Origin of the sequence: Alkalibacterium gilvum, from assembly GCF_900109085.1 — a bacterium.
Lineage (GTDB): Bacteria > Bacillota > Bacilli > Lactobacillales > Carnobacteriaceae_A > Alkalibacterium > Alkalibacterium gilvum.
This window is the reverse complement of record NZ_FNYW01000001.1, coordinates 1-57,671: the sequence shown is the minus strand read 5'-3', so window position 1 is coordinate 57,671 and position 57,671 is coordinate 1. Positions and strand designations below refer to the sequence as shown.

The following is a 57,671-nucleotide window of genomic DNA, read 5'->3' as shown; positions in this document are numbered from 1 at the left end:
ATGTAAACGAAATGGATGCAATGAATGCAGCGGTGTCCCCTATTGGGAAACCCATCTCCCCGCCTTTTTGAACGTAAGATAAAAGCGAGCGAATAAAGGCTATCGTAACTCCGGCAGCTGGTCCATAAACATACATACCGAATAAAACAGCGAGATCACTGAAATCTACCTTTAAAAACGGTGCGCCTGGCAGCAATGGAAACGATAGCATAGAAACCACCCAAGCGATAGACGCTAACATAGCGATTCCCACTAATTTCTGTGTTTTGTTATTTGACATAATAAATCCTCCTAAAAGGATTCATCCTACTGAGGGTGAACTTCCCTGAATTATACTGTCCTTTTATTTCCTGAAAAATGAGATAAAAAAACTCTGCTTATCCCAAAATTTCAGGAGATAAACAGAGCCATAGACAGTTTATTGTTCAGTCAAAAAGCTCCATCTTCTTTATCCAGACTATACTGTCGGTACTGGAATTACACCAGTTCAGCAATTTTACTCGCTCGTGGACTTTACCACCGGTAGGGATTTTCGCCCTGCCCCTGAAGATGAATCATACTTATTCTAATTTGACTTAATTATACCGCACAAAGATAATTTGTCAAGAGTTTGTTTCGTTTTTCACTATCCTGATTTATTTACCACTCACTTGCGTCGTACTCTCCATCTTCAACAATGGGGATATGAATAATGAAAGCTGATCCTTCTTCAAAACTTGATTCCACTTCAATAAAACCATCGTGAGCTTCTATGATGTTCTTAACTAATGATAACCCTATGCCCGTGCCTTTTGCTTTAGATATCTGATTATTTCGCGCTTTATCTGCTTTAAAGAAACGATCAAAGATGTAAGGCAAATCCTCATCTGGTATTCCAGTCCCAGTGTCTTTAACAATCATTACTATCTCATTCAATTCTTGTTCTTTAAGCAATTGTAATGTTACGACTTTTTCATCTTTATCAGTCATGCTTGTATGTCTAATTGCATTATTGACAAGATTTACAAAAACTTGATCCATCTTATCCTTATCAAGAATCTGATAAATCGTTTCTTTCGGTGCCTCCATTTGAAGTGAAACCTCGACATCGCCCGCCATTGTATCAAATCGGAAAAGTAAATTACGAAGATACGTATTTAGATTTACTTCCGTTTTTTGTAATTCGATATATCCAGCTTCCATTCGTGACAAATCAAGCATCTCATTAACCATACGATTCATCCGTTGAGATTCATCTCGTATTATTTTGGCCATTTCTTTTTTCTCTTCTATGGTTTCAGCAACATCATCAAGGATAGCCTCACTATAACCCTGTATCATAACCAGCGGAGTACGTAACTCGTGAGAAATATTATTGATAAAATCAACTCTCATTTTATCTAATCGATGTTCCTTGGTTAAGTCTTTTGTTGATACAACAAACCCCCGTAACTCCCTACTTTCTCTCTCTAGTAGCGGTAGAATCGTAACAACATAGTACGTTTCTTTCAATTCAATAGTAAATTCAACCGGAGATTTTGTGCTAAAAACATCTTTTAATTTTTCTTCAATATCAACAAAATCACTTTGCTTGGATTGTGAAGCTTCCTCAATTTGATAATGTGTTAGAAAAATCTCTCCAGTAGGATTAGATAATAAAAGGGTTTTGTCAGAATCATAATACAAAATACCTGTTTCAACATTATCTAAAATATGAGAAAGTAATTCTTTTTCCTGCTTAACCACCATTCGATTTGTTTCCAATGAATGTCCCATTTTATTCATCGCCATCGCCAGCTCTGACAAATCATCTCGACCCGAGATAGGTAGTTGATGACTGAAATCATCACGTGCATAATCAAAAGCAATATTCGTCATTGCATTAATCGGTTCAGAAACATTCCGTTTAAGGTACAAATAATAATAGAACGCAGCTAGAAGATGAGCAAGAATCAAACCGGTTAGCAAATAACTGATTCGTTTTTCTAATGTAACTAAAAAGGATAAGTCAGCCCATGAATATAATAATGCATTTTCTCCATCTATGGTCGTTGATTTGATATGAAAAACATAGGGTAAGTTAGATTCATATTCTTTGTTTTTATCGGTTCGAATAATGATATTCTCATCGGAATTAATGTTGTCTATTATCCCAGGCTCTTCCAATATTATTTTCTGTTCTTCTTCTTCAAATGGCAAAACCCATTCATCATCGTTTGATGTGTACGTATCATCTAATAACAAGGCAAAATTAACTTGAGGGTGGAAACCATTGATAGACTCAATATTTTCCAATAAAAAACGTGGATCCTTAGTTGATAAGCTCTCCACATTTTCTATGACCTGTTCATATTCATTCATATAGTTTTCTTTAATCTCACGAGAATAAAAGACCCCATAATAAATTGTTGTTATAAGGAAAGATAATAATGTTATACCAAACGTAATAAGCCAGATTCTTATAGCTACTACATTTAATTGCATACGATTACTCCTCTTCATCTGGGTATGAATTTAATTTATACCCAAGCCCCCAAACGGTTTCTATCATTTTGGATGCAACAACGGATTCTTTTTTTAATTTTTCTCTCAATCGTTTTATATGAGTATCTACGGTTCTTAAATCACCAAAGAATTCATATTTCCACACTTCCCTCAATAACTGTTCCCTACCAAATATTTGATCTGGAGAAGACATTAAGTAATGGAGCAAATCATATTCTTTTGGCGTAAGGTTAACAGATTTCCCATCCGCTGTGACTCTTCTGGAATCATTATCAATTTCCAAGTAGGGCAATGTTAAAGTATCAGATATATTTCCGTTAGATTTATTGGAAGTATCACTCTTAGTACGTTTCAATATGGCCGCAACACGTAAGACTATTTCTCGAGGACTAAATGGTTTAACAATATAGTCATCGACCCCTACTTCAAATCCCTGTATACGATTTAATTCTTCACCTTTAGCTGTAAGCATCATAATTGGCGTTTCTTTTTCTTTTCTTATTTCCTCAGCCACTTCAAGACCATCTAATTCTGGCATCATCACATCTAAAAGTATCAAATCATAATTATTTTCTAAAGCCATATCCAAAGCTTTCTTTCCATTTTCTGCTTCTTCAATAATATAATCAGCTTTCTCTAAATACATTTTAAGTAGTCTTCTAATTCTATCTTCATCATCAACTACAAGTAATTTTTTTTGATTGTCTTCATTAGTCTCGTCAGTCACGTTTAGACACTCCTCTGATTCATACTTTAGCCATTACTAGCAAACCATCATTCTAAATACGTTTAATTGATACTATTATAACTAACGGATTCAATTTCCGCCAACAAATCCACTTTTAAGCGTTATCTTTGACAAGTTGTCTCAATTTATTGACTTCAAAAGATTTAAGCTCGCGCCATTCTCCAGACTGTAATCCTTCAGTTGTTAAGAATCCATACTGTGTTCTATTTAATTTTTCAACAGGGAATCCTACTGTCTTAAGCATTTTTTTTACTTGATGATTTTTCCCTTCATGAATAGTCAACTCAACCATACTTTTGTTTTTTCTTTTATCAACATCCATTATTCTTGCCTTCGCTGGCAATGTTTTATAATCATCAATGTCTAATCCATCTTCTAATCTCTTTATAGCTTGTTTATCTATAGAACCTGTAACTTTAGCTATATAGGTTTTTTCAATACCATATTTAGGATGCGTTAACTGATTGGTCAATTCACCATCATTTGTTAGTAAAAGCACACCTGTTGTGTCATAATCTAAACGTCCGACCGGATAAACACGCTGATCAATATGATTAAAAAAATCAACCACTGTTTTTCTACCTTTAGGATCACCAACACTAGAAATGACGCCTCTCGGTTTATTTAGAACAAAATATAATGTTTGTTCTTTTGTTATTGGAATATCATTTACTTTGATCGAGTCTTTATTGCTTACATTAACACCCATCTCAGTAACGACCTTGCCGTTGACTTGTACTCTACCTTCTTTTATTAATTTCTCTGATCCTCTGCGGGAAGCAATTCCTGCGTGCGCCATTACTTTTTGTAGACGTTCCATAATATTCTCCTTTAAAATTCAGACTCTTCATCGAATAACTTTTGATTTTTTACTTTTTCTTCAATCTCTAATTCTGGTAGTTCGGTTAAATCATTCAAGCCAAAGTAATCCAGGAAGTAATCTGTCGTACCATAGAGTACTGGACGCCCTGGCGCTTCGACACGCCCGATTTCTTTAATAAGGTTTCTAAGTTTTAGTTTCTGCAAACTCGAAGATAATTGGACACCTCTAATGTCTTCAATTTCCATACGTGTGATTGGCTGCTTATAAGCAATAACCGCTAGAGTTTCAACTGATGCCTTGCTTAATTTTTTTGTCAGCGGTGACTGTGCATATTTCTCGATGACAGCTGAGAAACTCTTTTTTGTGACCAAACGAAAGGTCCCTGCAGTTTCTATTAATTTAATACCACATGCTTCATCATTTAAATAACGTTCTGAAAGTTTTGAAAGACAGTTTCTAACATGCTCTGGCGTCGAATCAGTTAACTGTGCTAGGGTATTCATGCCCATTCCCTCTTCGCCTACAGTAAATAATAATGCTTCGTATGTAGCAAGTTCTTCCATTGTAATTGAACCTTTCCTTTCTTTATCATGACCGGGATAATAAAATCTCACCAAAGCTATCAGCTTGTTTAATGTGAATTTTATTATCCTTCATCATTTCCAAGAGCGCTAGAAAGGTGACTACATATTCTCTTCTAGTTGGTTTTTTAAATAACAAGCTAAAAGGGATTTCTTGATTACTATTTTGTATTCTATCTTCCAGCCATTCAATTCTCTCATTAATTGTAATTTCTTCTAAATCAACTGTACTAGGAGCAGGATTTAGCCACTCTTTTCTTTTTAAAATAACACTAAAAGCTCCAATTAAATCTTTTAATTTCAGTTCCTCTGGTTCCATAGGTATAAATTGTTGGAATTTGGATAAATCTTCATGCGGTTTTGAATAATGCTGCTCTCTACTTTTTCTATTTTCATTTAGTTTTAAAGATGCATATTTTATTTTACGGTATTCAAGTAATTTTTTTTGAAGATCAAGTATCGTTTCTTCTTCCACATGATAGTCTTCCCCTTCTTCTTCCCATGACTCATTTCTAGGCAGAAGGAGTTGACTTTTTATCGACATTAACGTTGCTGCCATAACAAGATATTCTCCGGCAACATCTAAACGTAACAGTTGCATTGCTTGTATATAATTTAGATATTGATCTGTAATTTCCTTTATAGGGATATCATATATATCAATTTCTAGTTTATTGATTAAATGTAACAGTAAATCAAGAGGTCCTTCAAAAACATCCAGATTCACCTTCCATTTTTCATCCATAAAATCCCCTACTTTAATAATTTATTCATGATCACTATTTTTTTGCCATTTAGTAACCAGGGAAGCTGTTTCAAGCGTTCCAACAATTCTTTTAGTGGCATACATATTTTTTAGCGCAGTTAACATAGAATAGGCCATTCCTTCTTCACGGTATGAAGGATTGATAGCTATATGTCTTAAAAGAATAATCTCCTCATCCTCTTCTATTCCAATTACTCCAGCTAAATCTTTTGTTTCTTCACTTTTCCATAGAAAAAGCTGTCTATTATCTTCTTGATTATACCATTCCATTTCCTTTGTCAAACGTCCTGTATCTTTTAAATCAGCTACATAGGAAAGTAATCCCATCGTGATTTTCTGATAGTCAGCTTTATATCTGATGAGCATGAAAGCCCTCCTATTTTATTCCCAGTTTTTGATACTATTTTCTAATTTGAGATAATCTTCTACTGTTTCTCTTCGAATGGCTAAAAAGTCATTCCCATTTTCGATGAATACAACAGCAGGTTTCGTTAGTCGGTTATAGTTACTGGCCATTGCATAACCATATGCACCTGTACTAAACATAGCTAAGATGTCTCCTGGCTTTGGCTGAGGGAGTACAACATCCCACATTAGCATATCACCGCTCTCACACGCTTTGCCGGCAATAGATACCACTTCTTCGTTTAGATCTACTACTTTGTTTGCCAAAACACCACTATACTTTGCTTGATATAATGCGGGTCTTATATTATCAGCCATTCCCCCATCAACCGAAACATATTTTCTAATTTGTGGAATATCTTTTTGTGTCCCTACCGTGTAAAGAGTTGTACCGGCTTCTCCAACGATACTTCGACCTGGTTCAATCCAAATCTCTGGAAGGTTTAAATTGTTAGCCGCTGAATGTGTCCGTACAGAACGTATGATCGCTTTGGCATATTTATCCAAAGGAAGCGGAGAATCATCATCAGTATATTTTATACCAAACCCTCCTCCAACATTTAAAACTTTCAAATTGAAATCATACATTTTTTTCCATTCTGAAGCTTTTTGCAAGAGTTTTTCAATAACAATTTCATAACCTTCAACCTCAAATATTTGAGAGCCGATATGAGAATGTAATCCAATCATATTTATATTTTCAATCTCTTTTATTTGCTTAATCGCCTGATCTACTTGACCTGAAGCTAAGTCAAATCCAAATTTAGAGTCTGCTTGCCCAGTAGTAATATATTCATGTGTATGAGCTTCAACACCTGGTGTTACACGAAGTAAGATATCTATTGTAACATTTAATTCATTCACTAGTTTCTCAATCATAACAATCTCGTAAAAGTTATCAACCACTATGCATCCGATTTGCTCAGAAATAGCCGTTTTAAGCTCTTCATAAGATTTATTATTCCCGTGAAAATGAATACGACTTTTTTCAAATCCAGCTTTCAAAGCTAAATAGAGTTCTCCTCCAGATACAACATCTAAAGAGACATCTTCTTCAGCTAATACTTCAAATAACGCTAGTGAAGAAAATGCTTTACTAGCATAAGCCACTTGAGTCAAGTTTTCATACTTTGAAAAAGCATTCTTAAATGTTTTGATCTTTTCTTTAATCAAAGTAAGATCATATACATTTACAGGTGTGCCATACTTCTTAGCAATCTCAACTGCGCTGACTCCCCCGATGACTAAATGGTTTAAATCGTCAACTTTCATATTGTTCATTAATCGATTACTATAGGTATTTTTATTCATTATTTCCCACATTTCTTATTTTATTTATAGTTTACAAGATAGAAAATCATTCATGACAATCATACCTATTTACACCCAAAAAATCAAACGGCTAAATAAAAACAAAAAAGCAGAAAGCGCACACGTTTCTACACATGTACGCCTCCTGCTAATAAGAGTTGAACTCACATATTATAGTTTTTCAATTACTGACTTAACTAAACTCTTAAATGTTTCTCTAACCCGTGTTGTAACTTCTACAACTTCATCATGATTTAAATTATCTTGCATTCCTGCAGCATAGTTTGTTATGCAAGAAATCCCAGCAACTTTAAGTCCTGCATGATTTGCAATAATTACTTCTGGAACTGTAGACATGCCTACAGCATCTCCGCCTAGCGTACGAGCCATTCTAACTTCAGCAGGCGTTTCATAAGTAGGGCCAGAGAATCCCATATAAACACCTTTTTTAACATCAATATTCTGTTCTGAAGCTACTTTTTCAATAACATCTTGGTAGCCCTTGTTATACGCGCTACTCATATCAGTAAATCTTGGTCCTAAATCATTGTCATTTGGACCATGAAGTGGATTAACACCGATCATGTTGATGTGATCTGTTATAATCATTAAATCACCTGGTGTGTAGTCTTCGTTGACTCCTCCAGCAGCATTTGTGACGACTAGTGATTCAACGCCCAGTGCTTTCATTACTCTAACAGGGAATGTAACTTCTTGCATAGAATACCCTTCGTAGTAATGGAAACGTCCTTGCATTGCCAAAACTTTTTTTCCACCTAGATCTCCGTAAACGAGTTGTCCTGCATGACCTTCTACAGTTGAAACAGGAAATTCTGGAATTTCTTCGTAAGGAACAATTACAGCGTTTTCTGCTTCATTCGCAAGTTCACCTAAACCAGATCCTAGAATAAGTCCTACTTCAGGTTTGTCCATCCCTTTTTCCTTAAGAAATGTTGAAGCTTTCTCAATTGCATTAGTATAATTTTTAGTCATTCATTTTTCTCCTTTAAGTCAGTTTATTTTAATTGGTCCAAGAAACTTTCACCGAAGCCAGTGCCTTTAACACTGAAATTATCGGCGATTGTGGCACTAATATCAGCAAACAAGCCTTGTGGAATTTCTTTTCCACCTTCAAACTTCTTAGAGTAAACCAATACTGGAATATACTCTCGAGTATGATCTGTACCTGCAGCCGTTGGATCATTTCCATGGTCCGCTGTAATAATAAGAAGATCATTTTCTGAAAGTGCGTCATAAATCTCAGGTAGACGTGCATCAAAGGCTTCCAATGCGTCTCTGTAACCTTCTACGTTTCGACGGTGACCATATAAAGCATCAAAATCTACTAGGTTAGTAAAACTCATCCCAGTAAAGTCTTTATCCATAACTTTAAGGAGTTGATCAACGCCATCCATATTAGATTTTGTACGGACTGAATCTGTGATACCCTTTCCATTAAAGATATCATCAATTTTCCCTACGGCTATAACGTCTTTTCCATCATCCTTAAGAGAGTCCAATACAGTGTCGCCAAAAGGACTAAGCGCATAGTCATGACGATTACTTGTTCGATTGAAGTCACCAGGTTCTCCTAAATAAGGGCGAGCAATGATACGGCCAATCATATAAGGATCATCTTTAGTAATCTCTCTAACATATTCACAAATCTCGTAAAGCTCTTCGAGAGGTATAATGTCTTCGTGTGCAGCAATTTGAAGTACAGGATCAGCAGATGTATAAACTATTAAGTCGCCTGTTTCCATCTGATGTTCTCCAAGTTCTTCAATGATTTTTGTACCAGAAGCTGGTTTGTTACCAACCACTTTTCTTCCTGTATGTTCTTCAATCTGTTTAATTAGTTCTTCAGGAAAGCCATTTGGGAAAACTCTGAAAGGTGTTTTGATATGCAAGCCCATTAATTCCCAGTGGCCTGTCATCGTATCTTTACCAACTGATTTTTCTTCTAACTTGGTGAAATAACCCTTTGTTGACTCAACTGGATCAATTCCTTGTAATGGAGCAATATTTCCCAAACCTAATGACTGCATGTGAGGGACAGTTAGGCCTGCTGCTTCTGCAATATGGCCTAGCGTATGTGCACCTTCATCATCAAAATCTTTGGCATCTGGCGCTTCACCAATACCAACTGAATCTAAAACGATCAAATGAACACGGTCAAAACTCATAAAAAACTTCCTCCTTTAATTTTCACTTACTTTAAGAATAAATCAGTCCACCCCAAAATGCAAGAATGGTGTGAGGGTTTATGAAAGCATTTTAATGTAAGTCTTTCATAAACTATCAGGCTCTAGGATGATACGCAGTATACACATCTTTTAGTCTATGCTTAGTGATGTGCGTGTAAATTTGTGTTGTAGAAACATTAGCATGACCAAGTAACTCTTGTACGATTCTCAAATCCGCTCCATTTTCAAGTAAATGTGTCGCAAAAGAATGCCTCAAGGTATGGGGCGTAATGTTTTTTTTCAAGCCAGCTTTTTGTGCTATTTTTTTTATATTCTTCCATACTCCTTGTCTACTCAATGGCATTCCACGTGAATTCAAAAATACAACAGCCGTATTTTGATTAGATTTTTTTAGTAATTGTTCCCGACTTTGAGTCATATAATAATCAAGCCACTTACATCCTTCTTCGCCTATTGGAATTAGACGTTCTTTGTTCCCTTTACCAACAATTTGGATTAGTTTCATGGACAAGTGAATATCATTTGTTGTCAACTCTATTAACTCTGTTATCCTCAGGCCCGTTGCATACATTACTTCAAGTATTGCACGATCTCTTATTCCGAGAGGCTTAGAGGTGTCCGGCGTCTGTAATAACTGATCTATCTGTTGCATTGAAACGATTTTAGGCAAACTGTCAGCTTTTTTGGGTGTTTTTACGTACTGCATTGGATCATCCTGTGTGTAACCCTCTTGTTTTAAATACTGATGGAATTTTCTCACACTTGAAAACATACGTATGATTGTATTGTCAGCTTTTTTTAATTCTTTTTGGGCACTAAAGTATTCAAGAATGAGATAGCGGTCAATCACCTGAAATGATTCTATTTTATTTTTATTAAGATAATCGATATATTGATTTATGTCTCTTTTATAACTATTTACAGTGTTAATAGATAAACCTTTTTCAATTTTTAAAAAAACGAGATAATCTTCAAACGGTTCTTGATTGATCATGAATTCAACCTCATTTGTTAATATCTTGATCCTCTTTATAATCTTCTTTCAATTTTGTACCTTCTTCATCTTGATACACAAAGTTTTTCTTCATTAATCGTCCAACAGCTCGCTTAAATTGTCCTTTACTGATACCAAACTGCTTTTTTATTTCCTCAGGATCTGTTTTGTTGTGAAAGGGAATACTGCCGTCTTCAGAACGTTTCAACATTTCAAGTAGCATCAGCGCGTCATCTTCAATAACTTCATGTGCTCTCGGCTGCATTGATGCATATAAAACTCCGTCTTCTCTAATGCCAACTACTCGACAGGATACATTTTGACCTAATCGAGGCTCTTTATCACGTTCACTCGGATGAACAAATAAAATGTTTTTATCTTCGGTAATTAAATACGTTCCACTCTTTTTGAGATGAAATACGGTGCCTAATAAATCTTGATTATGCATATCTTTTGTACCTTGAATATATTCCGCAAAAAATTTCTCCTCGTCAGCCAAATCTCCCCATATACGTTTTTTATCATCCACTTTTATTGATAAAAATAGTACGTCACCTTCTCTGGGCCAGAGGCGTCCTTCTGCTGGCAAATCATCCATTGATACTACAACATCTTTATCCTGCCAACCCACATCTACAAATACACCTAGTTTTCTGTTTACCTTAACAACTGTGCCCCAACCAAATGCATCTTTATTGATTTCAGGGATTTCAGTTGTAAATACTGCATTATCTTGTTTATCGGTATATACAAAACCTTTCAGTGTGTCACCTATTGTTACATCATTATCAGAAATAATTTTATAGGTAATACCATTCTTTTGAACGAATGCTTCTTTTTCATTTTGATCTATAACAATTGCTGTTATTGTTGTTGCCATATCGTTAGTCATTTCAAACTCCTTTGTCATTTCTTTAAAATAAAAACTGAGACAATGATTGAATGATATTTGGAAGGCAATTAAACATACCCTCCCTAAGAATTCTATCAACCACTGTCTCAGTTATAACTTATTCTTCTAGTTTACTTGTAAATTTTATACTTTAAATTGCGGTTGTTGCACCACGATAAATAATACCACGACGTGCATCCACTGTGATTAACTCATCTTGGTTAATTAAATCTGTTGAACTTTCAGCAGAAACAATTACTGGAATACCCATAGCAATACCAATAACTGCGGCATGAGATGTTAATCCACCCTGTTCAACAACGATTGCTGAAGATTTTTCAATTGCAGGAAGATAGTCTTTGTCTGTGCTCTTCACAACTAATATTCCGCCTTCTACAGCACGTTCAAGAGCTTCTTCAGCTGTCTTGGCAACAATCGCTTTACCAATAACAGACTCTGATCCAATCCCTTGTCCGCTTGTTAGTTTAGATCCAATTAATTGAATTTTCATAACGTTAGTTGTACCGCGCTCGCCAACAGGAACTCCGGCAGTAATTAAGATCAAGTCGCCTTCTTTAGCGAAACCTTTATCAACAGTTGTTTGAGTAGCTAAATTAAACATATCATCTGTAGAAGTTGGTTTGTCAGCTACAGTTGGTTGAACCCCCCATTGAAGCGCTAAACCGCGTGCTGTTTCTTCGCTGAATGTAACAGCTAGAATATCAGCTTTAGGTCTGAATTTAGAAATCATACGTGCTGTATGTCCTGATTCAGTTGCCGCAACAATTGTATGGATGTTTAGATTTTTAGCTGTATGACCTACTGCTTGACCGATTGCTTCTGTCATATCAGTTTGATCAAATGATTTTAGTGCAAATGCATCTTGATTAACAAGTGATGATTCAGTACGAATAGCAATGTTATACATTGTTTTCACTGCTTCTACAGGATAATCTCCGGCAGCTGTCTCGCCAGATAGCATGATAGCATCTGTCCCATCAAAAATAGCATTCGCAACGTCTGAAGCTTCCGCTCTTGTAGGACGAGGGTTCACTTGCATTGAGTCCAACATTTGTGTAGCAGTAATAACTGGCTTACCAGCATTATTACACATAGAAATCATACGTTTTTGAACGATTGGCACGTCCTCTGTCGGGATTTCAACACCTAGGTCTCCACGAGCGACCATCAAACCATCTGCAATCGCAAGAATCTCTTCTAGGTTATCTACACCCTCTTGGTTCTCAATTTTTGGAATGATTTGGACATGCATTTTGTCTTCTTTTTCTAAAATTTCAGTGATCTCTAGAATGTCAGAAGGACGTCTAATGAAAGATGCTGCAATATAATCAATATTATTATCTAATCCAAATTGAATATCAGCACGGTCTTTCTCTGTTAAACCAGGTAGATTTACAGAAACACCAGGAACGTTTACGCCTTTTTTGTTTTTCAAAACACCTGTATTTTGAGCTACTGTCACAATTTCACCTTTGTCGTGCTCAAGGTCAGTAACCTGAAGGTTGATTAATCCATCATCCAGAAGAATACTTGATCCAGGAGTTACGTCATTAATTAAATCCGCATAAGTAACTGAGAATTTTTCTTTTGTGCCTTCAACTTCTGTCATAGAAATACGTACTGTATCACCTTTTGTTAAAGTGATTGCTCCGTCTTTCATATTATTTGTTCTAATCTCTGGTCCTTTGGTATCAAGCATAATACCAACCATTTTACCTGTTTTTTCTGAAGCTTTACGAATATTCTTGATACGTGCAAGGTGTTCTTCAAAGTCACCATGAGAAAAGTTCAAACGTGCAACGTTCATTCCTGATTCGATTAATTTGACTAATGTATCTAACGATTCACTAGCAGGTCCTATGGTACAAACAATTTTTGTTTTTTTCATACAATAACACTCCTATATAATTTTATAATTATTATTTAAATAGTTAAACATATCTTTTAGACTTAATTAGAGATTTCTTCATTCAATTTGTAAAGATCAAGATTAGGTTTATGCTCTAAATTATCCAAGGTATCAATAATTTCTCTTTCAACAAATTTTTCATTGTCTAGACCAATACAGACACCGCCGCGACCGTCCTTAAGAACTTCAACAGCTTTCGCTCCAAATTGAGATGCCAAGACTCTATCTCTTGCCGTTGGCGACCCCCCTCTTTGCACATGACCTAGAACAGTTACTCTAACATGGAAGTTATCGATTGAATCAAGTTTTTCAGCGAATTCCTGTCCATCCATAACTCCTTCAGCCAATACGATGATGGAATGCTTTTTACCTTTTTCTCGTCCTCTTCGTATGTTTTCAGCTACTTCAGTTATGTCAAAATCTTTTTCTGGAATAATGATTTGCTCAGCTCCACTGGCAACACCCGCCCATAGAGCAATGTCCCCTGCGTCTCTCCCCATAACTTCAATAACAAACGTACGAATATGTGAGGTGGCTGTATCTCTTATTCTATCCAATGCTTCAAGTACTGTATTGATTGTTGTATCAAAACCAATCGTATAATCTGTACCTGCAATGTCGTTATCGATTGTACCTGGAACGCCGACACAAGGAAATCCGTGTTTAGTTAAAGCGTAAGCTCCTCTATAAGAACCATCTCCACCAATTACAACTAAACCTTCAATACCGAATCGCTTAAGTTGCTCAATTCCTTTTAATTGACCTTCTTCTGTAGCAAACTGTGGGTAACGTGCAGAGTAAAGGAATGTTCCTCCACGTTGAATCATATCGCCGACATCTCTTCTGGTCAATTTTCTAATATCACCAGCAACAAGCCCAGCAAAACCATAATTCACTCCGTAAACTTCCATATCTTCGTAGAGTGCTTTCCGAACAACCGCGCGAATAGCAGCGTTCATCCCCGGAGCATCTCCTCCACTTGTAAGAACTCCAATTCTTTTCATCCAACATCACCTTCAATACAAATTTTCTTTCCATATTTAATTGACATGCGATAAAACATGTCTAGATTTCTTGAGGAAAGATTTTACTCAAGAAATCTTTAAATCATCATTAAAAATATATCCACTTCTTATCTTATCATGTTTTTATTGACTTGTCTTATAAAATACAAATATCCCATAAGATTCTTACCATTATCTTAAAACGACGTTATTTTTACCTAATATTTTCTTCATGGCATTGATTGTAGCTGCATCTTTATTGAATCGAAAGGTGGATTTTAGTTTTTCTTTTTTATTCAATGATTGATCATACACTATCACATCGGTATCACCTTGATGATTGTTCAGTAATGTCAGAATGTCATTGAACTTCCTTCTGTCCTCTTTTAGATTTTCAAATCTTAAATACAGACGTGCCTGATTCTTTGGTTCCAAGGATTCAGGTTTTCTCAGAGAATCCACCAATATATTCCATTTATTTTTTTTGAATTCAACTTTTCCTTTTACTATAAACAATTTATTTTTTTGCAATTCTTTAGCATATTTACGATAGTTATCAGGAAATAAGACACCCGTTGCTTCTCCAGACGCATCAGTCATTTCAACAAATGCCATAGGCTCCCCTCTTTTAGTCTGTATTTTTTTTATTTCCTCGACAGACATGAGATACATTTGCACCCTGTTTTGAATTGAATCATTAATAAAAGTGATGTCATTTTTTTTTATCATGTCCATATATTTCTCTGTAGGATGACCGGATAGATAATAGCCCGTCACTTCGAATTCTTGCTTTAATTTTTCTTCAAGACTATATTCATCTTTTTTTTGTATTTTAGGTGCCAAAGATTCAAACAACTCAATATTCCCATTACTCATATTCACACTATTAAGCATTGATTCTAGTGATTCTACCATCGTTCGGCGGTTGTAACTCATTTGATCAAAACTACCGACTTGAATTAAAGGAAGTAAGTAGCGTTCTTTCCTCCACCGTTCATCAATAGTATTGATGAATGACAGTAAATCTTCAAAATCGCCGTATTTGTTTCTCAAATATAAAATGTGTTGAATGAAATCTTTTCTTAAGCCTTTCAATGTATTTAATCCAAAAATTATGTTTTCATTCGCCACTTTGAAGTTTGCATCGCTTTTATTGATATCTGGATGAATCAGTTGGATACCACTTTGTTTTGCCTCAAGCATATATGACTTTAATTTATCTTTATTGTTTGACGACGCCCGCATAAGTGAAACGAAAAAAACTGCTGGAAAATTAGCTTTAAAATACGCTAATTGGAACGCAAGTTTTGAATAAGAAACAGCATGAGATCTATTGAATCCATAATCTGCAAAACGCTCGATATGTGTATAAATTTGACTAGCCGTCTCCTCATCATAGCCTTTATTGTTGGCTCCCGCAACAAATTGCTTGCGCCCTGCATCTATCTCTTTTTTTATTTTTTTTGATATCGCTCGTCTTAAAATATCAGCCTCAGATAAGCTGTATCCAGCGATTTCTTTCGCAACTTTCATAACCTGTTCCTGGTATATCATAACTCCATTGGTCACTTCGAGAATATCTTTTAAATCTTCATGAATGTATTTAATCTTCTCTTGACCATTTTTTCTTTTTATATATAAATCAATCTGTTCCATAGGTCCCGGTCTATAAAGGGCGTTTACAGCTACAATATCTTCAAAGGTTGTTGGCTTTAATTTTCTTAAAACACGACGTATTCCACTTGATTCAAATTGAAAAACACCTTTAGTATTTCCATCTTTAAATAAATCAAGTGTAGGTTGATCATCTAATGGAATGCTCGCTAATTTCTCCTTAACCTTCCCCTTCAACTGTTTTGTGTTTTTTAAACAATCTGAGAGAATTGATAGATTTTTCAGACCTAAAAAATCCATTTTCAATAGACCAACTGTTTCAACATCGTTCATAGTATATTGTGTAAGAGGCATAGCGCCATTCCCCTCCTGTAAAGGGGCAGTCTCTATCAGAGGTTCTTTAGAAATAACAACACCGGCTGCATGTGTTGAAACATGCCTAGGTAAGCCTTCAATATCTATAGCATTTTTAAAGATCATTTTATGTTTATCACTATTATTTACAAGTGTACGCAATTTTTCTGAATCGTTATAGGCTTTTTTCAAAGTGATTCCTAATTTGTTTGGAATTGCATCAGACCATTTCTTTTGTTCATCGGTAGATAGGCCGAACACACGCCCTGTATCACGAATTGCCATCTTAGCTGCAAATGTTCCAAAGGTTGCAATTTGAGCAACGTGATTTGCACCGTATTTATTCAATACATATTTCAAGATACTTTCTCTTTTATCATCTGGAAAATCTAAATCGATATCAGGCATGGTATATCTTTCTTCATTTAGGAAACGGTCAAAAAGTAAATCATAAGCAACCGGATCGACATCAGTAATATTCAGTACATAAGAAACAAGGGATCCCGCTGCAGACCCTCGCCCTGCCCCAGTCACTATTTCATTTTGATGAGCATACTTCATAACATCCCATACAATTAAAAAGTAATCAGCAAAACCCATTTTTATTATAGTACTAAGTTCTTTTTCAATTCTTTTATCATATATGCTAGAGTGATCGGGAAGTTTTTCATTCAAACGAGAATGAACAATTTCCTTTAAGTATTCTGCTGAGCTCATTTGTTTGGGCGTATCAAATTGTGGTAATGTACTTTTCCACTCTAGATTTAAGTCTATAGATTTTGATATAGTTACAGTTCGTTTTAAAGCATCATTTAAATTATTTTTTTTATATTTTTCGATCACTATTTCAGGCTTTTGTAAATAAAACGAAGAAGATGTACTTTTATAATTCCGGTACTCAATCGTTTCCTGTTCCTTTATAGCATTTAGAACATCAATGGACATAGTACTTGTTTCATCAATTGAATTAATAGGCTCGCTGACAACTACTGGAATTGATATCTCCTCTGATAATCGAATAATGTTTTTTGTTTTTTCAATAGTATCATTGGTAAGGGCAATGCCTAAATATACATGCTTAATTATTTTTTTTATATCTTTTAAAATTACTGTTACTCGTTCAGATGTTTCACTAAGGTAATTATTTAAGCTTCCAAAATCAATAACAGCTGTTATATTACCAATATGTTCTTGCAATATATTGGGTGTGATTTTTTCATGATTAACTTTTATTTTACTCGACAATGCGAGGAGTTGTTTATATCCAGATGCATTTTCAGCTAGCAGTACGATAGATAAGCCTTCATCTGACTCTGTATCCTCATATATATTGACGGTTAAACCAATAATTGGTTTTATACCATGCTTTTTTGCTTCCAAGTAAAATTCGACCGCTCCATGCATGACTTCGTAATCACTCAATGCGAGGCTGGTGTATCCTAGTTTTTTAGCTTTAGATACAAGTTCAGGAATCTTTATATTGCTTTCTAATAGAGAATAAGCACTTATTGTCTGTAAAGGAACAAAATCCATGAATAAATTCACCTCTTGACATTTATATTCTAACTCTTATTATACCAGTAAAAAACTCTCAATAAAGGGTCAGGATGAATTTCCTTAACGTTATTGAGAGCATTCTTTATCTTATTCCTAAAGCAATTCGTGCATATCTACTCATTCTAGAAGGATCCCAAGCAGGGTACCACACTAATTTTACCTGAGTCTCTTTTATATCAGAAATAGGTTTCACTGCATTGAGTATATCGTCAGTGATAACATCAGCCAATGGACATCCAATGGTGGTTAAGGTGATTTTGATTTCACAAAAGCCTCCATCGAATAAATCAACTTCATATACTAAACCTAAATTAACGATATCAATCCCTAGTTCGGGATCGATAACTTTCTCCAATGCTTCCATAATCTGCTCTTTAATATCTACAATTTTCTGTTCAGTCCATTCTGTTTTCTTTTCCCTCATAAGAAAACCTCCTCACACTTCTATGTTAACATATTTTGTTCTTTTGAATCATAATTTTTTTGTTTTCAATCATATGATGGGATTCGTTATCAAAAACGAACCGTTTTAACTATTATACTTTTCTATCCAGCTTTGGTATACTGGTTTAGATACACAAAAGCGATTTTTAAAAGGATGATATAATATGCAAAAAAAATTAATTGCGTTGGACTTAGACGGGACGACTTTAAACAATCAGTCTCAAATAACAAAAGAAACACAGTACATCATAGAGAAACTAAAAAAAGAGGGTCATATTGTTTCTATTATCACCGGAAGACCTTATCGTAACAGTCACTACTACTATAAACAGCTGACATTAGATACGCCTATTGTAAACTTTAACGGTGCGTGGATGCATAATCCTTCTCAAAAATCTTTTAATCATGGTTATCATAAAACTCTGAGTAAAGACCTTGCCTTATCTATGCTTTCTCTGAAAGATAATCCTGATGTTCAATTAATAGCGGCAGAATCTCAAACATCTATTTATATTGAAGGAGAATATATACCATATCCAGATTTTTTCCCTGAAGGCATTCAAATGAGTAAGCAATTAAGGCCAGACATTCTTCAAGAAGATCCTACTTCTATTGGTGTATTTACAACGACTTCAAATTATCAGAAAAAAATTGAGCAGAGTATTATAGAAAAATATAAAGGTTCAGTTGAAGTACGCATGTGGGGTGGCACTACTCCTTGTCTTGAAGTAGTTGCAGCAGGTGTACAAAAGGCTATGGGATTAGAACGTATCGCAGATTACTATAATGTCAGCAGAGAAAACATTTTGGCTTTTGGTGATCAAGAAAATGATTACGAAATGATTGAGTATGCTGGGCACGGGGTTGTTATGTCGAATGGAACAAAACGATTAAAAAGCATAAGTAATGATATAACACAAAGAACTAACGATGAGAACGGATTAGCAGATTACTTGAAAGACTACTTTAAATTATAAGACGTCAAAAAGAGCCAGGAATATAAAATTTGGCTCTTTTTTTCATATATTTAAAGTGAAATTAATAAACTTTAACAATTCAATGTGCACAAATCCGAAAAAGCTAAAGTCGTTTCTATTCACCTATATTACTTATCATCTTTCATTAATTCTTCAGTCGCTATTTTAGCCGAGGTCAATACAATTGGAACGCCTGCACCTGGATGCGTACTGCTGCCAGTAAAATATAGCTTCTCTGTGTGCTTGGCCTTTGCCTGCGGTCTAAAATGATTACTTTGTCTTAATGTTGGTCTTAATCCAAAGGTTGCACCATTATACGCATTAAAATCTTGTTCAAAGTCTACCGGAGTCATGTAACTTTCGGATATGATGTCCTCTTCTATTGTTTCAAAACCGTCAATTGTTTTAAGCTTATTCAGTATTTGATTACGATAATAATTTTTCGTTTCTTCTGTCCATTTATACTTTGCGGTAGCCAAATCAGAAACGGGCAGTAAAATATATAGGCCATCTTTATTTTCAGGCGCTAAGTCTTTATCCATTTTTGAAGCTATATAGACATAGAATGAACCATTATCTAATAAATTACCCTCAAAAATAGCCTCTAGATTTTGATCAAGATCTTGTGAGAAAATAAAGTTATGCACATGTTCGACTTCATTATATTTCTTATTCAATCCCAAATACATAACAAAGCAAGAACATGAGTATTTCATACTCACTATTTTCTTATCTGTGTACTTTCCTTTGGCTTTTTTATCTTTTATCAAATTTTTCATGGCATAAGGGAAATCCGCATTACACATCACGTAATCAGAAATAATTTTCTCCCCATTTACTTTAATACCTGTTGCTTTTTTATCTTCAATCACGATTTCATCAACGGGTGAATTGTAATTTATCTTTCCACCTAACTCTAGAAACAATTGTTCCATTGAGCTGGCCATTGTGTGCATGCCGCCTTTTATAAACCATATACCATATAAATATTCTATCATAGGTATAATGGTATATAGAGATGGGCCATTATTTGGTGATATCCCTATATATAGCGTTTGAAAACTTAGTATTTGCTGAAGACGTTTGTCTTTAACAAATTTCGCAATAGAATGATTGGCACTATCAAATGTTTTTAATTTCAAAGCTTGATGAATCATAAAGGGATTATAAAAATCACTAGCATGTCTAAATGGACGTTCAATAAAATATTTTTTTGCAACGAGAAAACGATCATAAATATCTTTTAAATAAGCAAGAAAACCACTTGCATCTTCCTCACTAATTCCTTCAAGCTGATCTATAATTTTAACCAAATCTGAAGAAACATCAATGCGTTCATTCTCAAAATAAGCAGAATACATAGGATCAAGTCGTGTCATTGGAATATAATCATCTGGATTACGTCCAGCAATTTCAAAAACTTCTTTGAAAATTTCAGGCATCATTACAATACTTGGACCAACATCAAATGTAAAACCATCTTTTTTAATTTGGTTCATTTTTCCACCTGGTAATGATTCTTTTTCATAAAGAGTCACAATATAGCCTTCGTTCTGCAATCGGATAGCACTTGCCAACCCGGCTACGCCAGCGCCTACGACACTAACTATTTTTCCCATTTAATATCGCCTACTCTTCCTGTTTATTTTTTAATACGCCATCTTTCATAACATAAACTGCATCGCACTGCTCTGTTAATCTTTCATCATGGGTAACCATGATTGTTGCTTTATTTTGCTTTTTAGTTTCTCTAGCCAAAATCTTCACTACTTCGAAGGCTCGATCAGTATCCAGACTTGCAGTCGGTTCATCTGCTAGTATTACCGATGGATTATGATACATTGCTCTTGCAATTGCAGCACGCTGCTTTTCTCCTCCAGATAAATCACTTGGATATTTGTTCATTAATTTATTAATCCCAAGTTCAGATAGCAAATTCTCTACCCTTTGTTCGTCAAGCTTAGTTTTTTTTATTTTATTTACTAGCTTCAATTGATCTTTTACTGTTAAAAATGGAATAAGATTGGAAGCCTGTAGAATAAAACCAATCTCATTAAAACGCTTCTTCGCACGTTCCTTTTCATCTAAATTACTAAATTTTTGATCTTTTATAAGCACTTCACCCTCTGTAGGTGATTGTAGTCCTCCTATAATAGTTAAAAACGTACTCTTTCCAGAACCACTAGGGCCTATAATAGCAACAAATTCCCCTCCTTCTACAGAAAAGTTTGTGGGCTTTAATGCTTCTATTGTTTTTCTACCGTCTTGAAACGTTTTATTCACTTCTTTTAATTCAATAAGTTTCATAATTATCTCCTAATCTATTGCTTCTAATGGATCTATATTAACTACTGTCCTGACTGATAAAAAGGCTCCGGCTACGGCAACAGTGATCAGCAAAGCAGTTATTGATAACAAGAATATAAAATTATATTGATGCGGAACGGCAGCCGGTAGGAGTAAACCTGTTAGTAAAGTTAACCCTAACCCTGTAAATACCCCCATGACCGATAGAAGGAATGTCTGCCCTATTACGGATCTGGAAATATAGGCTGATGAAATGCCTTGTGCTTTCATCACGCCGAGAATAGATGATTTTTGTAATGTCAGAACATAAATAAATATCCCAATAATCATCGCTGCAATTAACACCAAAAAGCCAATCATGAGACCAAAAGTAAGTACCTGAGCTGTGTATCCTGGGAGATTAGATATAAATTCGCTTATAGAATAAAGCTCTAGATCATCACTACCAATGTTTACATCCCCAAGTTCCTCAGCATCACTTCTTACAACAATTGCGCTAATTATTTCTTCTTCCCTCTCACCAAATCCGCTAGCCCTAACTTGCTGATAAGTCGGTTGATTTATGTATAATACTGGGCCAACACTAAATTTAGCATTATCAGTAAACCCAACAATTTCAACAGTTAAATCCGCACCAGCTAATGATACTTCATCGCCAATCTCAAAGCCTTCTTCTTCTTTCAAACTTATATTTGCGATAGCTTCTTTGTCCTTATTAAATTCTTCTCCTTCAATTACCTCAGGAAAAATAAATTCTTCTTTATCAACGCCAAAAAAAGTAATATTAACTTTACTCTCTTCGGATGTTTGATTTTCCAGTTGGACAACACTTGGAGCAACACCTACAGATGCTTTTTCAGACGCTTCTATTTCTTCCATTTGCTCTTTATCAAACATTGACATATTTATATTTAAGTTTGACTCATCAGCCAATACAATACCATCAGCATCCCACTTATCTATACTCATACGATTTTCTTGAGCAAGTCCGTATGCTAAGCCTGTTAAAAAATAAACAAGGTAAGCGATCAGTACCACTACTCCAATTATCAATACAAAACGCGTTTTCGAATATTTAATTTCTCTCCATGCCAAAAACATATATAGCCCTCTTCTTCTGTTATTTTGAATTCGAACTTTTAAAAATGAAAGCTCTTAATCTATTGTTCATGTTACATTAATTACATTTCAGGTTCAAATAATATAGATTAAAAAAGCCACTTAGTTATACTAAGTGGCTTTTTATCAAACTATCCATCTTTCAAATCATCTAAAAAATTATTCAGTTGCGCGATCTTCACTGATCAAGTATAGCGTGTGTAAACCTACACCCTCAGTATCAGGATTCTCACCAACAGTGATGTCATAAACACCGACACGGTTGTTAACTGGTGTCACAGCTTTACGGAACAATGTAGGGATGATTGGCAATTCGTCCATGAAGTACTCTTGCCATTCTTTGAATTGTTCTTGACGCCATTCAAGGTCAAAACCTTCCGTACTTGTCATAGCTTCCATATACTCGTCATTTTCTTCTGTTGCCCAACGTGTATAGTTGTATGGTGCTAAACGACCGTACAAGCCTTCAGGGGTTGGATCAAAACCAGTGCTCCAAGCACCTTGATATATATCAATTTCAGGATCATCTGCTTCAACACGATCATAGAAGGAGTTGAATTCATGTAATCTGCCCTCAAGCAATTCAACTTTCAAACCAACACGTTCCCATGACTGCATATAGTACTTAACGATAGGCTCAGCTGTTTCTCCACCAGACATTGATGCAAAGTTAATAACTAATTCTTCGCCTTCTGGTGTTTCACGGATTCCATCACCATCTGTGTCTTCATATCCAGCTTCATCAAGAACTTCATTAGCACGATCTGGATCGAATGGGTATCCTTCTAAGTCTTCATTATAATAGTCAGAGAAGTTAGGGATGATTGGTGAGTTCGCACGACGACGTAAACCTTGGTAATATTTTGCTCCAACAGCATCATTGTCAATAGCATATGCCATAGCTTGTCTCAAGTTCTTATCTGCCATCTTGGAATCAGGATTATAAACGTTTTGAGCTGGCTCTACGATGTTACCGTCTTCGTCTTTTTCAGCTTCTTGCCATTCACCTAGTTTGAAACCAATATATGTGTAAGCTGTATCATCGATACCAAGATTGGTATAACCTGGAATGTTTTCATAGTTCTCAAACTGATCTGTAGGCATGCTCATGAATAAATCATATTGTGCATTTTCCATAGCTGCTACAGCTGTCGTTGTTGGAACAGTTTCTAATTCGATACGATCAATTTTAGGTGCGCCACGGTAATAATCTTCAAACGCTGTGTAAGAAACTGACTCACCAGGTACGATATTATCGACCTTAAATGGTCCAAATCCGATTGGGTTCTCACGAATTTCTGGAGCTGATTCCAATTCAGCAACCGGGACATCTTCCAGATAATGACGAGGTGCAGCGTATGACCACACACCACCACCAGCTTGAAGCATTTGAACTCCAACTGTTTGATATTCGATTTCAACTGTTTTATCGTCTACAATAGTGATACCTTCGATAGAGTCAGTAGCACCATCTTTATATTCTTCCATACCCACAATATTAGCAAAGTCTCCACTATAACGAACGCCTGTATACTCAGGATGACCTATGATTTCATAGGCAAAAGCTATATCACCTGCTGTTACGGGTTCTCCATCATGCCATAAAACATCGTCTTTTAGCGTGATCGTTACTTTATTTGCATCTTGGTCCAAGTCAAATGAAGCGGCACCAGAGTCATCGATTTGATAGTTTTCATCATATCCAAATAGCGTACCCATCGTATATGACATAATATCTGCATCAGGGTTACCAGTATATAATTCCCAACTGAATATTCCTGTGAATGGTGAGTCAGAAACGTATCCAATGCTCAATGTCCCACCATCAATAGGCTCACCTTCATTTTCAACACGCTGATCAAATGTAACAGGTTCTGCTTCATCCCCGGGTGAAGCATTTTCATCAGTGTTTTCAGAAGTATCAGATCCGTTACCTGAATTCCCTGTATTATCGTCGGTATCCCCATTACCACAAGCTGCCAAAATAAATGCAACGGCTGCAGTACTTGCTAGCATGCTATATCTTTTCTTGTTTGACATATTAACTCTCCCCTTTTCTTATCCTAATCTTTGTTTTGCGTCTGCTGCACGCTGTAGCGCACGGCCGACATAGTTTATACACAGCACCAACACAAGTATTAAGGTTGAAGCTGGTAACCAAACCCAAGCTTTATTTTCCAGAATATCTGGATTAGTGGCATAGGAAACTAATGTACCTAAACTTGGTGTTCCGGTTGGTAGACCAAACCCAAGATAAGATAGCCCTGTTTCTAAGCCGATACTGCCTGCAAAGTTCAAAGTCAAGTTAACTATGATTAATGAACTTATATTTGGCATCATTTCGCGAAGCATAATAACGATTGACGGTGTTCCCATTGTTTTGGAAGCACTTATAAAGTCTAGTCGTCCTACAGTTAATGCACGTCCACGAATAAATCGTGCCTGTCCGTGCCAGTTAAATAATATCAATATACCCGCGAATGTAGCCACATTATAATTAGGTACAATGGTTACGAATATAATAATAATCATTAATTGTGGAAGTATTGTAATGAAATCGATAATACGCATTACTATATTATCGACTAGACCTGCATAATATGCAGCAAGTATTCCGACAACAATACCAATAGCGCTGGTAACAACCGTTACCGTCCACCCAAGAAGCAACGAATTACGTGCCCCGATTAACAGTAGACCAAAAATATCACGTCCAGCTGAATCTGTTCCTAATATATATCTGGTTCCCTCAAACATAGGATCTTCACTCATAGCCATAGGCGGTAAATAAGAGTCCCATAGACTAACAGTCTGTACGACATCCTGATCAATTATAAATGACCAGATAAATACGGTCCCTAATATAGCTATCAACAAAATCAACGAGAACAATGCAAGCTTATCTCTCATAAATTCACGTACAATGACTTTAAATCCCATCGGTGGGGCAGAAGTGGCCTTATCTTCAGATAAAACTGCAGCTTCTGCATCTTTATTTGTTGCCATAAGATATATTCATTCCTTCCTTTAAAAGCTATTAATTAATCAATACGGATACGCGGATCAACGGCCATAAGAATTACGTCAGATAACAATGTTCCTATTAAACCTAAGAAACCATAGAACAAAGCAAGAACAAATATGACGCTGTAATCCCTTGTATTGATTGATTGGAGGAACAAATACCCCATTCCACGGTACGTAAAAATCTTTTCAATAAAAATGGATCCTGTAAATAAGCTTACGATGGTGAAACCAAATCCAGAGGCAATGGGTAAGGAAGCATTCCTAAATATATGCTTAGTATACACTTTTTGTATAGGTACACCTTTAGATCGGGCTGTTTTAACATAATCAGAAACTTTCGCATCAATAATCTCACTTCGCAAATACTGTATAATTGAGGTTGTCCCAAGTATAGCCGTGGTTATTGAAGGTAACAGTAAGTGATAAAGCTGACTCATCCATTTATCCCACTGGGTAACTGCATTAACACTAATACTACCACGGGCTGGGAACCAATTTAAGTTATATCCAAATACCCAAACCATAAGAAGTGCTAAAACAAAAATTGGAACAGCAAAACTTACAAAGTTATAAACCAGAACGGTCTTATCTAAAATTGATTCATTGTATCGTCCAGCCAAAATCCCTAAAGGCAGACCAATTAAATAAGTTAAAATAATTGATAGCAATGATAATCTTATTGTATTTCCCATTCTTCCAGCAATAACTGCTGTTACAGGTTGTTGGTAGTTGAAACTACGACCAAAGTCTCCCTGAAGGGCGTTCTTCATCCATCTTACATATTTGACTGGGAGCGGATCATTTAATCCATATGCCTCCCTCATAGCATCAAGTTGAGCAGGATCTAAATTGGGATCGACTAGTCCAGTAAACGGATCCCCCGGCATAAAATCAGCAAGAATAAAAATCAAAATACTCAATATAAGGATTTGAGGAATCATTAAGAGTACACGTCTAATAATTGTTTTCCACATGATTAATTTCCGCCTCCCGTATTGACATTTTCATTTTGCAGAGATGCATTAGGTTCTTCCGGTTTTAAGGCTACATAGTGCTCTTCATCATATCGCTGAAGATCATATACACGTCCCTTAGGATCGTAGTAATCCGTTTCTTGAGCATCATATTCTGCTTCCACTCTTTGTCTTTCTACTTTGTGTGCCGCACGCGTTGTAGGATCCATATCTGGTATGGCCGATAATAAACGTTTCGTATAGATATGCTGCGGATTCTTGTAAATTTCTTCTTTTGATCCTTGTTCAACAAACCGTCCTCTATGCATAATAGCTATGTCATCTGACATATGTTGAACAACACCTAGATCGTGTGAAATAAAGAGATAACTCAGATCATATTCTTTCTGAATACGTCTCATGAAGTTAAGTACTTGAGCTTGTACTGATAAATCTAGCGCTGAAGTCGGTTCATCTGCAATGATCAATTTTGGATCACTCGCAACCGCTCGGGCAACTCCGATTCTCTGTCTCTGCCCTCCTGAGAATTCATGAGGATATTTATACATAGCTTCGGCATTCATGCCCACAATCTCCAACAAATCAGCAACTCTCTTTTTAGTTTCTTGTGGTGTGTAATTGAAGTAGTTACGCATCGGTTCCGACATAACATCAATAATTCGTTTTTTAGGATTCATGGATGACGTAGCATCTTGAAAAATCATCTGAATATCTTTATTATAATTTTCGAATTTCTTGTTTCTACTGCGTGCTTTATTTGTGACATCTTCACCTTCATAAAGAATCTTTCCGGATGTCGCTTTTTCAAGCCCAATGATTGTTTTACCAATCGTTGTTTTACCAGAGCCAGATTCTCCTACCAAGCCATACGTTTTTCCGCTTTCAATAGATAGGTTAACCCCATCAACTGCTTTAACATGATCTTGAACCCGATTTAACACACCACCACGTATTGGATAATGTACTTTAAGGTCTCGTACTTCTAAAAACCCCATATTATTCATCCTCCCCTTCAAAGTGGAAATGTTTCCAGCACGTACATCTCACTTTGTGGTTAGGACTAATTTCATGTAAGACTGGATTCTCTTCGTGTGAGTCTTCTGGTATCCACGGAATTCGCGGAGCAAATCGGCATCCTTTTCTTGGTAGCTTCTGTAATGACGGAACTGTTCCATGTATAACATGCAATTCATCATCATCATCTTCCAACTCATGTGGTATAGAGTTCAACAAAGACCGCGTATATGGATGTTTAGGATTGGCAAACAATTCTTCAACGGGTGCCTCTTCCACTATTTGACCTGCGTACATTACAGCTACTCTATCGGCTGTTTCAGCAACTACACCTAGGTCATGTGTAATTAAAATTATTCCAGAGCCTGTTTCATCTTGTATATCAACCATTAAATCAAGAATTTGAGCCTGAATGGTTACATCTAAAGCAGTCGTTGGTTCATCTGCTATAATTACTGGTGGCTTATTGGCTAAAGCAATTGCAATAACTACTCTTTGTCTCATCCCGCCAGACAACTCATGTGGATAATTCTTCATGATTTGTTCAGGTCTTGGTATTCCAACCTGATTCAATAATTCCAACACTCTAGCTCTTCTTTGTTCTTCATTTAAATCTGAATGATATTCAAGGGATTCTGAGATTTGATTATAAATCGTCATTAATGGATTCAATGATCCAAGCGGATCTTGGAAAATCATTCCTATGTCATTTCCTCTAATACGGTTATACAACTTTTCATTTAAATCAAGAAGGTTTAAATCCTTATAGATTACTTCACCTTTGATTTCAGTGTTTTTCGGATCGTGCAGCCCCATAATTGATGTCGCCAGGGTGGATTTTCCACATCCTGATTCTCCTACAATAGCCAGTATTTCATTATTTTCTAATGTTAATGAAACATCATCTACTGCATTATGGTATACATCTCCAAAACGAAAACCTGTTTCCAAGTTGTTAACCTCTAACAAACTACGTTCGACGGCCACTACTTAACCTCCTATACTTTCCTTCTATTAAAATTTAATAGTACTTTTCCATAGAAGATTACTAAACTATCACTATTTTCTAATTAAAAGTTTAATAATATAAATCGAATTATACACGCTTTTCATTAACATATCAATGCTTTATTCTAATTTTATAACAATTAGTTTAAAATCAAAACATTTTTTATCATTTTACTCTCATTATATTATAACAGTTAGAAACGAAATTTTTTTATAAATTAGAATGTACAAAATCTACCGCTTTTCCAACCGTGGTAATTTGTTCAGCTTCTTCGTCAGAAATTTCTCTGCCAAAAGTATCTTCCATTTCCATAACAAGCTCTACAACATCTAAAGAATCGGCACCCAAATCATCCTGGAAAGATGTATCTCTGGAAATCTTATCTTTATCAGCACCTAATCTTTCGACAATTATTGCTTCTATTTTTTCATATACTTCTTCTTTTGTCATTTTCTTCGCTCCTTATAAGAATAATAAAATCCGTTAGTTATTTTTCATAAGACTATTACCAAATTATCATTTAATAGGCAATTGTAATTGTATCGTATTCATTTTGTAATTTCCATCTTTTTTTGGTAATTTATAATTTCATTCACAACTTTAACTAATTATATTGATCGCTTTAGTCATTGCTCTGTTCAAAATATTCAATCAATTCTTCAAGCACATGCGATGAAAGCATATCTCTCGTTTGTCGAATGGTATGATAAACAGGTTCTTGTGTAGCAGATCCGTGCGTTTTAATTACCGGTGCTTTGACCCCAAACAAGACAGCTCCGCCGTGCTTAGAATAATCTAATAGATCCTTCACATTTTTTAAACTATCTTTGAGTAATAGACCACCGACTTTAGCTTTCATCCCATTATTATAGATGGAGTCTTTCAAGATATTCATCATTGAAATCGCAGTACCTTCAATTGTTTTTAAAACAGCATTTCCTGTGAAACCATCTGTAACAATTACATCTGCTACGCCATTTAATAACTCTCTCGCTTCTATATTTCCTATAAACTCTATCTCAGTATTCTTTTCAAGTAATTGATAGGCTTCTTTTGTAAGCATACTTCCTTTATTGTCTTCTGTTCCATTATTCAGCAAGCCAACTGTGGGCTTTTCTTTTCCATGAACACGTTTGGAGTATAATGTTCCAAGCGTTGCGTATTGATTAATGTTTAAAGGTTTTGAATCGGCATTGGCACCTACATCAATCATATGGAAGACAGATTCCTCATCAGCGAGTGACGGAAAAGTAGCTAACAGTCCGGGTCTGTCGACACCTTTCATTCTTCCAATCAATAACGTTCCTGCTGCTAATAAAGCTCCGGTATTCCCAGCTGAAAACAAGGCGTCATTTTCTCCTTTTTTTACTGACAAAGCTGCTTTTACCATTGACGCTTCTTTTTTTCTTCTTATAGAACGTACTGGATCATCTTCACTTAATATTTTTTCATCAGTGTGTACAATCTCTATATTTCCGATCTCTTCAGTAAGCTCTTTACGAATAAGAGATTCTTTTCCGTAAAGGATAAGTGTAATATCACTAAATTCTTTCGCAGCTTTAATACACCCTTTAACTATTTCAGATGGCGCATTGTCCCCACCCATTGCATCTACCGCTATTCTCATATATATCCTCCTTAAATATAAAATCTAATCTAAAAACATGACATTATCTTCTGTGATTCCCAAATCATCTCTTAAAGCAGTATAGGCCTCATCGGTATAGAACGCCCTTGTTTGAATCAATTGTTGGGCTGCTTTTCTCGCTTTTTCCAATATGTCAAAGTCCTCAACAATGTCACCTACCTTAAACTCCGGTAGTCCTGATTGTTTTTTCCCAAAAATATCACCTGAACCACGCATCTCAAGATCACGTTGACTCAATACAAATCCATCAGTTGTTTCAGATACAATTTGCATCCGTTCGGCTCCTTTTTCTCCCTTAGGATCCGCAATCAGAATACAATAGGATTCTTGTTCCCCTCGCCCTACACGTCCTCTAAGTTGATGAAGCTGAGCTAAGCCAAATCTATCGGCATCGTGAATAATCATTAATGTTGCATTTGATACGTTTACCCCAACTTCAATAACCGTAGTTGAAACAAGAACTTGTATTTCGTTTCTCTGAAATTTTTCCATGATAGCCTCTTTTTCAGCTGCTGGCATTTTCCCATGCAACAATCCGACGGTACGCTTTTTTCCAAGAATTTCCTGGTACATATGATATAGAGCCGTTGCATTTTCAACATCCATCATTTCTGATTCCTCTATTAAAGGACTAATGACATAAACTTGATGTCCTTTGGCTAATTCATTATTTAAAAAATTAGTCATACGATCAAAATGCTTCGGACGTATCCAATACGTTTTGATTGGTTTCCTTCCTAAAGGCATCTCATCAATAATTGAAACATCCATTTCACCATATGTCGTAATAGAAAGTGTTCTAGGGATAGGAGTAGCTGTCATAAAGAGTACATCAGGGTTTTGTCCTTTTTCTCTTAAGACTTTTCTCTGATTCACCCCAAAGCGGTGTTGCTCATCAGTAATAACTAAACCAAGTGATTCAAAAAGTACATCTTCTTGAATCAATGCATGAGTGCCGATGAGACAATCTATCTCCCCTTTACTTAATTGTTCAAGGATTTCATTTCGTTCTTTTCGCTTGGTAGAACCGGTAAGAAGCGCTATGTTTATCTCCGTCTTATCAAACATTTCATCTAACGATTGCTTATGCTGCGTTGCTAAAATTTCTGTTGGGGCCATCAAGGCTGATTGTTTCTCAGCAGATTTTGCTGCTAGAATAGCAGAGGCAGCGACTACCGTTTTTCCACTACCGACATCCCCTTGAATAAGTCTAAACATCTGACCTTCTGTCTTTAAATCCTTACATACTTCATTTACCACTCTTTTTTGTGCAGCCGTTAATTCATAGGGAAGTGAGTCAAAAAAAGTAATGAGTTGTTTAACATCATAATCAATCTTTTGTCCGTTGCGGTTCATTTTCATTTGTTTTTTCAACCATATCATTTTTAGCTGGTAAGAAAAAAACTCTCTAAATATTACAGAATATCTTGCTTGTTCTATTTCCCTATCTTTTGTAGGAAAATGCATAAAATAGATCATATCCTTAAATGACATTAAATGATACTTTTGACGCAAGGTTTCCGGAAAGTCTTCTGGTATAACCTCACTATACTTTTCCCAAGCTTTTTTTATGAGTTGAAAAATCGTCGATTGTCTAATTTTCTTTGAAGTATGATAAATAGCTTCTTGACTACTCGTTGAATGAGAAGAGAGAATCTTGATGCCGCTCAACTGTTTCCTAGTTGCATCCCATTTACCAAATATTTTGATCTCTTTCCCTGCTTCAATTTGTTTTTTTAAATAAGGTTGATTAAAAAATGTAACTGGAACGATAACATGGTCACAGTTTATGCGAAAAGATAGCCTGTTTCTCTTTCTTCCAAAATATGAGACCGTTCCTTCTGATATTGCGATACCTTCAAGAACTACTTTTTCATTGTCTTCGATTTGCTCAATCGATTTAGTTGTCAAGTCTTCAAAACGAAAAGGGTAATAAGTTAGTAAATCTCTAATCGTCTTTATCCCTAGTTCACTTAATGCCTCGGCTCTTTTATCTCCAACACCACTTAAACTGGTTACCATGTCATCGATTGACAGTATCATTACTTCTCTCCTTTCTACCCAAATAAAGAAAAATAGAGAAAACAACAACGACTTAAGTTGCTTCTCTATTTGTATCTTTTTATTCTACAGAGATGAGATAAGGATATACCGGCTGTCCACCGTTATGAATTTCAACTTCGATATCGTCGTATTCATCTTCTAAAATTTCAGCAAATTTCTCTGCTTCTTTTTGAGAACCTTCTTCTCCTATTAGTATCGTCACAATTTCACTTTCATCATCGAACATAGCTTTAATTGTTTTTATAGTGACCTCAAACAAATCGGGATCGGTGACCTTAATGTCCCCATCAATTATCCCCATATAATGATCTTTCTTTATTTCCAGACCATTCAACTCAGTATCTCTTACTGCAAATGTTACTTGACCAGATTTAACCATATCAATTTCATCTGTCATTGACGTTTGGTTTGCATTCATATCCATAGTTGGATTATATCCAAGCATCGCAGTAAGTCCTTGTTGAATCGTTCGAGTGGCTACGACAGCTGCTTTTGCTTCTACAACAGCAACGGCTTGTTCTGCTGCCATAAAGATGTTCTTATTATTTGGAAGAATAATATACTGCTTCGCAGGGACTTTCTCCATCGCCTTTACGATATCTTCAGTACTTGGATTCATGGTTTGTCCACCTTGGAGTACATAATCTACTCCCAGGCTTTCAAACAATTTTTTAAGTCCTGCTCCTGGTGCAATAGCAATGACCGCAAATTCTTTTTCTTCCTTGACTTGACTCTCTTCATCTTCTGCTAATGCAGAGTGTTGTTCACGCATATTATCAACTTTTATTTTTAACAGTGAACCAAATTTCTGACCATAGTTCATTACTTTGCCTGGACGCTCTGTATGAACGTGAACTTTAATAATTTCATCATCCGCAACAACTAGTAAAGAATCGCCTAGCTCATTTAAGTAATTACGAAACTCATCATAGTCAAATTCTTTTTCTACTGTTTCGCCTTCACCAATTTTCACCATGATTTCTGTACAGTATCCATAAGTAATATCCTCAGTGCTCACATGTTCATGTACACCACTTCTATGATGTTCAGCACGTACCAATTCATCTAGGTTAGGATCATTATCTTCGCTCGGTTTTTCTCCGGTCAAAGATGACAGGAAGCCTTCATATATATATACAAGCCCCTGCCCGCCGCTATCTACAACACCTACTTCTTTTAAAACAGGCAATAATTCAGGTGTTTTCTTTAGTGAGCGTTTCGCTGCTTCTAAAACTGTTTCCATTAGTTCAATGACATCATCAGTTTCTTCTGACTTTTTCATTCCTGTCTTGGCAGATTCTCTAGCAACTGTCAGAATAGTACCTTCTACTGGTTTCATTACCGCATTATACGCTGTGTCCACACCAGACTGAAAAGCTTGTGCTAAATCTTGTGCATTAGCTGTTTCTTTACCTTCTAACGCTTTTGAAAAACCTCTGAATAACTGAGATAAAATAACCCCAGAATTTCCTCTTGCTCCCATCAAAAGCCCTTTAGCTAGTGCTTTCGTTACATCTCCAATATTTTCGTTAGATATCTCTTTTACTGCATCAGCTCCACTCGTAAATGAGAGGTTCATATTTGTTCCTGTATCACCATCCGGTACAGGAAATACATTTAGAGAATTCACATATTCTGTATGTTCATCCAGGCGCTGTCTACCAACAGCTACCATTTCTTTAAACTTCTTTGCTTTCAAACTATTAACATCCACTTTTTCAATATCCTCCTTTGTCATTTTCAAAAAAATGACGTTGGCTTAAAAATCTTTTTGAACTCTAACGCCCTGAACGAACACATTAACAGAACTCGCTTTAATACCTAAATCATGTTCAAGCTGATAACCTACTCGTTCTTGAACATTCTTTGATACTTCAGTAATTTTTGTCCCATAACTAACGATAATATAGACGTCTACAGCTATATTTTCTTCTTCCTGTCTAACTACAACACCTTTAGAATAATTTTCTCTATATAGTATTTCATTTATACCGTCTCTTACTTGATTACGACTTGCCATACCTACAATACCAAAAATTTCCGTTGCAGCACCACCTACTACAGTAGATATAACCTCACTAGACATTTCGATATTTCCATATTCTGTATTTAATTGGACAGTCATTTTATAAATCTCCTTTCATACTTTGAAATTATTTTCAAAACGATTGCTTTTCTCTGATATTCAAACATATTTTAGCATATTCTAACTGATAAAAAAAGACAGGCTCCTATTCCTAAGCATACATCTCTATTCTAAAGTGAATATCACACTTTTTATTCACACTCTATCTAGTATACACTGTAATCGTTAGATTTTGTAGGGAGTATTGTAGTTTAATGCAGAAAAAGTATTTTTATTGAGCCTTTATCGTCACTTGTAAAGGGTATTTACTTGATCCTTTTATTAAAAATTCCTTGCTTCATGTTTCTAAATATGATACCTTATATAAGTATGAATTAGCTTTTTATTTGAGCTAGGCACGAAGGAGGAGAAAAGAATGGCTAAAGAATGTTTTGTAACTGGACGTAAAGCTAGAAGCGGAAATAATCGCTCTCATGCTAATAATAAATCTAAACGTACCTTCAATGCGAACTTGCAAAAAGTACGTATAATGGTTGATGGTAGACCTAAAAAAGTTTGGGTTTCTGCTCGCGCTTTGAAATCAGGAAAAGTTGAACGCGTTTAAAACGCTAAAAGAACGGCTATCGAGGAAGTACACTTCCTCGATAGCCGTTCTTTTATTTATCACTACTTTGAATAACTGCCAGTAAGCCCTCATTAAAACAAATTTGACATTGTTTTTCCGAAAACTCATTACTGATTAACGCCCTTGGATAGGTATAGGATACGTTTTCTATAGGATACTTTACACCTTTTAGCGTTAATTTACTAAGAGAAGTCATGCCTATAAATGAAAGATATTCTTTTCCTAGTTCTTTTAAAAGAGTATAATCACCTGGTTTATAAAAACGTATTGTGTTTGTTTCATTTATCAAAGAGATTCGGTCAATTGCCTTTAGAAACTTTGGTTGGTAGACCATATATAAAACGCTCAACATATGATCTATTCGGCCACCAGTCCAATTATATATTACAATACTCTCAACATCTCGGTCAGTAACGGCAATCTTCAACGCAATTTCTGCATCCGTTTCATCTTTTTTTGAATCAAACTCACGAATATCTTTTGTAATTGATTTAAGCCGCGCTTTTTGGTTAAAAGTTATTGAGTCAAAGTCTCCAACAGCAGTAGTAAGAGATATACCTTTTTCCAAACAAAGCAATGCCCCTTTATCTACGCCGATAATGTTATCTTGTGGCTCAGGATCAGGAAAAACACTGTTTTGCACTGGAGCTCCTAGTACGATGTGAGTTGTCTTAGACACTCTTTTTCACGGCATTTTTAAGGGTTTGTATGCGTTCTTTAGGGTCATCTGCATTAAATACATATGATCCTGCTACAAAAACTTCTGCACCTGCCTCAGCACACTCTTTTATCGTCGACGCATTTACTCCTCCATCAACTTCAATCAAGAACTCATATCCTTTTTCTTTTTTCAATTTAGCTAGTTGTTTAATTTTATTGACTGTTTCTGGAATAAAAGATTGTCCTCCAAAACCAGGATTAACTGTCATAACAAGTACCATATCCACTAATTGCAAAATGTCCTCTAAAAGACTGACAGGCGTTGCAGGGTTAATGACAATACCAGCTTTTACATCTGCTTTTTTAATTAATTGAAGAGCACGATGTACGTGTTTAGTGCTTTCATATTGAATTGAAATATAGTCAGCCCCGGCTTCAGCAAACCCCTCAACATAGTTTTCTGGGTTCTCCACCATTAAATGACAGTCTATAGGTAGCTCAGTATGTGGTCGAATAGCTTTAACAATGTTAGCTCCAAAAGTTAAATTAGGAACAAAATGTCCGTCCATAGCATCTACATGAATCCAATCTGCTCCTCCCTCCTCAACTTTTTTGATATCATCTTTCAAGTTAGCAAAGTCAGCGCTTAGAATAGATGGTGCGATTTTCATTATTTTTCCCCTTTCTTTCCATATTTTGGTTTTCTTTTTTGTATCTCATCTAATAAAGTTACATAATTTTTATATCTATATTCTGATATTGATTCTTGTTCTACCGCTTTTTTCACTGCACAATTTGGTTCATTTAGATGTATACAGCTCTTGAAACGACATTCCTTTCCATTCTCCCATATTTCAGGAAAACACAGAATTAATTCTTGTTGAGTTAGGTCATCGAATTGGATGGCGCTAAATCCAGGTGTATCAGCTATCAAACCGCCTAATACGGAAATCAGTTCCACATGACGTGTTGTATGCTTTCCCCTACCAAGTGACTTAGATGTCTCAGCTGTTTTTAAATTTAGCTTTGCATCTATTTTATTCAATAATGTTGACTTCCCTGCACCAGACTGACCCATAAAGACAACCGTTTTACCATTTATGAACGATTCCAAGTTATCTTTTATAGTTTCTCGTTTTATCGTTTCTCCACACGCAGGCAAGATAACTGAATAGCCAATATTTCTATAGTATTCACAAATAGTCTTGATCTCGTTATACTTCTTCTCTTCAATGATGTCTGTCTTTGTTACATAAATTAAAGGCTTTATATCATTTTTTTCAACTGATACAAGAAAGCGATCCAAAAGCGAGGTGCTGAAATCTGGATTTTTTGTAGACATTATAATCACTCCGAGATCTATATTAGATACTGCTGGTCTGATTAAACTATTTTTTCTTTCAAGAATCTTTTCAAGCCTACCTTCTTGTTCTGTTTCAAAACTAAACTCAACATAATCTCCCACCAAAGGGGTTACCTTATTCTTTCTGAAAATCCCTCTAGCACGTGTTTGATATGTTTTCCCTCCGGCTGTTTTAATGTAATAAAACCCACTCAAAGCTTTTATAATTTGACCTGTATGCAAGTGCACTCCTCCCTTCTAATTATTCGGGGTGATATCATTCTTTTCTATAATTTTTTCACCATTACGTAAAACTTTGTAGCTGGCTGTTTCATCTTCTTTAACATTAAATGAAATGATTTCTACTGCATTTTCATATATATCAAATTCTCGGTAAATATTTTTGTAAGAGTTCTCGTTGTCATTAACGTAAATCTCAATATGATTTGGCTCATTTGATGATTCATCTTGTTGGGGTTCATCATCTTCTTTGCTATTTTTATTATCTGGTTCGACATATTCAATTGTTATACCGCGATCAAAAGAAATGATCTCTGGTTCTTCAGGTCCTGTAGAGAGGACAACTGAAATGCGCGAACCATTATAAACCAATGAACCTGCATCAGGCGATTGGCTTGCAACCTGTCCTTCAGGGATTGATTCATGTGGCTCTCGTGTTATCGTCACTGAGAGATTATGTTCGTCTGCATATTTCTCGACACCTTCAACTGAATAGCCCGTAAAGTTAGCTAAATCATGTCCTTCAGGTCCATCACTAACCGTCAGAAGTATTGTAGATTCACTCGGTACCACTTCATCTCCGGCATCAATACTTTGTGAAATGACATGTCCTTCAGGTATGAAATTGTGATTTTTATTTTCTCGTTCAACCGTAAAACCTTGCTCTGTTAACTCGGCTCTAACTTCCTCATAATTTTTTTCTTCATAATTCTGAACACTAACTGTTTTTTTCCCAAGACTTATATAGAGATCTACTTCATTGGCTTCTTTCAATGTAGAGTCCGCAGCAGGATTTGTGCGGATAACATTCCCTTCCTCTATCTCTTCATCATTTTGTTCAATTATCTCGCCTATATCTAACTTCAAAGCCTTTAGTTCTTCTGTCGCTTCTTCAACAGTCATCCCTGCTACTCCTGGAACATGCACTTCCTTAGGTTGAGAGAAAATAAAGGCTAACATACTAATAACAGTAATAGCTAAAAATATAATAATAAGGCTTAGAACTTTTTTCTTTTTATTCGTTTTGACTGACTGCGATCGATTCAATGCTTTACTATCTATATCATAGTCAGCTTTCACAGGTTCTGCAGCTTGCTTCTCTTTTTCAGGAGGGACCACTGGCGTAATGATACGTGTTTCATCTTTACGTGTTTCTTGAGGTATAAATTTAGATTCTTCTATTCGCTCAGCAGATAAAGCTGTTTTTAAGTCTTCTTTCATGATATGAACGGAAGTGTATCGTTTACTAGGTTCTTTAGCAGTAGCTTTTAAAACAACATTTTCTAATGCTTGGGGAAGTGAATCGTCTTTCTCCTTCAAAGAAGGGATATCGTTTTGAAAATGTTTTAAGGCAATAGACACTGGCGATTCTCCATCAAAAGGGACCTTTCCAGACAATAACTCATACAAAAGAATACCAAGAGAATAAATATCTGACTGTTTAGTTGCCATACTCCCTCGCGCTTGTTCAGGTGAAATATAATGAACGGATCCAAGTAAAGAGTTGGTTTGTGTTATTGAGTTCTCAGAAAGTGCGACAGCTATACCAAAATCAGTTATTTTTACCGTTTCATCATGAGCCATAAGTATATTTTGCGGCTTTAGATCTCTATGAATAATATTGTGTCTATGTGCATATTCTACTGCGCTGAGTATCTGCAACATAAAATCTACGGTTTTTTTATATGGAATGGGGTGATGTGATTTAATATATTCTTTCAAGTCATAACCTTCTACGTACTCCATAACAATATACGGGGAGTCATCTTCGCCAACATCCACTACATCTACAATATTCGGATGAAGTAATTCTGTCGTCGATAATGCTTCTCTTTTAAATCTTCTAATACTCGCTTCATCATCATGGAAATTATAAGCCATCAATTTAACTGCAACTTGTCGCTCAAGAATTAAATCTTCAGCTAAAAACACCTTAGCCATTCCACCTGAACCGATTTCTCTAATTAACTTGTATCGATCATTTATTCGTTCCCCTGGTCTCATTTATATCCCCTCCTTCCCTTTGGTATTAGAATGTTCTCTCTTTTCGATCAGACAAAGCGTTATATTATCAGTAGATCCATTCTCCAAGGCTGCTTCTGTCAATGACTCTGCTTTATTGTACATAGTATTCTGTGAACGCAGAACTTTTTCTAATAATGTATGATTCACACCATTTGTAAGACCATCTGAACAAAGCATAATAAGGAAATCATCTGTTTGTTTCAAAAAGAAAAAATCAATTGTCAATTTGTTAAATACACCTAATGAACGTGTTAGTGTATGTCTTTGATGATGTTTTTCAGCTTCTTCTTTAGTTATTTCACCCTTTAGTCTTAATTCATTAGCAAAAGTGTGATCAGTTGTTATTAAACTCAGCCCCTCATCATTCAAGAAATAAGCGCGACTATCTCCAACATTGCCAATGATAATTTCATCATTAATAAATGCGGCAGCTACAATTGTTGTTCCCATTCCATCAAGGTCTTTATAGTTATTAGCAACTCTATAAATCCTTCGATTTTCAATATTAATATGCTCGTCCAACCATTTACTTATTTCAAGACTATTTTCAAAGGATGTTTCTTGCCATTGGTTGCCAATTTGCAGTACGGCCATTTCACTTGCCACGTCACCAGCCTTATGGCCTCCCATCCCATCACACAGAACAGCTAATAGCTGTTTATCTTTGTTAAAAAATGTTTCAACATAATCTTGATTGATTGAACGTTTGCCTATATGCGTCTTTTTTAAGCTTTTCAGTTTCTCTCACTCCATTTTTTTCCATCTTGATGCGACTTATTAATATGTATGTGGAAAAGGTATGATATGCCATCATTCCATTTCCACTTTTAGTTTATTATCTTTTTACTAAACTTGCTATGAAAAATCCATCTGTATCAAAATAATGTGGATACAAATTGAGTAAGCCTTTTTCAGAAAGTTGAACTGACTTATTAAAAGTGAAAACCGGTTCAAGTTTAAAATCTGTATGTTTTTTTAAAAAAGTTTCAATAACTTCGTTGTTTTCTTTTAGTGTAACTGTACAAGTGCTGTATATCAATCGTCCGCCTTCTTTTAATAAGGGGGCAACACTGTTTAAGATATCCCCTTGGATAGTTTGTAAAGAATAAATATCATCTAGAGTCTTCTGGTATCTAATATCCGGTTTTCGCTTCATTAGGCCCAAACCAGAACAAGGAGCATCTACAAGTATTTTATCAAAACTTTGCTCAGAAAACTTTTCATTGACTTTTCTTGCATCCATTTGCATTGCTTTTATTTGTGATGAAACCTTTAATCGTTCAGCATTTTCTCGAACTTTTTTTAATTTGTTTTTATTTAAGTCCAAAGCTGTAACCATGCCATCGGTCCCGTTCAAATAAGTCGCCATATGAGTAGTTTTTCCACCTGGAGCAGCGCAGGCATCTAGTATCTGATCTCCACTTTTTATCTGCATTGCTTCAGCAACCAGCATACTACTCTCATCTTGGACAGTGATTAGACCATCCGTAAATAATTTTGAATGGACGGGCAAGCCATTTTCGCAGATTAATCCTTCACTTGCGACCTTGCTTTTTCTAACATCATACCCTTCTTCATTCAACTGAATAATGGCTTCATCTAGTGTCACTCGTTGTGTATTAACACGTAAACTTACTTTCGCTCGCTTAGATAGAGATTGAACTATTTTTTTTGTCTCATTTATTCCTACTTCTTCAATGAGTAGCTCTATTATCCAAACTGGAAAGCTATATGTGATAGATATTTTTTTAATACTATCTTCAATCACTTCAGGTGAACGTACACCTTTACGGTCAACACTTCTTAATACGCCATTGACAAAACCAGCTATGCCCTTATGTCCTCTGATTTTTGCAATTCGTACAGCTTCATTCACAACTGCATGTGTTGGTATTTTATCGAGTTGAGTCATTTGGTACAAAGAAAGCCTTAGTAATTGTTTCACCCAGTTTTCGACTTTATTGGGTTGCTTAATAAATGGCTCTAACTGATAGTCAAGTAAGAGTTTGTTTTGTATAACACCATAAACGAGTTCTGTAAGCAGGCCCCGATCTTTATCTGTCAACCGATTATTTTTTACAGCTTCTGTTAAAAGCAAATTACTGAAGGATTGATTTTTTTCAATTTTTTCCAGTATTGTAACAGCAATATAGCGACTACTTTGTTTCACATTATTCGTTGTCAAAACGCATACCCTCTTTTAAATAATTTAGCGCTCCTGCCAGAAAATCTTTGACCGGCATTTTTGGCTTCCCAAATGGTTGAACTTCTTGTAGAGACAAGGCTGTATCTTTACCACATGCGACAACACACTCATTTTTATTCAATACAATGATTGTTCCTGGTCCCTTATTACTCTTTTCCTCCAAAGGTTCAGCTTTCCACAATTTAAATCGTTGACCATTTAAAAGCGTGTGCGTCCCAGGAAAAGGATTCATCCCACGTATCTTACTATTTATTTTCTCAGCTGATTCATTCCAGTCGATACGCTCTTCAGAAGGTTTAATCATTGGTGCAAAGGTAACTTCTGAATCAACTTGCTGTTTTGGTGTTATTTCATCATTGAATAATTTCGGGAGCGTGTCCATCAATAAGTCTCTTCCTAATAGACTCAATTTTTCAAATAGACTTCCTACTGTATCAGACGGTTCAATAGGAAGCTGTCTTTGAGAAAGTATGTCTCCGGCATCCATTTCTTTTTCCATGTACATAATTGTAACGCCTGTTTCTGACTCACCTTTAATTAAGGCATAATGAATTGGCGCTGCCCCTCTGTATTTTGGCAGCAAAGAAGCATGTACGTTTATTGCTTTGAATCTTGGCGTGTGAAGTAGAATGGTTGGTACGTATTGTCCATAAGCAGCTGAAATGACAAGATCTGGATTAAGTGCCAACACTTCATTCAATTCATTACTTCCAGATAACTTTTCAGGCTGAAAAACTGGAATCTCTCGTGTTAAGGCTTTTTTCTTAACTGGCGGTGGTGTTAGCTTTTTCTTTCTCCCAATCTTCCTATCTGGTTGTGTAACAACTCCAATAACTTCACATAATTCACTTTCCAAAAGAGCTTCTAGAATAGGAACTGAAAATTCTGGTGTTCCCATAAAGATAACTTTATACATTGACATACCTCATTTCTATATAAAATCTAAAGGTTGGTAATCTATAGAAATATACATCCCTTTAGCTTGTTCTTTTTGCGTTTCACTCAATAATTGGTGTATTTTCTCTGTCAGATTTTTTTCTCGTTTATACTTAATTAGAACTTGAAAATGGTACCTATTATGTGTTCGTGCAATAGATTTTGGGGTAGGTCCAAGCACTATTGCTTTATCTGAAAGAGAAGGCCTTATATAGTCTGTATACTGTCTGATTTTTTTTGCAGCAGTCATTTCATTCTCATGACTAACGGTTATTTTTAGAAGATAATAATAAGGACTATAGTCACTTAAATGACGCAGATTCATTTCTTTTTTATAAAAGGAATCGTAATCATGCTGTTTTGCGTACTGAATAGCATAATGTTCAGGATTATAAGACTGGATAATTACTTGACCTTCCTTTTCTCCTCGTCCCGATCGACCACTTACTTGTGTCAATAGTTGAAATGTCTTTTCTGCAGATCTAAAATCAGGTAATCCAAGTGCTGTGTCTGCGTTAATAACTCCTACCAGGGTAACATCAGGAAAGTCTAGTCCTTTAGCAATCATCTGTGTACCTAATAGAATATTAGCTTGTTTATTCTCAAACTGTTTAAACAGCCTTTCGTGCGATCCTTTTTTACGCGTTGTATCAACATCCATACGAATAATTTCCGCATCATCTAGTAATTCCTTTAATTCTTTTTCAACTTTCTGCGTTCCTGTTCCATAATACCGAATCGATCGACTTTCACACTTCGGACATTTTTTTGGAATCCCTTCTTCATGACCACAGTAATGACATTTCATCGTTTTGGTGTCCATGTGCAAGGTTTGGGATATATCACAATTCGGGCATTCTAAAACATACCCACAGTCACGACACATAACAAATGATGAAAAGCCTCGTCTGTTTAGTAAAAGAACGGACTGTTCCCCTTGGTCTATTCTCTTTTTTAAGCCGTCCAACAGTGCTTTTGAAAAGATAGAAGGGTTTCCACTCTTCGCTTCCTCCCTCATATCGATCACATCAACATCTGGCATTGGATAATCATTAACTCGATTATTTAATTCCAAAAGAGTATATACATTCTTTGTTGCACGGGCCCTTGATTCAAGAGAAGGCGTTGCACTACCAAGTATTACTGGACAATTATGATAATTCCCACGCCATATAGCAACGTCTCTTGCATGATACTTAGGAAATTCTTCCTGCTTATAACTCGTTTCATGTTCCTCATCAATGATAATAATTCCGATATTTTTTAAAGGAGCAAAAACACTAGAACGCGCACCAACGACAACTTTGGCTTCTTCTTTTTCTATCTTACGCCATTCATCATACTTTTCACCCTTAGATAAACCACTGTGCAAAACGGCTACCTCATCTCCAAATCGACTTTTAAATCGTTGGACCATTTGTGGCGTCAGTGCTATCTCCGGAACAAGCATAAGGGCTCCTTCGCCTTTGTCGATGACCTCTCTAATCGTTTGCAAGTAGACTTCTGTTTTTCCACTTCCTGTCACACCTTTTAATAGAAACACATTATGCTGATCATCTTTTATTGTTTGATATATCTCAGAAAAAGCATGAGCCTGATCTTTGTTTAAAGTTAGTGGCGTGGTTGGTTCGAATATCCTAGACGCAAAAGGATCACGATATATTTCTTCATAAAACACCTCACACCAACCCTTTTCTAGACCTGATCGAATGGTTGAAGAAGTAACTCCTAGCTCCCTTAACTCGGCATACGATAGTGATGTTTTATCATCCATTGATTGCAAAACATCTATAAATAATTTTTGTCTTTTCGCATTGGTACGAATACCTTCTCGAATTTCTTCATAAGCTTCAAAACTTAAAGCAGGCTTAACTTTTTTAATTTTTTTAGCTGCCGCTTTGTCTTTTACATCATAATCAATTTCAACTTTATCTTGTTTTTCTAATTTAATAAGTTGAGACAGTACGTTTTTATTTTCTGCCTCCTCCCAACTTATTTCATCTTTTCCCTTAAATACTTCCCAATATAAATTTTCAGGTATTTCATCAATAAGTCTAACTTTTTTACTATATTTTGCGCGCATAACGGCGGGCAACATGGTTTGATAACATTTCACCTGAAAACTAAATGTCTGATAAGCTAAGAATTCACCCAGTTTTAAGAGTTCTTTTGTCAATACAGGATAACTATCCATTAAAGATTCAACAGCTTTCAATTCCATTTCTGTCGTTTCGTGTTCTTTTATGTCAATGACAAAACCCTGTACTTTTCTTGAACCCCTGCCAAAAGGGACAACAACTCGCATACCTGGTTGTATGATATCTGTGAAAATGTCGGGGATACTATACGTATAAGGTCTATTTGTTTGAAGAGTGGGAACATCCACGATAATATCAGCTATAAGGGTCATTCGACCTCTCCTCTTAATTTATAAATTTAATGATCCAATCAATAACGTCTTTAGCAATTTCTATTTTCTCTTTGAGAGGAATAATCTGTGGTTCACTCTGCGTACTAAAAAATGTCACTTCGTTTTTATCTACATTAAAGCCACGATCGTCTTTACCAATATCATTGGCTACAATAAGGTCTGCTTTTTTTTCTATCAATTTTTTCTTGGCATACTCATTGATATTATCTGTTTCTGCCGCAAATCCCACTATACATTGATTCGTTTTTTTTCGATGGCCCATTTCTTTCAATATATCTTTATTTTTTTTAAAGGTTAAAGTCATTTCATCCTGTTTTTTCATCTTTTTTGTGCTAGTTGTCTCTGGTGAATAATCTGAAACAGCAGCAGCCATAATTAGTATATCACTTGAATCAAAGCGACTGGATACTGACTCATACATTTCAGCCGCTGATTCTACAGAAATTCGTTTAATGTTACTTGAAACAGGCAAAGAACTACTCGTTACTAAGGTTACATCTGCCCCATTTAAATAAGCTGCTTCTGCTAGTGCATGTCCCATTTTGCCAGAAGAATCATTGGAAATATATCTCACTGGATCAATACGCTCTTTTGTTCCACCCGCAGTTATTAGTACTGATTTGTTTTTTAGTGGCAAATAACGTGCTCTGTCTCGCATAAATGATTGTAGCTCATCAAGGATGCGCGTTTGTTCAGGAAAGCGCCCTTTTCCAGAATATCCTTCAGCTAAAAAGCCTTCATCTGGATTCATTACATATATCTGCCTATTTTTTAAATATTCTATATTTTTCTGTGTTGCAGGGTTTTCATACATATGCTGATTCATTGCCGGTATTGTAAACACTGGACAAGTTGTAGCAAGTAAGGCAGAGCTTACAAAGTTATCTGCTATCCCATTAGCCAATTTAGCCAGTGTGTTAGCTGTTAGCGGAGCAACGATTGCCAAGTCAGCCCAATCAGCAAAATGAATATGGTCTACTTGCTCGGGGTTTTTTTCTAAAAAAATAGACGTATGAACATCATGTTTACTTAAGACTTGAAAAGTTAACGGAGAAACAAACTGTGTTGCAGATTCAGTCATTGCTACTCGAACCTGTGCTCCTGACTTAATTAATGTGCGCATTAAATCTACAACTTTATATACAGCTATTCCTCCAGTTATGTATAATGCTACTTTTTTTCCATTCAACATCTTTTGCATCTCTCATTTCTGTTCTCATTTTACCAGTAAAACAGAGCGCTGTCTTTAGCTGATATCCTATTTTACACACTAGAAAAAACCTCTGCACTTAGTCTTTTATAAGAGTTTATCTAATAAAAAGACATAAAACAGAGGTTATTATTTATTGGTTTTTTACGCTATTTGGATCAATGACTAAATCTTCTGAAATAATTTCTTCCAATGATTTTCCGACATTTTTCACACTCTTATACTCTTCTAACATTTCTGTTCCGCTTTCGTTGTGTAGTTGTTTAGCACGTTTTGCAGCTAAAATAACTAATGAATATTTTGAATCTATTTTCTTTAATAAATCATCTTGTGACGGGTACAATAACATTTATTCCATCTCCTCAATTATATGTGCGTATTCTTTCAGATTTCTAGTAACTTTTAAATGCTCACTCTCGATAATATTGCGTATTTTTCTTGCTGCATTGTCTACTGTATCATTTTCCACAACATAATCATAATATTGAATCAATTTCAATTCTTCTACGGCTTTCTTCATCCTTTTTTTAATCATCTCATTACTGTCAGTACCACGGTTAACTATACGTGAGTTCAATTCTTCCAAATTTGGAGGTGACAAAAAAATGAAAATAGCTTCAGACATTTTTTCTCTAACTTTCAATGCCCCTTGAACTTCAATTTCTAAAAAGACATCTCTTCCTTTATCTAATGTCTGATTTACATACTTCATTGGTGTACCGTAATAGTTTCCAACATAATTAGCATATTCTAGCAAACCATCTTCTTCGATAAGTTTTTCAAAATCTTCTTTTGTTCGAAAAAAATAATCGATTCCTTCTCTTTCGCCTTCACGCCTGTTTCGCGTAGTCATTGAAATAGAATAATCAAAGTCATTGGAATAATTTTCGAAAATAGCTTTCCGTACTGTCCCCTTGCCAACGCCAGAAGGGCCAGATAATACGATGAGTAACCCACGATCTTCCATTTAGATTTCCTTCCTAACACATATTATCTTTAAAAACTTACCCTCAATTATATCACATCATCAAACGAAAATGAACTGACTTTTAGAATTTATCCGCTTTCCTTGGATAATAAGTAATTACAGTATAGCGCAATCATCAACGAATAGGGTTTTACTTTCAAAAACATATAAAATAACGGTTCTTCGTAAGTAAGTACGCCTTCGTTTAACCATTTGAATATATGGATAGCTATTCTCCTATTTGATATCAAAGGCAGTTGTTCAAAGAATTCTCTCTGCCAATCTTGTCCATTCATAATGTTAAGAGAGTAAATACTTTCTGCTGTTTGATTTTTCTCAGATTCAACCCATTGCTTCATTCTCTCTAAAATTATATTCTGAAATTCTTTGATTTCATATTGCTTATCCGGAGAAACATTAAATGTTTTTCCACTTTCTTCAATTATTGCAAGCATTACAGTCTTTTCATCAACACTTTTTTTCCACTTTTTGGATAGTTCTATTATTAATTTTTTTTGATAGCTCTTACTATCAAGCTGCTTATATAACTGACTCGTTTTCTCGCCAGTCAATACTTGGTTTAAAGCAATAAAGAACAAGTCATTTTCTTGCTGATAATTTTCTGTGTGAAACGTATACCAACAACCAAGATACTTCTTTGGCATCGCTCGTTTCATCATTTCCAAGTAGCCTAATTGTATATTGAGTTCTGTTCTTTTTTGATTGAAAAGCAACATGTCTCCTAACGGCCAATTTGTACTTACCCATATGTGTTCACAATTTTTTATTCGATCATCTCGTTTGTAAACACCTGGACCTTTAATATCCACGATAACCATTTGGTCAGGATTTTTGTCCAATGCCATATCTATCGGTATATTATTCCCAAACCCACCATCAATATAGGGTATATCATTAATATAATGTTTTTCCATGATTGGAAAAAGGGCAGAACTTGCTAAAAGATAATCGATTAATGTACCATGATGGATATCATCAAGGTAAATATTTTCAGTTTCCATATTCTTAAAATTGAATACAGAAAGACCGAAAATAATTCCTTTATCTCTCATATTAGATTCGTCCACTATATATTTACTTATAATCTCTCTTAAAGAAGTGCTACTTAATCCTTTTTCTTTAATTGTATACATCATAAATTCTGAAATTGTTTTACCATAATACATTATGCTGCCCTTGTTTTCAGGAGGTTTAAAATTAAGTACATCCTGTATTTCTAGTTCTTTCCACAATTTTTCTGCTTCTTCTTGCTTTCCAGATAAATATAAGGCCCCGTTCAAAGCTCCTATCGAAGTCCCAGTTACGATATCTGCATAATATCCAAGTGCATTTAAAGCTTTCCATACGCCTATTTCAAAAGCGCCCTTCGCTCCTCCACCACTGAATACAACAGCACGTCTAACGTTATTTCTTTCAAAAAATGTAGATTTCAATTAAACACTCCTTTCTTTTATCGGACAACTAATCTTAAACATACCGATATCTTTATATATCTATATTCATTATAACTGAAATATATTACAGGAGTACAAAAAAACACCGGAAAAGTCAAATTCTAACCTTTCCGGTGTTTATATTGCGTGAACTCACTAGCCCATATCTTTAACTTTCATTAAACGAGTGATTGCTGCTCGTTCACTTTCATCCAGTTTCATTTGAATGAAATAAATAGTTTCTTCAAGTTGTGGAATCGTCATATATTCTAATGCATTAACTCTTCGTCTTGTTTTTTCTATTTCATCAGCCATTAATTGACACGTTTTTTCTATTTCTGCCAATTCAAGCATGTCTGGCATAACTTCCACAAGATATTCGAATGTTAAATCGAGCTCTCCATTCGAATTTAGATAGCCATATGATAGTTCCGTAGCATCATCGACATTATCATCGTATTGAAAATTCATTTGAGGCACTCTGACACTCATAATATTACGACGACCCATATTCAAAGACACGCTACGTGTTGGCACAGCCATTAATTCTTCAATGTAATTTTCATGCAATAAGGACTTTGCCATAGCAAAAGACTGCATCGCCTTTTCTAGCTTTTCCTCAACCTGATTTCGTAATTCGTTGTTTTTTCTAATCAATTCGATAAACTGGCGCATAAGCTCATCCTGTTTATCTTTTAATAATTTATGACCTCTACTCGCTACTCCTAAACGCTTTTTAAGAATAGCAAGTTCCATACGAGTGGGGTTGACATTTAATTTAGCCACTTACCTCACTCTCCTTTTGGCATATATTTATTCAACATATCATCTTTAATACGTTTCAATTCTGGCCTTGGAAGAACTCTTAGTAAGTCCCATCCTAAATCCAGCGTTTCCTCAATAGATCTATTTGTATAGTTCCCTTGGTTAACGTATTCTTTTTCAAATTTGTCTGTAAATTCAACATATTTTTTATCTGCATCGGACAACGCTGCTTCACCAAGTACCGCAGATAATTCTTTTGCTTCTTTACCTTCCGCATAAGCAGAGAACATCTGGTTCATTGTTGGCGCATGGTCTTCGCGGGTTTTTCCTTCTCCAGTCCCTTTATCTTTCAAACGGGATAAGGATGGTAAAACATCAATTGGTGGCTGATACCCTTGATTATAAAGTTCTCGGGATAAAATAATCTGTCCCTCAGTAATATACCCTGTCAAGTCAGGGATTGGGTGAGTGATATCTTCCTCAGGCATTGTCAATATTGGTATCTGCGTAACAGAACCTTTTGTCCCTTCAAGCCTTCCAGCACGCTCATATAAAGTAGCCAAGTTCGTATATAAATAACCTGGGTAACCACGACGACCGGGAACCTCACGACGAGCAGCTGAAATTTCTCGTAATGCTTCAGCATAGTTAGTCATATCTGTCATGATAACAAGCACGTGCATGTCTTTTTCAAAGGCCAAATATTCTGCAGCTGTAAGAGCCATACGTGGAGTTGCAATACGCTCGATCGCTGGGTCATCGGCAAGGTTGATGAAAAGAACAGAACGATCAATTGCTCCTGTTTCCTTGAAGTCATTCATAAAGAATTCAGCTTCTTCGAAAGTGATTCCGATAGCAGCAAAAACAACTGCGAATTTTTCATCTTTATTCTTAACACTAGCTTGTCGTGCTATTTGAGCAGCTAACTCTTTGTGCGGGAGTCCTGAACCAGAGAAAACTGGTAATTTTTGTCCACGTACCAAAGTGTTCAAATGGTCTATTGTAGAAATCCCTGTTTGAATAAACTCATCAGGATATTCACGAGCTATCGGATTGATAGCTTGACCGTTGATATCTAGACTTTTTTCCGGAATTAGATCCGGTCCGCCATCATTCACGCGTCCCATTCCATCAAAAGTACGACCAATCATATCCTCTGACACATCAAGAGACAAGGGCTTTCCTAAGAAACGAACTTTAGTATCCTCTAGGTTGATTCCTGTGGAACCTTCAAACAACTGAACAACCGCTTTGTCACCATTAATCTCTAGAACTTGACCACGACGACGTTCTCCAGTCTGGAGTTCAATGTCAACTAATTCATCAAATTTAACACCTTCAACGCCTTCTACAGTCATTAACGGTCCAACAATTTCTGAAACTGTTTTATACTCTTTAAGCATCTGATTCCACACCGCCTTTCTCAAGTACTGCTTTCATATCTTTCTTGATTTCTTCATTTATTTCTTCAATTCGTGTTAATTCTTTTTCAGATATAAATTTCATACGTCCAATAACTTCACGTACGTCTTCAGTGCCTTCAATGATTTCATCATAATAAGCACCTAAATCCATAGCTTTCTCAGCTTCTTCTTGATATTTCAAGATAGTATTCAACATTTCATACTGTTTCTCTCTTGATGTATAGGTATCAACATCATCGAAAGCATTTTGCTGAAGATAGTCTTCACGAATCATTCGTGCTGTTACTAATTTAAGTCGGTCTTTCTCAGACAATGACTCAACACCAACTAAACGTACAATCTCTTGTAGTTCTGATTCGTCTTGCAATAATGCCATAGTATGAGTAACCATACGGCCCCAGTCTACATCTAATTTTTTACCGACGAATGAGTTCATCTCATTTGAGTACAATGAATAAGAACTTAGCCAGTCAATAGATGGGAAGTGACGACGTTGAGCTAATGAACTGTCAAGTCCCCAGAATACTTTCGCTACACGTAATGTGTTTTGTGTTACAGGTTCCGATGTATCACCACCGGGAGGCGATACCGCTCCGATAGCTGTAATACTTCCTTCTCTACCTGTTTCACCTAAAGAGATCACTTTACCAGCACGCTCATAGTATTCAGCGATACGGCTTCCTAGGTATGCTGGATACCCTTCATCTCCTGGCATCTCTTCAAGACGTCCTGACATTTCACGAAGAGCTTCTGCCCAACGCGAGGTTGAGTCAGCCATGATTGCTACAGAATACCCCATATCACGGAAATATTCCGCAATGGTTATCCCTGTATAAATCGATGCTTCACGAGCTGCAACGGGCATGTTAGATGTGTTTGCAATCAATACAGTTCTAGCCATGATTGATTCACCAGTATTCGGGTCAATCAATTCTGGGAACTCATTAATAACGTCTGTCATTTCATTTCCACGTTCTCCACAACCAACATATACAACTAAATCAACATCTGCCCATTTAGCTATTTGGTGCTGTACAACTGTTTTACCGGCACCAAATGGCCCAGGCACAGCTGCTGCTCCACCTTTTGCTACTGGGAAAAGCGTATCAATAACACGTTGTCCAGTAATCAAAGGTTCTACAGGATTCAATTTTTTCGCAATAGGTCTGCTTTGACGCACAGGCCATTTTTGCATCATAGTAAATTCTTTATCGCCTTCTTCTGTTTCCAATACATAAATAGTATCAGTAACTGTATAAGAGCCCGATTCTATTGATTTTAATTTACCTTTGACTCCATGAGGAACCATGATACGGTGTTCGATAACTTTCGTTTCCTGAACAGTACCTACGATGTCCCCTTCAGTCAATTCTGTACCAACTTCTACCGAAGGTACAAATTCCCATTTTTCTTCTCTGTTTAAAGGTGCAATTTTCATGCCTCTTTCAAGGTAGTTACTTTCTGTGTTTTCCATAAATTCATCTAATGGTCTTTGGATACCATCAAACATTTGAGATATCATACCGGGAGCCAACTCTACTGATAAAGCTTCTCCAGTCGATTCTACGGGTTCGCCGGGACCTACCATTGAGGTTTCTTCATAAACCTGAATGGAAGCGACGTCTCCACGCATTTCTATTATTTCGCCGATTAGTCCTAATTCGCCTACTCGACAAATGTCTTGTATATTTGCTGTTTCCATTCCGCTAGCTGTAACTAAAGGTCCGGAAACACTCACAATTGTTCCTTTACTCAAATTCGTACCCTCCTATAAGATATTCTGACCCACTGCTTTTTCGACATTGTCCTGGACACGCTTTTTACCAATACCACGTGATCCAGCATGATTCGGGATCAAAATGATGGCAGGTTTCATTTTTGCATCATAGCGTCTAATTGTATCAGGAATCATCTCTGCCAGTTGTTCCGTTAAATATATTACTCCGTAGTCTTCTTCTGCCATACTATCAATAAGACGTCGTGCTTCATGAGCTTCAGATGCGAAAGATACTGAAAAGCCTAGCATTTTAAATGCTAATACTGACTCTTTATCTCCAACAACACCAATTTTGTTAGGCATAATTTAAACGCATCCTTTCTCTTATTTCATCAGCAGTTAATCCGTTCTCTTTACCTGAAAGAATCAAACGTAAATTTGTGACTTCTGTTTCTTTAGCATACAAGTAAGCTATAACGGGCATCGGTCCAAATGATTCTAGTTTTGCTTCATGCATTTTTTCCATATACGCATTATCCGTTTCATAGTCAACATTCACAGTCGACAATTCCTCAGTCTCACTATCAATTGCGTTATCTACAATTTTACGATAGTTCGTTTTCCTATAGTATTGTGCAACAGCGCTTAAATCATTTTTCATTAAATCCAACAAATCTTCTTTCGGAATAGAACCTGAGCTGGACAAAACGGTAAGCATAAAATTACGTGTTCGATTTTGCTTCATTCCTCGAACAAGCGTAGAAAGGTTATTATAATCGATATAACGTTCAATCAATTCTAATACTCCAGGTTCCCCTGTTTCTTTAGCTAGCTCTCGCGAATGAGTGAAATAACGTCTATCTAAAATAATATCCACTGCTTGGACATTTTGATATTCATCATAATCTGACTTCACTTCATTTATACTATCCATGTAAGCTCCTGGTAAAACTTCTGACTGTCCTGATCGAACTGCCTGACGTAATTCTGCAATAGGATATCTCCCAATGGGTATGAATAAGTGATCTAATTCTTGATCAGTAATTTCTTCTTTAAATAACACTTTCAAATTGTGATAGGCATAACGCAATCCAAACAATTCGATTAATTCCTTATTCGGAACAATGTCGAACATTTCATCATATGTTTCATGTAGTTCATTCATAAACATAGAATCATAGTTTTTATCTTCTTTGATTCGATCAACATCATTACGATAAGGAGTTTCACGAAGCACATTCACAGCTTCTTCAAACGAATCTGCTGTAAGCATTCTTTCAAAATGAGCGCGAGTGAGGAGGTTATTCTCGTAGACACGTATGAGAACATTACTTGAACTATAAGCGATATCTTCCAAATCTCTCTCCTCCTTAATTGAATAATTCTTTAGCTATAATGCGAACGAGTTCCGCTCTTGAATTTTCGATTAATGCATCAAACATAAAGTTGTACTCAATACCTTCTTTTTGTACAAGTACACCTGCTTTATTAGCAACCGTTTCATTTAATAATGTTGCTTTCAACTGTGATCCTGTTGTCTCATCTACCCATTCTTGAGAAACGAGTCCCGATGTTTTTTCACCCAGTAAAAGTTCAACGCTACCTTCATCTTTAAATTGAGTCAATATATTAGCAAGGAATGTCTTGAATTCAAATGCTTGTATCTGATCAAGTTCATGATTCGCATCTTCTAATACTTTTGAAAGAATCCTTTGTTTAGCTGCTAAAATATTATCTCTTTTCTCGACTTCTAATGTATTCAAACGAATTTGATACTTTTGTTTCGTCTGTTCATCAATTGTTTGTTTACGTTCAATTTTACTTTGTTCTTCTTTTGCACGAGCAGCCTGGATCTCGTCTTCAGCATTTTCACGTGCTTCATCCACACGCTGACGGATCTCTGTTTTTTCTTTCTCAACAACTCTTTCTGTCAACAGTTTTAAATCTGCCATACTGAACCTCCTTAGTAGTTCTTTTTATTAAGAGTATAGACCTATTTAGGACTATACTCTGTAAAAAAGTTATTCCGTTTTGCTATTATAAGATAATCATTACTAAGGAAATAACGAAACCTAGAATTGCATAAGTCTCAACCATCGCTGAGTAGATAATCCCTTTTGTTGTGTGTTCTGGTTTTTGAGCTAAAATTTGCATAGCTGCTGCTGAAACGCGTCCTTGGTTACCACCAGATGATAGACTTGTAATCCCAACTGGAAGTCCAGCCATTAATAAATACCATCCTTGAGATACTGCTAAATCAGGAGTGATTTCAAGTAAAATTAATAGCCCAATTACGAAACCATAAAGCCCCTGTGTTGCTGGAAGCATTTGTAGCACTAATGCACGACCAAATGATTCTGGTTGTTCTTTTGTCAATGCTGCTGCTGCTTCACCAGCGGTAGAAACCCCGCGTGCTGAACCGATTCCTGAAAATATAACTGCTACAGCAATACCTATCGCTGCAAATATCTGACCCATGTTGTCTCCTAAAAGTGTTTGTACAAAATCCATAATTTATTCCTCCATTTTTTTAATTAACTTCTTTTTTTCAACCATATATGCTTCTCAAGTGTTTTCAATGGAAGCAACGGCTTTCCGCCACCCTCAAAGAATTTACCGAAAAACTCTACATATTGTAACCTAGATGAGTGAACATAAGCACTTAAAAAAGCCAGTGCTATATTTAGAGCTTGCAATGCAATAATTATTACGACACCTACTGTGAACCTGATTAGCGGCGGTAAGAAACCGATGATTAGATTAAATGCCATAGCGATATTTGCACTTGCTACACCAAGAGCCATTAATCGTGTATAACTTACAATATCTCCAATATAACCAGAGACACCATATAAATTATATAAGCCCAGTCCAAACCCAAGTCCTTTGTTGTCGCTTGAGATTGTAGATACAACTAAAATACCAACGACGTTGATTAATGCTAAGCCAATACCAAACTGTGAGAGTAAAGGCATGCCCAAGACCATTGACCCTAGAACATAAAGCACAACACCGATAAGCATCATAGCCCAGGCGTAACCATCAATATAGCTTGATGCTCTCTGTCCTTGACGTGCTTTTATAATACCATTCATGATTAAACCAAATACCAATTGGAAAATTCCGATGGCTACCGAAATAATCATGATTTCAATGACATCATCTTGAAGTGAGAGGACTTGCACCGGTAGTTCTATTCCGAAGAAACTTCCGAAGAACAGTCCAAAGGCCATCGTTGGATACGACAGTATATGCAAAAACTTGATAAATCTTTTTTGCGAGCCTTCAATGTTAAAGAGTTTCAAACCAGCAAGTGTTGCTGCAAACAATATTAGACCGTAGCCTAAATCAGCACCAATCATTCCGAAAAAGATCATAAAGAATGGGAACATGTATGGTGTTGGATCCACTTCGTTGTATTGCGGATAGCTAAACATTTCAGTAATCATTTCAAATGGCTGAATCACTTTATTATTCTTTAGAACAATAGGTACATCTCTATACTCTTCCATTTTGATTTCATCAGTTAAAACAACAACCTCTTCTTCACCGATAGTGTTACTGATAGTTGCTTTGAGTTCTGTAATCTTTTCTTCTTCGATCCATCCAGAAAGTAAAAACAGATGTGGACTATTTGTAAGAATATTTTTAGCTTTATTTCTTTCAGTAATATTATAATAATATTCTTCTGCCAACTGTAAATCTTTATACACTGACTTCCATCCATGCATTTCTTTCTTGATACTATCGAGTTGCTCTCTTTTGTCTTTCTGCTCTATAAGATTTTTATAAAGCTCATCTTCAGGTAACAACTCATATTCATATTTTAATTCTCTATAACTATATTGACTGATACCATTCATCAGAGCTTTCACTTCATCGTTAGGAAGAATGAATAGATAAGCTACTTCATCACTACGTCTGTATATTTCTTCGTAATAAATCTTTCCATTTTCTTTCACAGCATCAAGAAGAGGCTCTGCTTGCTCTGCGTCTACCGTACCTACCATTACATGCATAAGTTTAAAACGGTCAACTTCATTTGGCATAAAATTCAGATTACGCCATTTTCTAAAGAATGTCTCTTCTTGTCCGAGCGTTTTTAATTCTTCGTTAAGACGGTTGATTTCCTGTTCTTTATTTGAAACTTTTTGAACCAGCTCATCAACTTCAGAGTTTTCTACATACTTTTCCAGTTCAGGCAGTGTATATATTTCTCTTTTATTTTTCAACTTTTCAATCATACCTGGCTGTGCAACGTAATCATCAAGATAATCAATAGCATATTCAATATCTTGAAGTTTCGTCTCTAAGTTCTGTACGTTTGAATCAGAGGTTTCTTTTTTGAAACCTTCCAATAAATTTTCATCATCTTTATCAGCCAATGAAACAATTTCAATGCTTTGCATCTCTTGAACACTTTTCAAAAGATTCTCTTTATGAGCTTGCTCTGCTAATAAAGTGATTTTTTTCATTTTAGCTATTGCCATATCGACGCAATACCTCCTCTGCTATTCGATTGGCTAACACATCTTTCTTTTCTTTGTAAGCATCATCGAATTTCACAGTTTCTACTTTCACTGCATCATTCATTATTTGCTTATCTTTTTCCAAAGACTGCTCCATGTTTTCATATTGCTCTTTTTCATAAGCATCAACATGTTGCTGAATTTCTTTCTGATATTGCTCTATTTCTTGCTGTTTCTTTTCTTCGATTTCTTTGATTTCTTTTTCCATGTTTGCTCGCAGTTCGTCTACTCTCTCTTCTGCTTCTTTAACATAGTTTATAGCTTCTCGATTCATTTTCTTCCCCCTTTCAAAAAAATTGGGCGCAACTAACAAGCTTCTTCTCACCCCAGAAGAAATTTTCCTTGAAAGCTAACGCCCAACCGTATAAAAAAAATTATAACTAATATTTTACAGCGAACTAATTATACCACGATTAAGTAGGGTATGTCAATGAGTAGACTCTATAGGTATGTGTAAAGTTATTGTCGGAAAGTTATTCTAGAAATAATTAACACTCATTTTATTTAACTCTTTCTCAATCGTTTCGTCGCTCTGCGAGCGCCTTTAACGATTGAGAAAGAGAGCTTAATTGAATAATTTTTGTAATTGACCCATGGGGCTTGATGTAGAGCCATAATTAGCTATTCTTCCAAATTTAACACCAATCGAGGCTTGAGGTTTAACTTTTTTCAAAGCCGCCTTCACTGCGCCTTTAAACTCCGGCTGGAGTTTCGTTGAAAGCTCAGGCAACTTATCCGTTAATGCTTTAAGGAACGTTCCGTTCTTACGTGCAGAAATAATCGCGGCCACATTCCCAGCAC

The 57,671-nt window shown here is 35.8% G+C and carries 53 protein-coding genes, 1 riboswitch and 1 other annotated feature (1 of these 55 running past the window's edge); of the genes, 2 read left to right on the top strand and 51 right to left on the bottom strand.

Annotated elements, in window-relative coordinates:
- From BMX83_RS00265 to BMX83_RS00190, 16 genes are all read right to left on the bottom strand, one after another.
- Positions 1-280, bottom strand: partial view of an ECF transporter S component gene (locus tag BMX83_RS00265; protein WP_091631707.1) — the 5' end (the start) only. Its footprint begins 329 nt before the window's first position; 280 of the gene's 609 nt are visible here — the first part of the coding sequence; its start codon is at positions 278-280; its stop codon lies off the left edge, out of view.
- A 157-nt stretch (positions 281-437) separates the two neighbouring features.
- A riboswitch (FMN riboswitch) is annotated at positions 438-555 on the bottom strand.
- Between the two features lie 84 nt (positions 556-639).
- Positions 640-2,463, bottom strand: coding sequence for an ATP-binding protein (locus tag BMX83_RS00260; protein ID WP_177170432.1), 1,824 nt, complete (start codon positions 2,461-2,463; stop codon positions 640-642).
- A gap of 4 nt (positions 2,464-2,467) precedes the next feature.
- Entirely contained in the window at positions 2,468-3,211 is a 744-nt protein-coding gene (locus BMX83_RS00255; protein WP_272980603.1) for a response regulator transcription factor, read from the bottom strand.
- 115 nt (positions 3,212-3,326) lie between these two features.
- Positions 3,327-4,052, bottom strand: coding sequence for a pseudouridine synthase (locus BMX83_RS00250; protein ID WP_091631701.1), 726 nt, complete (start codon positions 4,050-4,052; stop codon positions 3,327-3,329).
- Positions 4,053-4,063: 11 nt separating this feature from the next.
- A complete protein-coding gene (scpB, locus tag BMX83_RS00245) occupies positions 4,064-4,618 on the bottom strand; it encodes an SMC-Scp complex subunit ScpB (RefSeq protein ID WP_091631699.1) in 555 nt (184 codons plus the stop codon).
- A 25-nt stretch (positions 4,619-4,643) separates the two neighbouring features.
- Positions 4,644-5,381, bottom strand: coding sequence for a segregation/condensation protein A (locus BMX83_RS00240; RefSeq protein ID WP_091631696.1), 738 nt, complete (start codon positions 5,379-5,381; stop codon positions 4,644-4,646).
- A 21-nt stretch (positions 5,382-5,402) separates the two neighbouring features.
- Entirely contained in the window at positions 5,403-5,768 is a 366-nt protein-coding gene (locus BMX83_RS00235) for a GNAT family N-acetyltransferase (protein WP_091631693.1), read from the bottom strand.
- Positions 5,769-5,783: 15 nt separating this feature from the next.
- Complete coding sequence (gene lysA / locus BMX83_RS00230; protein ID WP_245746597.1) at positions 5,784-7,118, bottom strand: diaminopimelate decarboxylase; 1,335 nt, start codon at positions 7,116-7,118, stop codon at positions 5,784-5,786.
- Between the two features lie 171 nt (positions 7,119-7,289).
- Positions 7,290-8,111, bottom strand: a complete 822-nt coding sequence (locus BMX83_RS00225) for a purine-nucleoside phosphorylase (RefSeq protein WP_091631691.1) — start codon at positions 8,109-8,111, stop codon at positions 7,290-7,292.
- A 23-nt stretch (positions 8,112-8,134) separates the two neighbouring features.
- Complete coding sequence (gene deoB, locus BMX83_RS00220) at positions 8,135-9,304, bottom strand: phosphopentomutase (RefSeq protein WP_091631689.1); 1,170 nt, start codon at positions 9,302-9,304, stop codon at positions 8,135-8,137.
- 115 nt (positions 9,305-9,419) lie between these two features.
- The gene (gene xerD, locus BMX83_RS00215; RefSeq protein ID WP_091631686.1) at positions 9,420-10,319 is read right to left on the bottom strand and encodes a site-specific tyrosine recombinase XerD; all 900 of its coding nucleotides are present in this window, start codon (positions 10,317-10,319) and stop codon (positions 9,420-9,422) included.
- Between the two features lie 10 nt (positions 10,320-10,329).
- Positions 10,330-11,211: a S1-like domain-containing RNA-binding protein gene (locus BMX83_RS00210; protein WP_091631683.1), complete on the bottom strand. Its 882-nt coding sequence runs from the start codon at positions 11,209-11,211 to the stop codon at positions 10,330-10,332.
- A gap of 151 nt (positions 11,212-11,362) precedes the next feature.
- Positions 11,363-13,120 (bottom strand): pyruvate kinase, encoded by a 1,758-nt coding sequence (gene pyk, locus BMX83_RS00205; protein ID WP_091631680.1) that lies wholly within the window; start codon positions 13,118-13,120, stop codon positions 11,363-11,365.
- A gap of 62 nt (positions 13,121-13,182) precedes the next feature.
- The gene (gene pfkA, locus BMX83_RS00200; protein WP_091631677.1) at positions 13,183-14,145 is read right to left on the bottom strand and encodes a 6-phosphofructokinase; all 963 of its coding nucleotides are present in this window, start codon (positions 14,143-14,145) and stop codon (positions 13,183-13,185) included.
- A gap of 192 nt (positions 14,146-14,337) precedes the next feature.
- Positions 14,338-17,646, bottom strand: a complete 3,309-nt coding sequence (dnaE, locus tag BMX83_RS00195; RefSeq protein WP_091631674.1) for a DNA polymerase III subunit alpha — start codon at positions 17,644-17,646, stop codon at positions 14,338-14,340.
- A gap of 106 nt (positions 17,647-17,752) precedes the next feature.
- A complete protein-coding gene (locus BMX83_RS00190) occupies positions 17,753-18,094 on the bottom strand; it encodes a metal-sulfur cluster assembly factor (protein WP_091631672.1) in 342 nt (113 codons plus the stop codon).
- A 184-nt stretch (positions 18,095-18,278) separates the two neighbouring features.
- Between BMX83_RS00190 and BMX83_RS00185 the strand changes: the two genes are divergently transcribed.
- Complete coding sequence (locus BMX83_RS00185) at positions 18,279-19,091, top strand: Cof-type HAD-IIB family hydrolase (protein WP_091631669.1); 813 nt, start codon at positions 18,279-18,281, stop codon at positions 19,089-19,091.
- Positions 19,092-19,219: 128 nt separating this feature from the next.
- On the opposite strand, the gene BMX83_RS00180 is transcribed toward BMX83_RS00185, so the two are convergent.
- The 13 genes from BMX83_RS00180 to BMX83_RS00120 form a co-directional block, all read right to left on the bottom strand.
- On the bottom strand, positions 19,220-20,710 hold the full coding sequence (locus tag BMX83_RS00180; protein ID WP_091631666.1) for a phytoene desaturase family protein: 1,491 nt from the start codon (positions 20,708-20,710) through the stop codon (positions 19,220-19,222).
- 10 nt (positions 20,711-20,720) lie between these two features.
- Positions 20,721-21,398 carry an ABC transporter ATP-binding protein gene (locus tag BMX83_RS00175; RefSeq protein ID WP_091631664.1) on the bottom strand — a complete coding sequence of 226 codons (678 nt, stop codon included), beginning with the start codon at positions 21,396-21,398 and terminating at the stop codon, positions 20,721-20,723.
- A gap of 9 nt (positions 21,399-21,407) precedes the next feature.
- A complete protein-coding gene (locus BMX83_RS00170; RefSeq protein WP_091631661.1) occupies positions 21,408-22,499 on the bottom strand; it encodes an ABC transporter permease in 1,092 nt (363 codons plus the stop codon).
- 177 nt (positions 22,500-22,676) lie between these two features.
- Positions 22,677-24,557 carry an oligopeptide ABC transporter substrate-binding protein gene (locus BMX83_RS00165; protein ID WP_091631659.1) on the bottom strand — a complete coding sequence of 627 codons (1,881 nt, stop codon included), beginning with the start codon at positions 24,555-24,557 and terminating at the stop codon, positions 22,677-22,679.
- 18 nt (positions 24,558-24,575) lie between these two features.
- On the bottom strand, positions 24,576-25,523 hold the full coding sequence (locus tag BMX83_RS00160) for an ABC transporter permease (protein ID WP_091631656.1): 948 nt from the start codon (positions 25,521-25,523) through the stop codon (positions 24,576-24,578).
- Between the two features lie 35 nt (positions 25,524-25,558).
- Positions 25,559-26,518, bottom strand: coding sequence for an ABC transporter permease (locus BMX83_RS00155; RefSeq protein WP_091631654.1), 960 nt, complete (start codon positions 26,516-26,518; stop codon positions 25,559-25,561).
- A 2-nt stretch (positions 26,519-26,520) separates the two neighbouring features.
- Complete coding sequence (locus tag BMX83_RS00150; RefSeq protein WP_091631651.1) at positions 26,521-27,513, bottom strand: ATP-binding cassette domain-containing protein; 993 nt, start codon at positions 27,511-27,513, stop codon at positions 26,521-26,523.
- A 1-nt stretch (position 27,514) separates the two neighbouring features.
- Entirely contained in the window at positions 27,515-28,519 is a 1,005-nt protein-coding gene (locus tag BMX83_RS00145; RefSeq protein ID WP_091631648.1) for an ABC transporter ATP-binding protein, read from the bottom strand.
- 232 nt (positions 28,520-28,751) lie between these two features.
- The gene (gene acpP, locus BMX83_RS00140) at positions 28,752-28,991 is read right to left on the bottom strand and encodes an acyl carrier protein (RefSeq protein WP_091631646.1); all 240 of its coding nucleotides are present in this window, start codon (positions 28,989-28,991) and stop codon (positions 28,752-28,754) included.
- A gap of 172 nt (positions 28,992-29,163) precedes the next feature.
- On the bottom strand, positions 29,164-30,168 hold the full coding sequence (gene plsX, locus BMX83_RS00135) for a phosphate acyltransferase PlsX (RefSeq protein ID WP_091631643.1): 1,005 nt from the start codon (positions 30,166-30,168) through the stop codon (positions 29,164-29,166).
- Positions 30,169-30,192: 24 nt separating this feature from the next.
- Positions 30,193-32,226, bottom strand: a complete 2,034-nt coding sequence (recG, locus tag BMX83_RS00130) for an ATP-dependent DNA helicase RecG (protein ID WP_177170443.1) — start codon at positions 32,224-32,226, stop codon at positions 30,193-30,195.
- A gap of 85 nt (positions 32,227-32,311) precedes the next feature.
- Complete coding sequence (locus tag BMX83_RS00125; RefSeq protein WP_091631637.1) at positions 32,312-33,967, bottom strand: DAK2 domain-containing protein; 1,656 nt, start codon at positions 33,965-33,967, stop codon at positions 32,312-32,314.
- 45 nt (positions 33,968-34,012) lie between these two features.
- The gene (locus BMX83_RS00120) at positions 34,013-34,378 is read right to left on the bottom strand and encodes an Asp23/Gls24 family envelope stress response protein (protein WP_091631634.1); all 366 of its coding nucleotides are present in this window, start codon (positions 34,376-34,378) and stop codon (positions 34,013-34,015) included.
- A 376-nt stretch (positions 34,379-34,754) separates the two neighbouring features.
- Between BMX83_RS00120 and rpmB the strand changes: the two genes are divergently transcribed.
- Positions 34,755-34,943, top strand: a complete 189-nt coding sequence (gene rpmB / locus BMX83_RS00115; protein ID WP_091631631.1) for a 50S ribosomal protein L28 — start codon at positions 34,755-34,757, stop codon at positions 34,941-34,943.
- A gap of 52 nt (positions 34,944-34,995) precedes the next feature.
- On the opposite strand, the gene BMX83_RS00110 is transcribed toward rpmB, so the two are convergent.
- The 22 genes from BMX83_RS00110 to BMX83_RS10850 all read right to left on the bottom strand — a co-directional run.
- The gene (locus tag BMX83_RS00110) at positions 34,996-35,643 is read right to left on the bottom strand and encodes a thiamine diphosphokinase (RefSeq protein WP_091631628.1); all 648 of its coding nucleotides are present in this window, start codon (positions 35,641-35,643) and stop codon (positions 34,996-34,998) included.
- The gene (gene rpe / locus BMX83_RS00105) at positions 35,636-36,295 is read right to left on the bottom strand and encodes a ribulose-phosphate 3-epimerase (RefSeq protein ID WP_091631626.1); all 660 of its coding nucleotides are present in this window, start codon (positions 36,293-36,295) and stop codon (positions 35,636-35,638) included. The genes BMX83_RS00110 and rpe overlap by 8 nt, the downstream gene beginning before the upstream one ends.
- Complete coding sequence (gene rsgA, locus BMX83_RS00100) at positions 36,295-37,209, bottom strand: ribosome small subunit-dependent GTPase A (protein WP_091631623.1); 915 nt, start codon at positions 37,207-37,209, stop codon at positions 36,295-36,297. Before rsgA ends, rpe begins: the two co-directional genes overlap by 1 nt.
- A gap of 15 nt (positions 37,210-37,224) precedes the next feature.
- A complete protein-coding gene (pknB, locus tag BMX83_RS00095) occupies positions 37,225-39,210 on the bottom strand; it encodes a Stk1 family PASTA domain-containing Ser/Thr kinase (RefSeq protein WP_091631621.1) in 1,986 nt (661 codons plus the stop codon).
- The gene (locus tag BMX83_RS00090; protein WP_281242014.1) at positions 39,211-39,945 is read right to left on the bottom strand and encodes a Stp1/IreP family PP2C-type Ser/Thr phosphatase; all 735 of its coding nucleotides are present in this window, start codon (positions 39,943-39,945) and stop codon (positions 39,211-39,213) included. It lies immediately after the preceding gene.
- 121 nt (positions 39,946-40,066) lie between these two features.
- Entirely contained in the window at positions 40,067-41,416 is a 1,350-nt protein-coding gene (gene rsmB, locus BMX83_RS00085; RefSeq protein WP_091631616.1) for a 16S rRNA (cytosine(967)-C(5))-methyltransferase RsmB, read from the bottom strand.
- A complete protein-coding gene (gene fmt, locus BMX83_RS00080; protein WP_091631614.1) occupies positions 41,403-42,353 on the bottom strand; it encodes a methionyl-tRNA formyltransferase in 951 nt (316 codons plus the stop codon). The genes rsmB and fmt overlap by 14 nt, the downstream gene beginning before the upstream one ends.
- 15 nt (positions 42,354-42,368) lie before the next feature.
- Complete coding sequence (priA, locus tag BMX83_RS00075; RefSeq protein WP_091631611.1) at positions 42,369-44,783, bottom strand: primosomal protein N'; 2,415 nt, start codon at positions 44,781-44,783, stop codon at positions 42,369-42,371.
- Between the two features lie 13 nt (positions 44,784-44,796).
- Complete coding sequence (gene coaBC / locus BMX83_RS00070; RefSeq protein WP_091631608.1) at positions 44,797-45,996, bottom strand: bifunctional phosphopantothenoylcysteine decarboxylase/phosphopantothenate--cysteine ligase CoaBC; 1,200 nt, start codon at positions 45,994-45,996, stop codon at positions 44,797-44,799.
- Between the two features lie 151 nt (positions 45,997-46,147).
- Positions 46,148-46,363, bottom strand: a complete 216-nt coding sequence (gene rpoZ, locus BMX83_RS00065; RefSeq protein WP_091631605.1) for a DNA-directed RNA polymerase subunit omega — start codon at positions 46,361-46,363, stop codon at positions 46,148-46,150.
- Entirely contained in the window at positions 46,364-46,981 is a 618-nt protein-coding gene (gene gmk / locus BMX83_RS00060) for a guanylate kinase (protein ID WP_091631602.1), read from the bottom strand. It abuts the gene before it with no gap.
- Positions 46,982-47,070: 89 nt separating this feature from the next.
- On the bottom strand, positions 47,071-48,435 hold the full coding sequence (locus tag BMX83_RS00055) for a patatin-like phospholipase family protein (protein WP_091631599.1): 1,365 nt from the start codon (positions 48,433-48,435) through the stop codon (positions 47,071-47,073).
- A 156-nt stretch (positions 48,436-48,591) separates the two neighbouring features.
- A complete protein-coding gene (locus tag BMX83_RS00050) occupies positions 48,592-49,221 on the bottom strand; it encodes a V-type ATP synthase subunit D (protein ID WP_091631596.1) in 630 nt (209 codons plus the stop codon).
- Between the two features lie 5 nt (positions 49,222-49,226).
- On the bottom strand, positions 49,227-50,603 hold the full coding sequence (locus tag BMX83_RS00045; protein ID WP_091631593.1) for a V-type ATP synthase subunit B: 1,377 nt from the start codon (positions 50,601-50,603) through the stop codon (positions 49,227-49,229).
- Positions 50,596-52,380 (bottom strand): V-type ATP synthase subunit A, encoded by a 1,785-nt coding sequence (locus BMX83_RS00040; protein WP_091631590.1) that lies wholly within the window; start codon positions 52,378-52,380, stop codon positions 50,596-50,598. The genes BMX83_RS00045 and BMX83_RS00040 overlap by 8 nt, the downstream gene beginning before the upstream one ends.
- Before the next feature lie 12 nt (positions 52,381-52,392).
- Complete coding sequence (locus BMX83_RS00035; protein ID WP_091631587.1) at positions 52,393-52,704, bottom strand: V-type ATP synthase subunit F; 312 nt, start codon at positions 52,702-52,704, stop codon at positions 52,393-52,395.
- Positions 52,697-53,698, bottom strand: coding sequence for a V-type ATP synthase subunit C (locus tag BMX83_RS00030; RefSeq protein WP_091631584.1), 1,002 nt, complete (start codon positions 53,696-53,698; stop codon positions 52,697-52,699). The genes BMX83_RS00035 and BMX83_RS00030 overlap by 8 nt, the downstream gene beginning before the upstream one ends.
- A gap of 13 nt (positions 53,699-53,711) precedes the next feature.
- Positions 53,712-54,293, bottom strand: a complete 582-nt coding sequence (locus BMX83_RS00025; protein WP_091631582.1) for a hypothetical protein — start codon at positions 54,291-54,293, stop codon at positions 53,712-53,714.
- 85 nt (positions 54,294-54,378) lie between these two features.
- On the bottom strand, positions 54,379-54,852 hold the full coding sequence (locus BMX83_RS00020; RefSeq protein WP_091631579.1) for a V-type ATP synthase subunit K: 474 nt from the start codon (positions 54,850-54,852) through the stop codon (positions 54,379-54,381).
- A gap of 23 nt (positions 54,853-54,875) precedes the next feature.
- Complete coding sequence (locus BMX83_RS00015) at positions 54,876-56,831, bottom strand: V-type ATP synthase subunit I (RefSeq protein WP_091631577.1); 1,956 nt, start codon at positions 56,829-56,831, stop codon at positions 54,876-54,878.
- On the bottom strand, positions 56,818-57,144 hold the full coding sequence (locus BMX83_RS00010; protein ID WP_091631575.1) for a hypothetical protein: 327 nt from the start codon (positions 57,142-57,144) through the stop codon (positions 56,818-56,820). The genes BMX83_RS00015 and BMX83_RS00010 overlap by 14 nt, the downstream gene beginning before the upstream one ends.
- Positions 57,145-57,185: 41 nt before the next feature.
- Positions 57,186-57,232: a sequence feature (sodium ion sensor (DUF1646 type); this cis-regulatory element may regulate processes involved in with the transportation of sodium ions), on the bottom strand.
- A 203-nt stretch (positions 57,233-57,435) separates the two neighbouring features.
- Positions 57,436-57,671, bottom strand: a 236-nt coding sequence (locus tag BMX83_RS10850) for a hypothetical protein (RefSeq protein ID WP_177170430.1), incomplete at its 5' end; no start/stop codon positions are given.

Bases quoted from the DNA above. Each gene is read 5' to 3' on its own strand.
- BMX83_RS00260 (WP_177170432.1), bottom strand. From the start codon at position 2,463: ATGCAATTAAATGTAGTAGCTATAAGAATCTGGCTTATTACGTTTGGT.
- BMX83_RS00250 (WP_091631701.1), bottom strand. From the start codon at position 4,052: ATGGAACGTCTACAAAAAGTAATGGCGCACGCAGGAATTGCTTCCCGC.
- scpB (WP_091631699.1), bottom strand. From the start codon at position 4,618: ATGGAAGAACTTGCTACATACGAAGCATTATTATTTACTGTAGGCGAA.
- BMX83_RS00240 (WP_091631696.1), bottom strand. From the start codon at position 5,381: ATGGATGAAAAATGGAAGGTGAATCTGGATGTTTTTGAAGGACCTCTT.
- BMX83_RS00235 (WP_091631693.1), bottom strand. From the start codon at position 5,768: ATGCTCATCAGATATAAAGCTGACTATCAGAAAATCACGATGGGATTA.
- lysA (WP_245746597.1), bottom strand. From the start codon at position 7,118: ATGAATAAAAATACCTATAGTAATCGATTAATGAACAATATGAAAGTT.
- BMX83_RS00225 (WP_091631691.1), bottom strand. From the start codon at position 8,111: ATGACTAAAAATTATACTAATGCAATTGAGAAAGCTTCAACATTTCTT.
- deoB (WP_091631689.1), bottom strand. From the start codon at position 9,304: ATGAGTTTTGACCGTGTTCATTTGATCGTTTTAGATTCAGTTGGTATT.
- xerD (WP_091631686.1), bottom strand. From the start codon at position 10,319: ATGATCAATCAAGAACCGTTTGAAGATTATCTCGTTTTTTTAAAAATT.
- BMX83_RS00210 (WP_091631683.1), bottom strand. From the start codon at position 11,211: ATGACTAACGATATGGCAACAACAATAACAGCAATTGTTATAGATCAA.
- pyk (WP_091631680.1), bottom strand. From the start codon at position 13,120: ATGAAAAAAACAAAAATTGTTTGTACCATAGGACCTGCTAGTGAATCG.
- pfkA (WP_091631677.1), bottom strand. From the start codon at position 14,145: ATGAAAAGAATTGGAGTTCTTACAAGTGGAGGAGATGCTCCGGGGATG.
- dnaE (WP_091631674.1), bottom strand. From the start codon at position 17,646: ATGGATTTTGTTCCTTTACAGACAATAAGTGCTTATTCTCTATTAGAA.
- BMX83_RS00190 (WP_091631672.1), bottom strand. From the start codon at position 18,094: ATGAGGGAAAAGAAAACAGAATGGACTGAACAGAAAATTGTAGATATT.
- BMX83_RS00185 (WP_091631669.1), top strand. From the start codon at position 18,279: ATGCAAAAAAAATTAATTGCGTTGGACTTAGACGGGACGACTTTAAAC.
- BMX83_RS00180 (WP_091631666.1), bottom strand. From the start codon at position 20,710: ATGGGAAAAATAGTTAGTGTCGTAGGCGCTGGCGTAGCCGGGTTGGCA.
- BMX83_RS00175 (WP_091631664.1), bottom strand. From the start codon at position 21,398: ATGAAACTTATTGAATTAAAAGAAGTGAATAAAACGTTTCAAGACGGT.
- BMX83_RS00170 (WP_091631661.1), bottom strand. From the start codon at position 22,499: ATGTTTTTGGCATGGAGAGAAATTAAATATTCGAAAACGCGTTTTGTA.
- BMX83_RS00165 (WP_091631659.1), bottom strand. From the start codon at position 24,557: ATGTCAAACAAGAAAAGATATAGCATGCTAGCAAGTACTGCAGCCGTT.
- BMX83_RS00160 (WP_091631656.1), bottom strand. From the start codon at position 25,523: ATGGCAACAAATAAAGATGCAGAAGCTGCAGTTTTATCTGAAGATAAG.
- BMX83_RS00155 (WP_091631654.1), bottom strand. From the start codon at position 26,518: ATGTGGAAAACAATTATTAGACGTGTACTCTTAATGATTCCTCAAATC.
- BMX83_RS00150 (WP_091631651.1), bottom strand. From the start codon at position 27,513: ATGGGGTTTTTAGAAGTACGAGACCTTAAAGTACATTATCCAATACGT.
- acpP (WP_091631646.1), bottom strand. From the start codon at position 28,991: ATGACAAAAGAAGAAGTATATGAAAAAATAGAAGCAATAATTGTCGAA.
- plsX (WP_091631643.1), bottom strand. From the start codon at position 30,168: ATGAGAATAGCGGTAGATGCAATGGGTGGGGACAATGCGCCATCTGAA.
- BMX83_RS00120 (WP_091631634.1), bottom strand. From the start codon at position 34,378: ATGACTGTCCAATTAAATACAGAATATGGAAATATCGAAATGTCTAGT.
- rpmB (WP_091631631.1), top strand. From the start codon at position 34,755: ATGGCTAAAGAATGTTTTGTAACTGGACGTAAAGCTAGAAGCGGAAAT.
- rpe (WP_091631626.1), bottom strand. From the start codon at position 36,295: ATGAAAATCGCACCATCTATTCTAAGCGCTGACTTTGCTAACTTGAAA.
- pknB (WP_091631621.1), bottom strand. From the start codon at position 39,210: ATGAGACCAGGGGAACGAATAAATGATCGATACAAGTTAATTAGAGAA.
- fmt (WP_091631614.1), bottom strand. From the start codon at position 42,353: ATGTATAAAGTTATCTTTATGGGAACACCAGAATTTTCAGTTCCTATT.
- priA (WP_091631611.1), bottom strand. From the start codon at position 44,783: ATGACCCTTATAGCTGATATTATCGTGGATGTTCCCACTCTTCAAACA.
- coaBC (WP_091631608.1), bottom strand. From the start codon at position 45,996: ATGTTGAATGGAAAAAAAGTAGCATTATACATAACTGGAGGAATAGCT.
- rpoZ (WP_091631605.1), bottom strand. From the start codon at position 46,363: ATGTTATTGTACCCGTCACAAGATGATTTATTAAAGAAAATAGATTCA.
- gmk (WP_091631602.1), bottom strand. From the start codon at position 46,981: ATGGAAGATCGTGGGTTACTCATCGTATTATCTGGCCCTTCTGGCGTT.
- BMX83_RS00045 (WP_091631593.1), bottom strand. From the start codon at position 50,603: ATGCTTAAAGAGTATAAAACAGTTTCAGAAATTGTTGGACCGTTAATG.
- BMX83_RS00035 (WP_091631587.1), bottom strand. From the start codon at position 52,704: ATGCCTAACAAAATTGGTGTTGTTGGAGATAAAGAGTCAGTATTAGCA.
- BMX83_RS00025 (WP_091631582.1), bottom strand. From the start codon at position 54,293: ATGGCAGATTTAAAACTGTTGACAGAAAGAGTTGTTGAGAAAGAAAAA.
- BMX83_RS00020 (WP_091631579.1), bottom strand. From the start codon at position 54,852: ATGGATTTTGTACAAACACTTTTAGGAGACAACATGGGTCAGATATTT.
- BMX83_RS00015 (WP_091631577.1), bottom strand. From the start codon at position 56,831: ATGGCAATAGCTAAAATGAAAAAAATCACTTTATTAGCAGAGCAAGCT.
- BMX83_RS00010 (WP_091631575.1), bottom strand. From the start codon at position 57,144: ATGAATCGAGAAGCTATAAACTATGTTAAAGAAGCAGAAGAGAGAGTA.